The sequence below is a fragment of the Streptomyces bikiniensis genome, from assembly GCF_000716625.1.
In the GTDB taxonomy this organism is placed as follows: domain Bacteria; phylum Actinomycetota; class Actinomycetes; order Streptomycetales; family Streptomycetaceae; genus Streptomyces; species Streptomyces bikiniensis.
Genome location: NZ_JNXJ01000021.1, coordinates 1 through 55,619, shown reverse-complemented (window position 1 = coordinate 55,619; position 55,619 = coordinate 1). Strand labels below are relative to the sequence as shown.

The following is a 55,619-nucleotide window of genomic DNA, read 5'->3' as shown; positions in this document are numbered from 1 at the left end:
GCCGAGGACGAGGGCACCGACGGCGAAGGCGGTCAGCAGGGAACGCATGGAAGACCTCTCGGTAGGACGAAGGAACGCACCGCGCGGGCGCGGGCACTCCGCACGCTAGGTCCGTCGCCCTCCGCCACCGGGGCGCCGGGCCGGTGGGGACGGCGGGGCTCAGCCGATCGGCGGCAGGAATACCTCCGCGGGGAACGGAGTTGGCGCCGAAGCCCCCACGACACGGAGCAGGAGACATGACGCCGGACCTTCCCGCCCTCCCCGACTTCTCGAACCGCTCGTTCCTCTTCGTCCTGGGCAGCTCCCGCCCGGACGGCAACTCGGAGATCCTGGCCCGGGAGGCGGCGGCGCACCTGCCGGCGGACGTCCCGCAGCGCTGGGTGGACCTGAACGAGCTGTCGCTGCCGGACTTCCGGGACGGGCGGCACGAGGAGACGGGCCCGCCGACGCACGGAACGGAGAAGCTGCTCCTGGAGGCGACGGTCGGGGCCACGGACGTGGTGATCGTCTCGCCCCTGTACTGGTACAGCCTCTCCGCCCAGGCCAAGCGCTACCTGGACCACTGGTCGGGGTGGCTGAACGTCCCCGGCTCGGACTTCAAGGAGCGCATGGCGGGCGGCACGCTGTGGGGCGTGACGGCCCTGGCCCACGACGAGCACGTCGTCGCCGAGGGCCTGGTCACCTCCCTGCACCACTCGGCCGCCTACCTCCGCATGCGCTTCGGCGGCGTCCTGACGGGCACGGGCTCCCGCCCGGGCCGCGTCCGCGCCGACGAGGCGGCCCTGCTCCGCGCGAGGACCTTCTTCCGCACCGAGCCGCCGCTCGCGCTGTTCCCGTACGAGGAGGGGGTCGGGGCGGGGGTGTGACCGGAGCCCCGGGCCGGGGGCGGACCGCCACGGGACCGGCCGGCGGTCAGAAGCCGTCGAAGCCGAGCGCGTGGGCCGCCCCGAACACCGCGAGCAGGAGGCTGATGACGACGAAGGCCACCCGGTTCCACCGGCGCACGAACGTTCCGCCGGTGGAACCGAAGACCTCCTTGGAACCGGCCGCGCCCGCCCGGGCGAACCGGGGGGACAGGACCGCGAAGGTCAGCCCGAACACGACGAGGAAGAGTCCCACGAGGACACGCACGGCGTTCTCCCTACCTGCGCCCGTTGCGGATGCGGATGAGGATGACGATGCCCAGGACGACGACCAGGCCCACGAAGGCGTAGGGGAACCAGGACGGCCCGTCGGGCCGGTAGTTGGCGAGGTGGTCCTGTGCGACGCGGTCCTGCGCGAGGAGGTGGAGCGGGTTCATCGGTCTGTTCCTTCCGTCCCGTGGCCCGGGCCGCGGTCCGCGTCGTGACGCGTCCCGCGGCCCGGGCGGCGAGTGATCAGAATGTGTACTTCGCGGTGGCGGAGCACTTGCCGCTGCTGCCGCCGGTGGCGACGCCCGCCGAGCCGTCCGTGGAGGCCGAGACCTGAGCCGGCCCCACTCCGCAGCCGACCTCGCCGGTCAGTCCCTGCTCGGCGCTGCCGGAGGACAGCCCCGCGTCCACGCTGCCGCCGGGGGTCCCGGTGCCCGCGGAGACGTACGGGTGCGTGCTGCCGTCCTCGTTGATGGAGACTCCGCCCCCGATGCAGACCCCGGCGCAGAACTCGCCGCCGATCTCGAAGGAGAGGGTGCCCTGCGGATCGATCCGGTTGACCGGGTCGCCCTCGGCGTACAGGTACGGGTTCTTCTCCTGGCCGCTGGGGTCGGGCGAGGTGAACCGGATCATGTTCGGGTCGTAGTAGCGCGCCCCGAGGTGGTACAGGCCGGTCGGGTCCTGGTAGCCGCCGGCGAACCGGTACGGCTGGGAGACCTTCTCCGAGGTCGCCGCGCGCTGCACGCCGCGCGGGCTGTAGCTGTAGGTGTTGACCTTGGTGCCGGCGCCGTCGGCGAGGGCGACCACCGAACCGAGGGCGTCCGTCAGGTAGTAGTACGAAGCACCCCCCGTGGTCATGGAGTTCAGGGTACCCCCGGGCTCCCTGTTGAACCCCGTGTCCACCCCGGCCGTGGTCTTGGCCGACAGGCCCAGCGGGCCGTTGTGGAAGAAGGTGTCGCCGAGCTTGATCCGCTCGCTCTGGTCGGTCGAGCCGTACTGGCCGTCGTAGGTCTTGCCGCCCACCGTGAGCGAGGTGAGCTGCGAGTAGTCCGACCACTTCCCGGCGGTGCGGGTGCCCTCCGGCGTCGAGGCGCCGGCCGTCTCGTTCCCGATCCTGTCGTAGGACCAGTTGGCCGACGAGCCGTTCTTGGCGGTGATCTGCTGCGCGTCGTTGACCGTGAAGGTCGTGCCGCGCGGGCAGCCGGGGTCCGTGCCCTGCGAGGTCAGGTTGCCCGCCAGGTCGTAGCAGTACTGCCAGGACGAGGTGACCGTGCCGCCCTTCTCCTCCTTCGCGTAGGAGAAGCGGCCCGCGCCGTCGTAGGTGTACGTCGTCCTCGTGCCGGCGACCGCGTCGGTGCCGGTGCGGATCTTCCCGCCGTCCTTCGTGCCGTTGAGGTACGAGTAGGACAGGTCGACCAGGGTCCCCTTGGGGGAGGTGGCCCTGATCCTCGAAGGCCGGCCGGACTTGTCCGGGGTGACCTCCTGCACGGTCCCGCCCGGGTACAGCGTCTTCTTGCGGAAGTCGTTCTCGTCGTACTCGTACGTCGTGACCTTGCCGGTCGGGTCCTTGAGCTGCTTGAGCCTGTTGACCTCGTTCCAGGTGTAGTCCGTGACTCCGGCCGGGTCCTGGTAGTAGTCGACGTTGCCGGCCGGGGTGTAGGCCAGCTTGGTCTGCGAACCGTCCTGGAGGGTGCGCACGGTCTCGCGCGAGAGCGGGTCGAAGTCGTACTTCGTCACGCCCGTGCCGTCCGAGCGCTGCTTGAGGTTGCCGTCGCCGTCGTACTCGTAGGTGACCGTCGCGTAGTTCGAGGTGTCGACCTTGGTGATGCGGTCGCGGTTGTCGTACGTGTAGAGGGTCGTGACCCCGCGCCCGTCCGTCACGGTGGTGGTCCGGCCGAGGGCGTCGTGCTTGTAGGTGGTGGCGGTGAGCGGGGCGGGCGGGACGACCTTGCTCAGGTTGCCCTTGGCGTCGTACGAGAACGACGTGGACACCGACTTGGTGTCGCTCATCTTCACCGTCGCCTTGCAGCGCTGGCCCTCGAAGCCGCCGCAGGTCGGGGTGGCGGGGTTGTAGGTGAAGGTCTGGTTGCCGCCGCCGGTGCCGGTGACCGCGACCGACGTGGTGTTGCCTGCCGCGTCGTACGTGTAGTCGGTCTTGTTGTCGTCGGCGGTGGTCAGCGTGCCGGGCAGGTCCGCGCCCGAGATCGTGCGGTAGCCGGTGGCCGTCGCGGTCGCGCCGGTCGGCAGTTTGGCGGAGGTGGCGTTGTTGCGGGCGTCCCAGCCGTACTGGGTGACGTTGGCGCCGGTGCCGCCCGTGCCCATGGCGTCGGACGCGGTGGCCACGTTGTGGTTGGCGTCGAAGGTCCTGGAGCGGGAGTGGTTCAGCGCGTCGGTGACCTTGGTGACCCGGCCCTCGCCGTCGTGCTCGTGCTTCGTCGCGTGCTGCTCGGGGTCGGTGACCGTCGTGGTGCCGGCGTCCCAGGAGTTCGGGGAGGAGTAGGCGTACGTGTACGTCGGGCCGGTGTGGCCGCTGCCGTCGAAGGCGGTGGCCCGCAGCATCGAGGTGACGCGGTTCCGGTCGTCGTAGGTGAAGACCGTCACCCGCCCCTCCGGGGTGGTGATCTTCGTGACGCGGCCGGAGGCGTCGTGGCCGAAGGTCGTGGTCTTGCCCTCGGTGTCCGTCGTGCGGGAGAGGTTCCCCTCCGGGTCGAGGTCGAAGACGGCGGTGCGGCCGGTGTGGTCCTTGGCCTGCCACTGCGAGGGGTAGGTCTTGACCAGGTCCACCCAGCGCCCGGAGCGGGTCTCGGTGAGCTTGAAGCCCTTGTGCTCGGACCCCTCGTCGTGCTGGGTGACGGTGATCGTGCCGTTGTTGCGGTCCTTGACCTCGGTCAGCGTGCCGTTGGCGTCGTAGGTGTCCTTCAGGCCCGACTTGCGGTCGGAGAGCGTGTACGTGCCGTCCGCGTTCCTCTTCAGGTCCTTCGAGTACCCCTTGGGGGTGGCGAAGGTGCCGTCCGCGTTCTTGTCGAACCAGACCGAGTCGCCGGTCTTGTCGTAGACGACGACCGTGTTGGTGAAGACGTGCAGGTAGCGCTCGTACTCCTGCCACCAGCGCTGGGAGACCTTGCCCCAGGGCGCGTCGAACGAGTTGTACGTGCGGGCGAGGCGCAGCGTCCGGCCGACGCCCGCCACCTGGAAGTCCGTGGCCGCCAGCATCAGGTTGCCGTTGGACAGGTTGATCCGGGCCACGAGGGAGTCGGTGATCCGGAAGTCCGAGATCTGGTGCCAGGGGACGGCCCCCTGGCCGGTCGGCACGTAGGTCAGGACCGACGCCGTGGAGTCCTCGGACGCCGGGGACCGCCCGGGCTCGGCGGAACGGTTCTGCGGAGCGGGGGCCGGCGGCTCCCCCGTCCGCGCCCGCTTCTTCTGCGCCGCGCGCCAGGCGGCCTCCTCGGGCGAGGGCGCCTTCTCGGCGCGGTTGGGCACGGGCTTGTTCGTGCCGACGAGCACCGGCGGCACGGTGAGCGGCGCGTCCGGCCTGCCCCACGCGGACCCCGGGCCGGGGCCGCCGGGTTCGGCGAGCGCCGAGGTGCCGGAGAGGGTGACCGTCAGGGCGGTCATGACGGCCAGGACGGCCGTTCTGGAGGTGGTGCGGGCACGCCGAAGCGACGTGCCGGGAGCACGCGAGTGCATGGACTTCCCCCCACAGGAAGATGAGACCCGGCCGCCCCAACGGCCACCGGGGTCCCACACGTTGACACAGGCCCGGGAGCGCCGACGGGCCCTGCCCGGAAAACTCGAACACATGCGCGGGGGAATCGGCCTTTCCGTTTCCCGGGAACGAATCACCGCACGTCGGACGGACGGACGGGCCGTTTCCCGTCACCCCAAGCCCGTTCGACCTGCGCCGGAGCAAACCCGAGAGCCCGGATCTGGCCGGAAATCTCCCCCACCGGACAAACGCCCGGATCTCCTCGGACGCCCCGGCCGGACCGCCTCCCTCAGCCCGGGGGCTCCTGATGGCAAGGGCATCCGCACACCAGGTACCGGACCCCGAGCACGCCGCTCTCGCGCGGGGCGTGGTCCCGGCAGTGGGCGTGGCGGCCGACGACGCAGCGCGGCGAGCGGTACTCCGGTTCCGGGTCGGACCCGGGCGCGAGGGCGCGGACCACCAGGGACACGCTCACCGCGTCCGCGATCTCGGGCGTCACCCACCAGCCGTCGCCCGCGCGGTCGCGGTGCGGGCCGTCGTGCCCCGGGCCGAGGACGCAGACCGAGCCGCCCCACACCGGCCGCACCGCCTCCGCGACGGCGTGCACGGAGCGCCGTGCCCCGCAGCGGCTCACCGGGAACATCCCGCGTGGATGTTCCGCTGGTCGACGTCCACCCCGACCGTCGCCAGCCACAACGCCCGCCGACGCCTGCGTTGCGCCGCGCGCGACGCGGCCGCCGCCAGGTAGGGGCGGGTGAGGGGCGAGCGGGCGCCGTCCAGGGGCATCGCCTGTTCCCGGGCGTACGGGGAGCGCGGGGCGGGGGCCCGGTGGCGGGGCCGCGGGGCCGGGCGGCGGTGGGTCGTCCGGACCGGGCGGTGCCTGCCGGTGGCCGGCAGCGTCAGCATCAGCAGCCAGAGGAGGACCGGGATCCAGACCCGGCCCAGTACGCGCGCGATAGGGTTCCGCACGTCATCAACTCCTTGAGCAGTTGGTGGCCATGCCCCGGGGCCGGTTGCAGCGGTCGCCGGGGTCTTGCGTGGAAAACCGTAGACCGTGATGCACCGTGATGCATCACGATGTAGCTAGAGCCACCCCAACGTGTATTTGTATGACTATCTACTGTTGACCTATGAGCCTTGATCCGAAGTCGGCCCGCCCGCTGTACATGCAGCTCGCCGACGTGGTCGCAGCCAAGATCTCGTCCGGGGAGTTCGCCCCCGACCGGATGATCCCCACGCCGGGCCGCCTCTCCGAGGAGTACGGCATCGCCGTGCTGACGGCCCGCCGGGCCATGCGCGAACTCCGCGAACGCGGAACTGATCGTGACCGTGCCCGGCAAGGGTTCCTATGTCCTGCCGAGCGGCCCTCCGCCCGAGGCGTGATCACCCCGCCCCGTCGGGAAGGCTTCCCCCGTGAACCCCATGGACAAGGACCAGGCCCGCTCATGGCTCGCCACCGCCCTCGAAGAGGCCCGCGCCGGCCTTCGCGAGGGCGGGATCCCGATCGGGGCCGCCCTCTACGGGGCCGACGGCACCCTCCTCGGGCGCGGGCACAACCGGCGCGTGCAGGACGGGGACCCCTCCGCGCACGCGGAGACCGCCGCGTTCCGGGACGCCGGGCGGCAGCGCTCGTACCGGGGGACGACCATGGTCACCACCCTCTCGCCCTGCTGGTACTGCTCCGGCCTCGTCCGGCAGTTCGGGATCTCACGGGTCGTCGTCGGCGAGGCCGAGACCTTCCACGGCGGCCACGACTGGCTCACCGGGCACGGCGTCGAGGTCCTCGTGCTCGACGACCCCGAATGCGCCGCGCTCATGCGGGAGTTCGTCGCCGCGTGCCCCGGGCTGTGGAACGAGGACATCGGGGAGGAGTGAGGCCCGCGCCCGTGAACCCCGCTTCCGCCACGGACCCGCAACGCCCCCACAACAGACTCGAAAAGCCGGCCCCTTTTCCAACACGCCGTCGATATCCTTGAGTTGACTGTTACGGGGGTGGCGGGGCTTGGACAGAGAGCTGTACGGCCGCGAGGCGGTCCTGGACGACGGCGGGCTGGTCGCGCGGCTCTGCGGGCTCACCCGGCACGGGGTCGCGCGGGTGGCGTACGAGCACGGGGACGATCCGCCGGTCACCGTGTTCACCGGGGGGCGCGGGACCGGGAAGACCGCGCTGCTCAAGGAAGTGCGGAACCGGTACCGGGGGTACACCCCGCTCGCGCTGCTCGACTGCGCCCACGTCGAGCCGCCCGCCGACCACGGCCCCGGCTGGACCCCGCTCACCGGCGCGCTCGCCGAGCTGGCCGTGCAGTTCTCGCCCAAGGTGCTCGGGGCCCGGCCCGTGCGGTTCCCCCGGCTCTCGCTCGGGCTCGTGGCCGTCGCCGCGATCGGCTGGTCCCGGGAGGACGACGAGCGGGCCCGGCGCGACCTCCAGCGGCTCGGGCCGCTCCTCGCGACCGTCGACCCGACCCGGGGCGCCGCCGCCCACTGGGTCGGCAAGGTCCTCGCCAAGCTCGCCGCCACCTTCGCGGAGACCGCCGCCCCGCTCGCCGGAGTGCTCGCCGAGGCGACCGTGGAGACCGTCCTGGAAGAGGTGTTCGGGCGGATGCAGCGGTCCGCCGAGGGGTGGTACGGCGGATACCGGAACGCCGGGGGGCGGGGGAAGGCCGGGCTCCAGCAGCTCGCCAACGACTTCGAGCAGGGGGGCCGGAGGCGCCAGGAGGCCGAGGCCTTCCTCGTCGGGGCGCTCACCGAGGACCTGCACCACGCCTACACCGGGCTCCGGCGCGGCACCCGCATCGGCCGGCCCCTGCTCCTCCTCGACAACGCCCACGAACCGCTCGGCCGGCAGCTGGTCGAACCGATTCTGCGCGCCCGCGCCGCCGAGGGGCGCCGGGACCGGCTCGTCGTCCTCGCCGCCTCCCGGGTCCGCGACCACGAGGCGCTGCGCCAGGCCACCCGGCTCCGGCTCCCCGAGACCGCGCACCGGGCGCCCTGCCCGCGCGGGGAGAGCGTCGGCTCCGGCATCCTCGCCGTCGAGCTGACCCCGCTCTCCCCCGCCCAGACCCGCGGCGCCTTCGACCGGTACGACCCGGCCGGCCGCACCCCCGCCGAACTCCCCCGCGCCGTCCACCGGCTGACCGGCGGCCGCCCCCTGGGCGTGGCGCTCCTCGGCCGGGCCGCCGGGGAGGCCCCCGCGCGCCTGAAGCCGGAACTCACCCCGGGCCGGCTGCTCGACCTGACCGTGGAGCTGCGCGAGGACGCCCCGCCGGTGCCCGTCGCCCCCGCCCTGCTCGCCGAGCTGTTGCCGGTGCCCCGGCCCGGCCCGTACGCCGTGCTCGCCGCCGCCCACGACGAGGAGTCCGCCCGGGTCCTCGCCCACGCCCGGCTCCCCTCCGAGTCCCGCGACGGGGACGTGGCGCTGCGCGTCCGCGACCGGCTGCGCGCCGAGGACTGGGCCGCGGGCGCGCCCGGCTCCCGGCACTTCGTCGCCGACCCGCTGCTGCGCGCCCTGCTCCTGCACCGGCTGCGCTTCGAGGACGGCGACCACCCGCGGTACGCCGCCTGGCACGCCGTCCACGAGACCCTGCGGCGGCACTACGGGCCCGAGCCCGGCCCGTACCGGCTCCACCACGACCTCGCGCTCGGGCGCACCGAGGACGCCGTCACCCACCTGCGGACCACGTTCCCCGAGCCGGACGTCCTCGGCTGGCTCGGGCGGCTGCGGTTCGTCGCCTCCGCCCCGTACCCGCGCGAGCGCGACGCGACCGGGCCCGACCCGCGCCGGGCCGTCGCCCTCGGCCGGGTCCCGGCGGGAGGGCCCGAGCCGCCCGCCGGGCTCGACGCCGACGGCACCGAACTGCACCTCGCCCTGCGGCGCCTGCTGCACGCCGTATGGCTGCTCACCGATCCGCTCGCACTGCCCGACGAGGAGGTGGCCGACCGGCTCGCGCACGAGCTGCGCCTGCTCTCCGGCCGCCACCTGTCGGGCAGCGGTTCGCTCTGGGACGCCGCCACCCACTGGCCGCGCGACATCCGCGCCTGGCGGGAGCCCTCGCTGCCGCCGGGCCGCGAGGACGGAGTCTGACGCCATGCCCGACCGCGTGACCGACCCCTCGGCCGCCCGCCCGCTCGACCGGCTCCGCCGCCGCGTCCGCACCCCCCGCCAGAAGCTCGTCGCCTCGCTCGTCACGGCCGCCGTCGTCCTCGGCCTCGGCGGCTACGGCGTCGTCCGCCTCACCACCCCGGAGGACCGTTCCTGCGCGGCGGGCGTCGAGCGTCCCGCCGGCAGTACGGAGTGCGTCGGCGTCAACGGCGACGGCCACGACTTCGGGATCGGCGAACTGGGCCCGATCGCCCGCGCCATCGGCGCCGAGAACGCCTCGCTCAAGCCCGACGACCATGTCACCGTCGCCCTCCTGCTGCCGCTGACCTCCACCGACGGCGGCATGCGGATCAAGATGCTGAACGAGCTGCGGGGCGCCCACGCCTACCAGTACCGGGCCAACCACCGGTCCAACGAGGAACTGCCCAAGATCCGGCTCGTCCTCGCCAACACCGGCAAGGGCAACGCCCACTGGCGCGCCACCGTCGACCGGCTGATCGCCATGAAGGACTCCGCCGACCGGCTCCGGGCCGTCTCCGGCGTCGCCACCTCCTCCACCGAGGTGCGGGAGGCGGTGACCGCGCTGACCGGGGCCGGGATCGCCGTCGTCGGCACCACCATCACCGCCGACGACATCGCCAACTCCCCCGGGAACGACCGCTACCCCGGCCTCGCCCGCGTCTCGCCCACCAACGGCGACGAGGCGAAGGCGCTGGCCCACTTCGGGAAGGTGGACGCCTCCAAGGCGCTCCTCGTCCAGGACACCCGCAGCGGCGACCACTACACGGACACCCTGAAGGCCGCCTTCGCCGCCGCCCTCAAGGGCGCCCCGCACGACCCCGAGCTGTTCACCTCGCCCCCCGACCCCAACGAGGAGGGCACCACCGCCAACACCTTCCGCCAGATCACCCATCTGATCTGCGACACCCGCGCCGACACCGTCTTCTTCGCGGGCCGCCACACCCAGCTGCGCCAGTTCATCAACGCGCTCGGGGCGCGCGGCTGCGCCCACCGGTCCTTCACCGTCCTCACCGGGGACGAGGGCTCCTACCTGGGCGCGGACGCGAAGCTCGACCGGAAGGCCCTGCGGTCGAAGCTGACCGTCCGCTACGCGGCGCTCGCCCACCCGGACGCCTGGGTGCCGGCGGAGGGGCGGAAGGTCCCGGCCACGGGCGGCTCCACCACGGCGTACGAGACCTTCCTGAAGGACATCACGCGGGACGCGAAGGAGCCGCCGGCGCTCACGGACGGGCAGGCGATCGTCGCGTACGACGCGATGGCGACGGCCGTCCACGCGATCCGCCAGGCCACCCCGCAGGGCGCCCGGTACCCGGCGGCGGCGGACGTGGCCACCCAGTGGCCGCAGGTCAAGGGCTCGCTGCGGGTGGAGGGGGCGAGCGGCTGGATCTGCCTGGACAACTACGGCAACCCGTACAACAAGGCGGTCCCGATCGTGGAGCTGGCCCCGAACGGCTCGCAGCGCTTCGTCCAGATCGCCTGGCCGGAGGGACGCCCGCCGGCGTCCCCCTGCCTGCCGCCGAAGCGGGGGTGAGACGCGGGACTACGGCTCCCACTTCGGCCAGGGCGCCTCGTCCCGCTCGTACAGTTCCCGCAGGTGCAGCCAGCGCTCGGACGTGCGCTCCCGCCAGTCGGCGGGGTGTCCGTCCAGGGCGCGGGCCAGCCACTCGAAGTGGTCGTGCCAGGCGGCGAGCCGGTCGAGGCGGTGCTCCGGCGGGCCCCGCAGCTCGTTGGTGAAGCGCAGCACGGTCGACCCGTCGCCGCCGGTTCCCGGGCCCGGCTCCAGGTGGAACCGGATCCGGCCGTGCGTCGGATCGACCGTGTACTCGGCCACGCTCCCGGGGTCCCAGGCGGTCACCCGCCCCGGGTCCTCGGTGTCGCCGCTGGTCAGCCGGTGGAGGACGACCCGGCCGCCGAGCCGGGGCTCCAGCGGGTCCGCCGCGCACAGCCAGCGCGCCAGGCCCTCGGGGGTGGTGACCGCCGTCCAGACCTCGGACGGCGGGTGCGGCAGCTCGACGGTGAACCGCAGCACGTGCGCGTCGCCGTCACGGGTCTCGCTCCTGCCCCGGGGTATCTCGCTCATGGTTCCAGCGTCACCCGGGGGCGGGAGGGGTGCCAGTGCGGAGGCCGGGCCTCAGACTCCGGCGTAGGAGTGCTTGCTGCTCACGAAGATGTTCACGCCGTAGTAGTTGAAGAGGAAACAGGCGAAGGCGATGAGCGCGATGTACGCCGCCTTCCGGCCCTTCCAGCCGGCCGTCGCGCGCGCGTGCAGGTACGCGGCGTACCCGACCCACGTGATGAAGGACCAGACCTCCTTGGCGTCCCAGCCCCAGTAGCGGCCCCACGCGTCGCCGGCCCAGATCGCGCCCGCGATGATCGTGAACGTCCACAGCGGGAAGATCGCCGCGTTGACCCGGTAGGAGAACTTGTCGAGCGAGGCCGCGGCGGGCAGCCGCTCCAGGACCGAGCGGGCGAAGGCGCCGGGGTTCCCGCCGGTCGCGAGCTTGTTCTCGTACGAGTCGCGGAAGAGGTACAGCAGGGTGGCGACCGCGCCGAGGTAGAAGACCGCGCCGCAGAAGATCGCGGTGGAGACGTGGATCCACAGCCAGTACGAGTCGAGCGCGGGCACCAGCTGGTCGCTGGGGGTCTTCAGCCAGGTGGTGGCCAGGCCCAGGTCGAGCAGGACGGTGGTGACCAGTGGCAGGCCGAGCCAGCGCACGTTCTTCTTGGCGAGGAGGAAGCCCAGGTACGAGCCGACCGCCACCGTGGAGAAGGTGGTGGAGAACTCGTACATGTTGCCCCAGGGGGCCCGCTGCACGGAGAGCGCCCGGGTGACCACGCCCGACGCCTCGACCAGGAAGGCGAGGACGGTGAGCGAGACGGCGATCCGGCCGTACAGGTCGCCCTTGACCGTGCCGCCGGCCGCGCCGGGGCCGTCCGGCACGTCGCGGGCGCCGGCCGCGGTCCGGGTGACGACCTTCGGCTTGTCGAGCACGGCGGTGGAGCCGCCCTGCTCGACCCGCACGGTCACGGCGGCGGCCGGGGCGGCGGCCCGCGGGGTGAGGGCGGCGGCGGTGCGGCCGACCTTGCTGCGGCTGCCGAGGACCCACTCGGCGATGTGGGCGAAGAAGGCCAGGGTGTAGACGGCCATCGAGGAGTAGATGAGCAGGTCGCTCATCCGCGCCAGGCTCTCGTCGGTCGTGGCGGCGAGGATCACTTGTCAGCCTCTCCAGAAGGGGCGGGGTCTTCCGCGGGTGCGTCCGCCGGGTGCGTGGTGTCCGGTGCGGGGGTGTCCGGTACGGCCTCCGGACCGGCGGTGTCCGGTACGGCCTCCGGATCGGCCCGCGGGGGCTCCGCGGTGGGCGGGGCCTGGGCCGTGAGCGCGGCCGCCAGGTCGGCCAGCTCCTCGGGGAGCCGCGCGGACTCGCTGCGGCCGAGGCCGGCCATCTCGACGACCGTGGTGCCGTCCTCGCCCCGCACGGCCCGGACCCAGACCCGGCGCCGCTGGATGAAGAGCGAGCCGGACAGGCCCGCGATGGCGGCGATCGCGCCCGTGAGGGCGAGGCCGTTCCCCGACTGCTGGGAGATCTGGAAGCTCGCCCACTCCTTGATCTCCTTCTCGAAGGTGATCGAGCCGGCGCCGTCCGGGAGGGTCATCGTCTCGCCGGGCCGCATCCGCTGGGCGACGCCCGTACCCGTGTCGATCTTGAACTGGGTCATCTTGGACGTGTCGAGCTGGTACACGTTCTGCGGCAGGCCGGAGTTCACGCGCAGGTCGCCGTGGTAGCCGGTGAGGGCGAGGACGGGGAAGTCGAGCGCGGGGAACTGCGAGAACATCGTGCCCTGGCCGGCGCCCGCGAAGGTCGGCACGAAGAGGGCGCTGAAGCCCAGCTGCTCCTTCTTGCCGTTCTTGTCGCGGTAGCCGTCCATGACCTTGATCGCGCCGGTCGACGTGATGTTGTTGTCGATCGGGAGCAGCGGCACGGCGCCGTGGAAGACGGTCTTGCCGCGTCCGTCCCTGACGGTGACGACGGGCGCGTAGCCGTGGGCGATCAGGTAGACCTTGGAGTCGCCCACCTTCAGCGGCTCGTTGACCCGGACGACCGTCTTCGTGTCCTCGCCGCCGCGCGAGTAGGTGACGGCGGCCTCGAAGGTGCGGGGGGTGCCGCGCTGCGGGCCGCTCTTCTCGTACGTGCCGGTGAAGGAGTCCAGCGTGAAGCTGAACGGCTCCAGGTCGTCGGTGCCGAACCAGGAGCCGGACTTGAAGTCGTCGTACTGGGTGAGCGTGTTGGAGAAGCCGTCGCCCTCGACGACCAGCTTGCCGCCCTCGGACTTGAAGAGGACGCCCCAGGCGAAGGCGACGAGCATCACGATCAGGGCGATGTGGAAGGACAGGTTCCCGACCTCGCGCAGGTAGCCCTTCTCGGCGGCGACCGCGTCGCCGGCCCGGTGGGCGCGGAAGCGGCGCTTCCTGAGGAGGGCGAGCGCGGCCTCGCGGGCCTCCTCGGGCCCGGCCGAGGTGCGCCAGGTGGCGTACGCGGGGAGCCGGTCGAGGTGGCGGGGGGCGCCCGGCGGGCGGCCCCGGAGCTGGCCGACGAACTGCCAGGTGCGCGGGACGATGCAGCCGATGAGGGAGACGAACAGCAGGAGGTAGATCGCGGAGAACCACACCGAGCCGTAGACGTCGAAGAACTGGAGCTTCTCGTAGATCGGCGTGAGGGTGGGGTGCGCAGCCTTGAAGTCCTGCACCTTCATCTCGTCGGCGCTGGTCTGCGGGACGAGGGAGCCGGGGACGGCGCCGAGGGAGAGCAGCAGCAGGAGCAGCAGCGCGATCCGCATGGAGGTCAGCTGCCGCCAGAACCAGCGGAGCCAGCCGGTGAACCCGAGGGAGGGGCCGCCGACGGCGGTGTCCTCGCGGTCCTCCCTGGGGGCGGTCGACAGCTCCGCCCCGGCCGCTCCGGTCGTCTCGTCCGGGGCCGGGGTGCTCTGCGTCGTGTCGGTCTTGCTCATGGAACTCAGATCCCCACCGTGAAACCGTCGGACCAGCCCTGCATCGTGGAGACCATGCTGTCCCACGCCCCCGTGAGGAGCAGGACGCCGGTGACGATCATCATGCCGCCACCGATCCGCATGACCCAGACGTAGTGCCTCTTGACCCAGTCGAACGCGCCGAGCGCCTTGCGGAAGGCGACGGCGGCGAGTACGAACGGTACGCCGAGGCCGAGGCAGTACGCGAAGGCGAGTACCGCGCCGCGTCCGGCGCTGGCCTGCTCCAGGGCGAGCGCGTTGACGGAGGCGAGGGTCGGGCCGATGCACGGGGTCCAGCCGATGCCGAAGAGGGCGCCGAGCAGCGGGGCGCCGATCAGTCCGGCGGCGGGCTTCCTGTGGAAGCGGAACTCGCGCTGGGTGAGCCAGGGCATCAGGCCGAGGAAGAAGGCGCCCATGAGGACCATGAGCACGCCGAGGACCGTGGTGAGCGTGGAGCGGTACTCCTGGAGGGTGGCTCCGAAGTAGCCGAAGAGGGCGCCGCCGGAGACGAACACGGCGGTGAAGCCGAGGACGAAGAGGACGGCGCCGGCGGTCATCCGGCCGCGGCGGCGCTCGGCGAGGTCGGTGCCGGTGACGCCGGTCACGTAGCTGAGGTAGCCGGGGACGAGCGGCAGGACGCACGGCGAGAAGAAGGAGACCAGGCCGCCGAGGACCGCGAGGGGCAGGGCGAGCAGCAGGGCTCCGCTGGTGACCGTCTCGTTCACCGGCTCACTTCTCCTTGAGGAGCGGGTCGATCATCGAGCGGAGCTTCTCCTCGTCGAGGGCCAGGAGGGCGCGGGCCGCGATCTTGCCCTCCTTGTCGAGGACGACGGTGGAGGGGATGCCCTGGAGGCTGAGGGTGCCCTTGGGGAAGCCGAAGAGGATCAGCTTGCCGGCGGGGTCGTAGAGGCTCGGGTAGGGGACCTCGTAGTCCTCTTCGAAGGTGAGCGCCTGCTGCTTGTTGGCGTCGCGGGTGTTGAGGCCGACGAACTCGACGCCCTTGCCCTTGAGGTCGTTGGCGACCTTCGCGAAGTGGGGGGCCTCGGCGCGGCAGGGGCCGCACCAGGAGCCCCAGGCGTTGAGGACGACGACCTTGCCCTTGAGGTCGGCGACGTCGAGCCGTTCGCCTTCGAGGGTCTCGCCGGCGAGCTCGTTCGGGGTCGCGCGCTGGCCCTTGGGGGCGGTGGAGATGCCGCCCTTGTTGGTGACGAAGTTGGTGCCGCCGCCGCCGGACGTGCCGCCGTCGCCGTCGCTGCAGGCCGAGAGCGCGAGGGCGGCGGTCAGCACTCCGACGGCGAACAGGGTGCGTCGAGGGGCGCGGCTGAGGCTCATGTGAAAAGTTTCGCATGGGCGTTTGGGGGATCTTGGGCACCCCCCTACGTGCCCGTAAAGCACCTTGTCAAGGCCGCCTAAGCGAGCGGGGGCCCACGGGAACGGTCGAACGGCCCGGAGACTCGGAAATGATCAAGCGGCCTTGAGGAAGGCGTTCCAGCCGCCGGCAGGCTTCTGCCCCACGCCCAGGCCGCGCAGCTTCGTGAGGACCTTCGGGTCCTGGACGTCGAGCCAGTCCACGAACTGCCGGAAGGAGACGAGCCGGACGTCCTTCTTTCCGGCCATTCCCTTGAGCGCCTCTTCGACGGCGTCCATGTAGATGCCGCCGTTCCACTCCTCGAAGTGGTTGCCGACGAAGAAGGGCGCGCGATTCGTCTCGTACGCGCGCGTGAAGCCGGCGAGGTACGCCTCGGTCGCCTGCCTGCGCCAGCCCGGGTAGCGCGAGGGCATGCCCTTCGTGGAGTTCTTCGACTGGTTGGCCAGCATGTTGTAGTCCATGGAGAGGACTTCGAAGGAGTGCCCGGGGAAGGGCACGCCCTGGAGCGGGAGGTCCCAGATCCCCCGGCGCTTGTCGGGCCAGGTCTGGCGGCCGCCGGGCGAGCTGGCGTCGTAGCGCCAGCCGAGCCGCGCGGCGGTGGGCAGCAGGTTGTCCTGGCCGAGGAGGCAGGGGGTGCGGCCGCCGACGAGCTCCTTGGAGTAGTCGAAGGGCAGCGGGTCGAGCTCGGTCCAGCCGCTGTTGGTCTTCCACTCGGTGACGAACTTCACGGCCTGGTCGATCTCGCTCTGCCACTGGGCCGGGGTCCAGTTGCCGACGGAGCCGGAGCCGCCGCAGAAGTGCCCGTTGAAGTGGGTGCCGATCTCGTGCCCGTCGAGCCAGGCCTGCCGGACGTACTTCAGGGTGTCCTTGATGTGGTCGTCGCTGAGGTAGCCGATGTCGGAGGCGCCGACGCGGTTGTTCGGCGGGCGGTAGAGGTTCTTCTTCGCCTCGGGGAGGAGGTAGATCCCGGAGAGGAAGAAGGTCATCGCCGCGTCGTGGTTCCTGGCCAGTTCGAGGAAGCGGGGGAAGAGCCCATTGCCGACCTCGCCGGCGCCGTCCCAGGAGAAGACCACGAACTGGGGCGGGGTCTGGCCGGGTTCGAGGGGGACGGGGGCGTCGGGCTGGCGGGGCTGCTTGCCGGTGTCGGCGGTGGAGCCGTCGCCGATGAGCCGTACGGGCTCCCCGGTCGGGGTGGCGGTGCCCGGACCGCCCGTGGCGTCACCGCCCTTGCCGGGCTTCTCGGGTCCGGGACGACCCGTTTTGTCCTGGTTCGAGGTGCCGCACGCGGCGAGGCCCATCGCCGCCGCCGCCCCGACGCCCGCCCCGAGGAGCCCCCTTCGAGTGATCCCGCTGATCTCGCGCATGCCGTCCCCATTCGCGCTGACGTATGAACTGAATGTCATCCAAACCGACAAACAGTGAGATGCGGGGAGGAACACGGGGGTTCCCGTTAAATAGAACAAAAATTTAAGGGCGTTCGGATGACATGAACATCATCCGAACGCCCTGGAGCGCGATCCGTCAAGGCGGGGGCCGCGAGGGAGACCGCGCGGGAGGCCCGCGAGGGGGACCGGGCGGGAGGCCCGCGAGGGAGACCGGGCGGGAGGCCCGCGAAAGGGCCTACGCCCCGAAGGCCTTGGACTTCCCCTTGGCCGGCTTCGCACCCGCGAGCAGGTGCGCCGGGACCAGGTCCCGGGCCGGCTCGCTGTACCCCACCGAGACGATCTTGTCGCCCCGGTACGTGAACGAGGTCAGCGACGCCAGCGTGCACTGCCGCCGCCGCGGGTCGTGCCACAGCCGCCGCTTCTCCACGAAGCTGCGGACGATCCAGATCGGCAGCTGGTGGCTGACGCAGACCGCCTCGTGTCCCCGGGCCGCCTCCTTCGCCGCGTCGAGCGCGCCCATCATCCGCACGACCTGCTCGACGTACGGCTCGCCCCAGGACGGCTGGAACGGGTTGGTCAGGTGCTTCCAGTTCGCCGGCTTGCGCAGCGCCCCGTCGCCGACGCCGAAGGTCTTGCCCTCGAAGACGTTCGCCGCCTCGATGAGACGCGGGTCACTCGCCAGGTCCAGGCCGTGCGACTTGGCGATCGGCTCCGCCGTCTCCTGCGCCCGCTCCAGCGGGGAGGCGACGACGTACGTGACGTCCCGGTCGGCCAGGTGCTCCGCGACCCGGTCCGCCATCCGCCGGCCGAGGTCGGAGAGGTGGTAGCCGGCGCGGCGCCCGTAGAGGACGCCGTCCGGGTTGTGCACCTCGCCGTGGCGCATCAGGTGGACGACGGTGATGTCGTCGTCGCCCACGGGCTTCTCGGCGTTCACGGCGGCGTTCACGTCCTCCACGGCGTCCGCGTCGCCCGCGGCGTCCACGCTGTTCACGGCGTCCACGCTGTTCACGTCGCTCATGCCGTCGCCTCCGCGGCGGCGCGGGCGGCGGCCGGCAGGGCGGCGGCGATCCGCTCGACCGCCCGCCCGTCGTGCGCGGTCGACACGAACCAGGACTCGAACGCGGACGGCGGCAGGTACACCCCGTCGGCCAGCATCGAGTGGAAGAAGGCGTTGAAGCGGAAGGCCTCCTGCTTCTTCGCGTCGTCGTAGTTCCGCACCTCGTCGGCGGTGAAGAACACCGAGAACATGTTGGAGGCGGTCTGCAGCCGGTGCGCCACGCCCTCCTTGGCCAGGGCGTCCGTGACCAGGCCCCGGATCTCCGCCGAGACCGCGTCCACCTTCGCGTACGCCGCGTCGTCGAGCAGCCGCAGCTGCGCGAGCCCGGCGGCGGTCGCGACCGGGTTCCCGGAGAGCGTGCCCGCCTGGTAGACCGGGCCCGCCGGGGCCAGGTGCCCCATCACGTCGGCGCGACCGCCGAACGCGGCGGCCGGGAAGCCGCCGCCCATGACCTTGCCGAAGGTCAGCAGGTCGGGCTTCACGCCGTCGACGCCGTACCAGCCGGCCTTCGAGGTGCGGAAACCGGTCATCACCTCGTCCGAGACGTACAGCGCGCCGTTCTCCCGGCACAGGTCCGCCAGGCCCTGGTTGAAGCCCTCGGCCGGCGGGACGACGCCCATGTTGCCCGGCGAGGCCTCGGTGATCACGCAGGCGATCTCGCCCGGGTGCGCGGCGAACGCGGACCGCACCGCCTCCAGGTCGTTGTACGGCAGCACGATCGTGTCACCGGCCTGCGCGCCGGTCACGCCGGGCGTGTCCGGCAGCGCGAAGGTGGCGAGACCGGACCCGGCCGAGGCGAGCAGCGCGTCCACGTGGCCGTGGTAGCAGCCGGCGAACTTGACGACCTTCGCGCGTCCGGTGAACCCGCGGGCGAGCCGGATCGCGGACATCGTCGCCTCGGTGCCCGAGGAGACCAGGCGCACCTGCTCGACCGGCTCCACGCGCGCGACGATCTCCTCCGCGAGCGCCACCTCGCCCTCGCCCGGGGTGCCGAACGAGGTGCCGCGCGCCACCGCGGCCTGCACGGCGGCGGTGACCTCCGGGTGCGCGTGGCCGAGGATCATCGGTCCCCACGAGCAGACCAGGTCGACGTACTCGCGTCCGTCCGCGTCGGTGAGGTACGGACCGGAACCGGACACCATGAACCGGGGCGTTCCGCCCACGGCCCGGAAGGCACGCACCGGTGAATTCACGCCGCCGGGCGTCACGAGGGAAGCGCGGTCGAAAAGCGTCTGTGAGACTGGGGCTTCGTATGAATACGGCACTGTGATCCTGACCTGCGAGAACGACGTGGGTGACGACATCGGGGACGGAGGGACGGCGTGGGCCTCCTGTGCGTTACGCCGGGGCGTAGACCCTCCGCGTCTGCGAAACTGGGGCGTCATAGGGATGGCTCACGGAATCCATGGTGTCAGAGGCCACGGCGTTCTCGCGGACGGGTGTTTCACCGTACGGGCGCGGGGGAGGTCACTGTCACGATGATCGGGTTGCGCGGCGGGGTCGTGTTGCCGAGAAAAAGCAGTCGGGTGGAGATATGCATCGCGGTGGCGGACCGGGCGAGGGGACGGACGACCTGGGTCCGGAGTCTGCCCGGCGGGGAAGGCACCGGCGCCGGCGGACCGAAGACCCGATCCCGGACGCTCCGGGAAAGCACGGGGCCCCGAGGAAGCAGGAGGCCCCGGGCGCTCGGGACGAGCGGGACGCCGTGGGCGGGAGGGGCCGGTTGGGGGTGACGTACAAGTACTTCGGCGCGCCCGACGGCGCCACGGCGGCCCGCGTGCCGATCTCGATGCGTCCCGAGGAGCTCGGCGGCGACGAGCTCGGCATGGGCGGCATGTTCACCAAGATCAAGCCGGAGACCATAGCGGCCATGGTCCTCACCGGCATCCAGGGCATGCCCCTGCACAAGGTGCCCCCGCTGGAACTGGTGGTCCTGCACCCCGACTACGCGGTGGTGAAACTGCCGATGACCGTCGTCGACCCGCTGCGCGGGATCGGCGAGGAGTCGGTCGGCGCCGCCGCCTTCATCTGGTCCACGGTCCCGGACCGCGGCGGCCCGCGCGACGCCTTCGACGTCTACCAGCTGCTCCACGAGTGGCAGGACTTCTCGGTCCGCCTGCACGAGGCGGGGCACCAGCCGTACTGCCTGGTGTGGCCGTAGGGGAACCCCGACAGGGCGGTCCGCGGGGCGCGGGGCGCCCCGGTGGGGCGTGCCCGCTTCCGGCGTACGGCCTACGAGCAGGCGTTTCACCGCACTTCCAGACCTCATAAGTGCTGAAATTAGGACGAATGGTATGGAATGCGCGGACGTCGCGCTCCGGAGGAGTGCCGTGCGCCCTGCCGAAGCCGTACGCCCCCGGGAAGCCCCGTACGAGGAAGGACGACGCGTGAGCGGAGTACGAGCGGCCGGTCGGCCCATGCAGATCGGCGAGGTCGCCGCACGGACCGAACTGCCCCTGCGCACCATCCGGCAGTACGAGGACAGCGGCCTGGTCGTCCCGTCGGCCGCCTCCCCCGGCGGTTTCCCGCTCTACACCGACGAGGACGTGTCCCGGCTCATGGTGGTCCGCCGGATGAAGCCGCTCGGCTTCACCCTGGACGAGACCCGCGAACTCCTCACGGCCGTGGACCGGCTGGCCGACGACCGCCCGGGCACGGACACGGAGCTCGACCCGGGCGAGCGGGCCGCGCTCGTGTCCCGCGTCCGCCGCTACGAGCAGGCCGCCGCCGAGCGCGTCGCCGAACTGCGGGCGCAGCTCACCCGCGCGGAGGAGTTCGCCGCCTCCCTCCGCGCCCGCCTCACGGCGACCCCGGCCTGAGCCCGGCCCTCCCCGTCAGGGCGCCAGCGCCTCCGCGAGATCGCGGAAGAAGCGGGCGTACGCGGCGGGGCTGGGCGGGGTCTCCGGGCTCCAGGGGGCGAGCCGGACCCCGCCCGGGAGGGCGTACGGGGGCGTGGCGTGCTCCCGGTTGTCGAAGAGGACCAGGTCGGGGCGGAGCGCCGCGGCCCGGACCCAGTCGGCGGTGAGCCAATTGGCGCCCGGCCCGGGGCCCGGGTCGAGCAGCCGGACGCCGAGCCCGGCGAGCCACGCCAGCTCGGGCCAGGCGTGCGGGCGGGCCAGGTGCACCTGCTCGGGCCCGGCCCCGGAGAGCGCGAGGACCCCGAGCCCGCTCCGGGCCGCCGCCTCCCGCAGCGCGGCCTCGGCGGCCTCGAACTCCGCGAGGGCGGCGCCCTGACCGGGCCCGGTCCCCGGACTCACGGTCACGGGGGTCACGATCTCGGGCCCGACGGCGTCCGAACCGACGACCACGGGGACGGGAACGGGGGCCGCCGGGTCCGCCACCCCCGGGTCCGTGGCCTCCGGACCGACACCCTCCCGGCCGTCGATCCTCAGGCCGGCCGCCAGCGCCGCGAACCGGTCGAGGATGGCCGGAAGGTCGAGCTCGTTGCCGACCGAGAGGGCCACGAGCGGCACCCCGAGCCGCTCGACCAGCGCCGCGTCCAGCGCGTACGGAGTCTTCCCGTCGTACGTCACGTCCACCACGACGTCCGGCCGCAGCTCCCGCAGCACCGCCTCGTCCAGGGCCCGCCCCGGCCCGAGGTACGGCACCCCGACCGCCTCCAGGACCCCCGCCTTCGCCGGGTCGTACGCGTCGCCGTCGTGCCCGGAGCCGTACACCGCGACCGGTATCACCCCCAGGTCGTACAGGGCGGCCCCGGCCCGTACGTACGCGACCACCCGCCTCGGCACCCGGGCCGCACCCAGCTGCGCGCCCCTGTCGTCCGTGAATCCCCATGCCTGTGCTCCGGACATGCGGCTGCTCCCTCCCCGGCCGGAATCTCCCTGTTCCGCCACCTTGGAACGGTCGTCCGGTCCGCACAAGAGGGCGTGCGCCCCCGCGCCCGCCCTCCCGGCCGGGCGCCCCGCCCCGGCTCCCCCTGCCGAAAGGCCCTCGGAAGGTGTTGACTGAAAGCGTCGGGAGGAACCAGAAGAACGAGAGCAACCAGAGGAATCCGCAGGAACCGCCCCGCCGTCGTACGGGCGTGCCACCGCCCGCGGGAGCCGCACGCGTACGGACGGCCCTCACGCCTTGGAGTGCGCCATGCCCCTGCCCGGCCGGTTCTCCGACCCCCGTGCGCTCACGCTCGCCGGCCTGCTCGCCGTCTCGACGGCGACGTGCCTCGCCCTGGGCCTGCGGGCCCGCGCCCGCCGCGACCGGGAGGGCGTCCCGCTGGAGCGCGTCTGGCACCCGCAGGAGTCGGTCCCGCTGACCCCCGCCGAGGAGCACGCCTTCGGCCAGGTCGCCTCCCGCCTCTCCCCCGGCCCGGTGCACCGCCCGCGCTGATCCGCCGGACGCGGCCCACCGGGCGCGCGGCCTACCGGGCGCGCGGGTCGCGCCCCGTCACGGCGAGCAGCCGCTCGAAGGCGGTGGCGTCCCCGGGCACCTCGACGGCGTCCCCGAAGACGCCCATCCGCCGGGCCGTCGGAGCCATCCGCTCCACCTCCCCGGCGAGGCCCGCGACCACGGCCGGGTCCGGTTCGAAGGCCCGCCCGGTGGCACGGGCCAGGTCCCAGGCGTGCACGGTCAGGTCGAGCAGCACCATGGAGCCGACCGTCCGCGCGGGCAGGTCCATCGCCCCCGTCGTGCCCTCCTCGGCACCGGGCGCCGACCACGCCTCGACCAGCTTCCCGGCCTCCGCCGCGAACGACTCGCGCCAGCCGTCCTCGGCGACCCGGTCCGGGGTCTCGGAGAAGTCGGGCGTCCCCTTGGCGGCCAGGACCTGGAAGTTCACGACGACGGAGAAGAGATGGTCGATCAGCGCGCGCACGTCGTACTCGGCACAGGGCGTGGGCGCGCCGAGCGACGCGTCGGCGATGCCGCCGACCACGGGAACGGCGTCGTCGGCGGCGGTACGGAGCAGGTCACCGATGCGGAGCTGGGCCTCGTTCGTCATGCTCCCGACGCTACGGAGACCCACCCGGCCCCGTCTTGAAGAAACACGACAGCCGCAGAAGGAAGAAGGCGCCCAGGGCCTGCCCGGCGGATCGGGGCCGGACAGGCCCTAGCATGCGGGACATGCCCGACTCCGCTCCCCGCCGGGACACCCGGGGCATCGTCGACCCCGCGGGACTGCTCTCCCGCGTCCGCTTCCGCCGCCACCTCCCGGCCCCGGCGCTGCGCCCCTACCTGGAGCACTACTGGCTGATCGACTGGGAGCTCCCGGAGCCGTACGCGAGCCACGTCGTCCCGCACCCCTCGGTGAACGTCGTCTTCCAGCGGTACGGCCCCCCGGTCACGGGAGACGCGTCGGCCGAGGTCGCCGGGATCGGGCTCGGCCTGTTCACCCACGAGCTGACCGGGACGGGCCGGGTCTGCGGGATCCAGTTCCGCCCCGGCGGCTTCCGGCCCTTCGCGCCCGCGTGGCCGGTGTCGGCGTGGACGGGCCGCCGCGTCCCCCTGACCGACGTCTTCCCCGACGCCACGGGCTCCCCCGCCGCCGTCCTCACCCCCGACGAGGACCACGCGCGCGTGGCGGCGCTCGACGCCTTCCTCCTCGCCCGCGGCCCCGCCCCCGACCCGGCCGCCGACCACGCCATGGAGCTGGTGGAACTGGCCCGTTCGGACCGCACGATCCGCAGGGCCGCCCAACTCGCCGCCGCCTCCGGCCTGTCGGCCCGCTCCCTCCAGCGCCTCTTCGCCGACCGCGTCGGAGTCGGCCCGAAGTGGGTGATCCTGCGCTACCGGATCCACGAGGCCCTGGAACGCGCCGGGGCCGCCGACACGACCGGCACCCCGGACTGGGCCGCCCTCGCCGCCGAACTCGGCTACAGCGACCAGGCCCACCTCGTACGGGACTTCACGACGACGATCGGGGTGCCGCCGACGGCGTACGCCCGGGGCCCGTCAGCGCCGTGACCTACGGTACGCGGATGGACAACACCACCCCGCCCGTACGCCTGGAACCCTGGTCCGAGGAGGACGCCGGACTGCTGCGCGCCCTGAACGCCCCGGAACTCACCGCACACCTCGGCGGCCCGGAGACCGAGGAACAGCTCGTACGGCGCCACCGGCGGTACGTGGACATGAGCGCCGCCGACCCCGGCGCCGGCAGGATGTACCGGATCGTCCTGCTCCCCGAGGAGACCCCGGTGGGCAGCATCGGCTTCTGGGCGCAGACCTGGGACGGCGAGCCGGTGTACGAGACCGGCTGGGCCGTCCTGCCGGGCTTCCAGGGCCGGGGCGTGGCGACGGCCGCCACGCGCGCGGTGATCGCGGAGGCCCGGGCGGCGGGCCGCCGCCGCCATCTGCACGCGTTCCCGTCCTCGGACAACACCGCCTCGAACGCGGTGTGCCGCAAGGCGGGCTTCGAGCCGCGCGGCGAACGGGACTTCGAGTACCCGCCGGGCCGCCCGATGCGCTGCAACGACTGGCGGCTCGACCTGGGCCCGTCGGCTCAGGAGGCCTGATCCGGCCCGGCGGCTCAGGAGGCCCGATCCGGCCCGGCGAGCGGCCGGACGAAGTGGAACGCCACGATGTCGAAGCCCTCCCGCAGGTAGAAGCGGTGGGCCCCGGTGCGCTGGGTGCCGGAGTCCAGGTCCAGCTCGTGGCAGCCCGCCGCGCGGGCGTGCCCCTCCAGGTGGGCGATCAGCGCGTGCCCGACACCGGCCGAACGGTCCGCCGCCGCCGTCACCAGATCGTCCACGTACAGCTTGCGCAGGGAGACGGTGTCGACGACGATCCGCCAGCCGGCCGCGCCGACGCAGCGCCCGCCGGCCGCGTAGGCGGCGCTGAACCGCAGCCCCTGGCCGTATCCGCCCTCGTACACCTCGCGGAACAGCTCCGGGGTGAGGTGGGTGCGGAGCTCGGAGAGGACCGGCAGGAGGTCGGCCTCCAGGCGGGGGTCGCCCGGTTCGAGATCGATGATCTTCACGCGGGGACGGTACCGCAGCCCCTCCGGGGCGAACCGGCCCCGCCCCCCCCGCTCTCCCCGGACGCCCCCGCCCCCACCGAAACGCCTGGCGACCCGCCCGCCCCCGATGCGATCCTGACCCCGTGAACGGACCGGAGATCCAGATCAGTTTCGCCCCCGGCCTGCGGCTCTTCGTCTCGGCGGAGCGGCGCGGCGGCCCCACCCCCGTGACCACCGACGGCGCGTCCTCGCTCGGCCACGTCGTGGAATCGCTGGGCGTGCCCCTTACCGAGGCCGGACGGCTCCTGGTCGACGGACGGCCCGTCGAAGCCTCGTACGTCCCGAGCGCGGGCGAGACGGTCGAGGTCGAGGACGTCACCCGCCCCCAGCGGGTCCCCGGCGCGCCCCTCCGCTTCCTCCTCGACGTGCACCTCGGCACCCTCGCCCGCCGCCTGCGCCTGCTCGGCGTGGACGCCGCCTACGAGAGCGAGGACATCGGCGACCCCGCCCTGGCCGCGCTCTCCGCGCGGGAGCGGCGCGTCATGCTCTCCCGCGACCGCGGCCTGCTGCGCCGCCGCGAACTGTGGGCGGGCGCCTACGTCTACAGCGACCGCCCGGACGAGCAGCTCCGCGACGTCCTCGAACGGTTCGCGCCGCCGCTCGCCCCCTGGACCCGCTGCACGGCCTGCAACGGCGAACTGAGCGGCGCCGACAAGGACGCGGTGCGCGAACGGCTGGAGCAGGGCACGGAGAAGACGTACGACGTGTTCGCCCAGTGCGTCGCGTGCGAACGCGTCTACTGGCGCGGCGCCCACCACGCGCGCCTGGAGGCGATCGTCACGGACGCGGTGAGGGAGTTCGGCGGAGCGACGACCCGCTAGGGACCGGACCGGAAGACGGACGGGTCACCGGCGGCGGTCGTTCACCGGCCCCGGACCGACCGCCCCGCCCCCGCGCCGGCCGCCCCGCCTATCCTGACCGGGCGATCACCACCGTCGATCACCTGCGCGAGGAGCACGCCATGACCGCCCCCGGTACCCCCATCGCCGTCGTCACCGGCGCGAGCAGCGGAATCGGCGCCGCCACGGCCCGGCAGCTGGCCGCCGCCGGTTACCGCGTGGTCCTCACCGCCCGCCGCAAGGACCGCATCGAGGCCCTCGCCGCCGAGATCAACGACGCCGGCCACCAGGCCACCGCCTACGCCCTCGACGTCACCGACCGCGCCGCCGTCGACGAGTTCGCCACCGCCTTCCGGACCCTCGCCGTCCTCGTCAACAACGCGGGCGGCGCCCTCGGCGCCGACCCCGTCGCCACCGGCAACCCCGACGACTGGCGCCGCATGTACGAGGTCAACGTCCTCGGCACCCTCCACATGACCCAGGCACTGCTCCCCGCCCTCACCGCGAGCGGCGACGGCACGGTCGTCGTCCTCTCCTCCACCGCCGGCCACGGCACGTACGAGGGCGGCGCCGGCTACGTCGCCGCCAAGAACGGCGCCCGCGTCCTCGCCGAAACCCTCCGCCTGGAGATCGTCGGCACCCCCGTCCGCGTCATCGAGATCGCCCCGGGCATGGTCAAGACCGACGAGTTCGCCACGACCCGCTTCCGCGGCGACACCGACAAGGCCGCCAAGGTCTACGCCGGCGTGCCCGACCCCCTCACCGCCGACGACGTCGCCGAGACCATCACCTGGGCCTGCACCCGCCCCCCGCACGTCAACATCGACCTCCTCGTCGTCCGCCCCCGCGCCCAGGCCTCCAACACCAAGGTCCACCGGGAGCTGTAGAACCGCGGAAGGGGCCGGTGCGCACGCACCGGCCCCTCTCCCGCCCCGTCGGAGCCGCAAGGCCCCGGAGGAACGAGTCAGCCCTTCACGCAGATGACCTGCTTCAGCTTCGCGACGACCTCCACCAGGTCCCGCTGCTGGTCGATCACCTGCTCGATCGGCTTGTACGCGCCCGGGATCTCGTCCACGACGCCGGAGTCCTTGCGGCACTCCACGCCCTGCGTCTGCTCCTCCAGGTCCCGGGTCGTGAAGCGCCGCTTCGCCGCGCTCCGGCTCATCTTCCGGCCCGCGCCGTGCGAGGCCGAATTGAAGGACGCCACGTTCCCGAGGCCCTTCACGATGTACGAGCCCGTGCCCATCGAGCCCGGGATGATCCCGAACTCCCCGGAGCCGGCCCGGATCGCGCCCTTCCGCGTGACCAGCAGGTCCATGCCCTCGTACTGCTCCTCCGCCACGTAGTTGTGGTGGCAGGAGATCACCGGGTCGAAGGTCACCCGGGCCTTGCGGAACTCGCGGCGGACGACCTCCTGGAAGAGCGCCATCATGATCGCGCGGTTGTACTTGGCGTACTCCTGCGCCCAGAAGAGGTCGTGCCGGTAGGCCGCCATCTGCGGGGTGTCCGCGACGAACACCGCCAGGTCGCGGTCGACCAGCCCCTGGTTGTGCGGCAGCTTCTGCGCCTCGCCGATGTGGTACTCGGCCAGCTCCTTGCCGATGTTCCGGGACCCGGAGTGCAGCATGAGCCACACCGAATCGGACATATCGACGCAAAGCTCCACAAACTGGTTGCCTTGGCCAAGGGTTCCCATCTGCTGCCCCGCCCGCTCCCGCCGGAACTTCACCGCGTCCGCGACCCCGTCGAACCGCGACCAGAAGTCGTCCCACCCCGCCGTCGGGAACTGGTACAGCCGCTTCGGGTCCACCGCCTCGCGGTGGAGGCCGCGGCCGACCGGGATGGCCTGTTCGATCCTGGAGCGGAGGCGGGAGAGGTCGCCCGGCAGGTCGCCGGCCGTCAGGGAGGTCTTGACCGCCGACATGCCGCAGCCGATGTCCACGCCGACCGCCGCCGGACACACCGCGCCCCGCATCGCGATCACCGAGCCGACCGTCGCGCCCTTGCCGTAGTGCACGTCCGGCATCACGGCCAAGCCCTCGATCCAGGGCAGCGTCGCCACGTTCCGCAGCTGCTGCATGGCGCCGTCCTCGACCGTGGAGGGGTCGGTCCACATCCGGATCGGTACGTTCGCCCCCGGTACCTCTACGTACGACATACTTCCTCGATTCCCCCGAAACGTCCGATAACGCAAAAACCGGAGCCAAAGCCCGTACAGGTGACAGGGGACCGGCATCAACGGCAGCGTGTGCGATAGACATTGTGTCCATCGGCCGGGTTCGCGCGGCAAACAGTTTTCGGGAAAGTCTTCGGGAGAAGGGAGCCTGGGACCGTGCAGCGAAAGAGGTACGCCCCCGGTCGCACCGGGGCCACGGCCCGTACCGGGGCCACGGCCCGCACCGGGTCCACGGCTCGTACCGCCCTCGGTCTCGCGCTCGGCCTCGGCCTCGGCGCCGGACTCGTCGGCTGCTCGTCCGGCACCCCCTCCGAGGACGTCACCGTCGACGCCAAGGCCGGCCTCGCCTCCCCCGTGGCGCCCCCCGGCCGCTACCGCACCCTCTTCGAGCCCTGCGGCGCCGTCCCGCAGGCCGTCCTCAAGGAGATGCTCCCGGGCGCCGCCGCCCTGCCCGACCCCGAGCGCGACCGGGCGTACCGGGGCACCGCCGCCGTCACGTACGACACCGACCGGCGCGTCGGCTGCTCGTGGCGGGCCGACACCCCGGAGGCCTCGCGCCGGCTCTCGCTCGACATCGAGCGGGTGGTCTCGTACGACACCGCCGTCAGCGACGACGCCCGGGCGCAGGAGGTGTACGTCCGCAAGCAGCTCGCGGCGGGCGTCCCGCTGCCGCCCACCGCGCCGCCCGGGACGACCGGCACGCCCACCGCCGGCCCCTCGCAGCCGGGGACCCCGGCGGCGCCCGGCGGCGCGGCCGCCGTGGACGCGCCCGCCGCCACCGCGCCCGCCACCACGGCCCCGGCCGCGCCCCCGCCCACCGGGCCCGCTTCCGGCGGGCCGACGACGTCCGGCGCTCCGTCCTCCACCGGGCTGGAGCCCCGCGTCCTGGAGGGGCTCGGCGACGTGGCGTACCTCGACGACGTCCTCGGCGGTTCCGGGGCGAGCAGTCGCAGGCGGTCCGTCAGCGTGGTGTTCCGCACATCCAACGTGATCGTGACCGTGTCCTACCGGGAGGAGGCCACGGGCCTCGCCGGGGCCCCGGACAGCCGGGAACTGCAGGAAGGGGCCCGGAAGGTGGCCCGGTTGCTCGCCGACCGGCTGGAGGAGTAGCCGTCCGGTGCCGCTCCGTGAGCGGGCGGCGACCACGTAACGTGTCGCCGTAGCCCGTGGCCGTACCGGTGGTCGCGGTCGCCGGACCGGGGTCAGGACCGGGCCCGGGTCCGGACCGTGCGACGACCGGACCGTACGACAAGCGACTGAAGGAACCATGCAGCGATCAGCTCCGCGACTCACCCGCATACTCGCCTGCGCAGCCGTCCCGGTGATGCTCGTCGTCGCCGGCTGCTCCTCCGACTCCGGTGACTCCGGGAAGTCGAAGGCGCAGGAGAAGGCGAGCGCGTCGGCGTCCGCGACCCCCTCGCCCGCACAGACGACGAAGACGGTCGAGGCGGCGAAGTTCGCGAAGCTGCCCCAGGTGTGCCGGTCGATCTCGGCGAAGACGACCGAGGCCCTGGTGCCGAAGGCGAAGACCAAGAACGGGACGCCGGGCGTCTCCAGCGATCTGGGCAGCCGTGGCGGCTGCTCGTGGAACGGTCTGGACGACAAGGGCGTGAAGGGTTCGCAGTACCGCTGGCTGGACGTGTCGTTCTACCGGTACGAGTCGGACGTCACGCTCGGCAGCGGTCAGGACCGGGCGCGGGAGAACCTCGCGAAGGAGGTCGCCAAGGTCGAGGGGACGGCCGGGGCGAAGAACCTCCGGACAACGGCGGCCACGGGCATCGGCGACGAGGCGAAGACCGTGACGTACCAGGAGAGCAAGACGGGCGTGAACTTCGTGTACACGTCGATCGTGGCGCGTACGGGCAATGTGCTGGTCCTGTTGTCGTACAACGGCGCGGGTTACTCGGGTGCGCCGACGCCGACGGAGAAGACGATCACGGACGGCGCGGTCGCGGCGGCCAAGGAGGCCGTGGCGTCGGTCGCGGCGGCCAACAAGTAGGCGCAAAACGGTCCATTCGTACGGAGCCCGCCCCTCCCCCGGGGCGGGCTTCGTTCACATGTGCCACTCTGTGCGCGCGAGATGTCGAACGACGGGAGGGGTCGCGGGTGGCCGCGATGCAGCTGACACGCACACACCGGGTACTCATCGGCCTCGTCATCGCCGGTGCGCTGATCATCGCGGGGATCGGTTTCGCGGGTTCGTACGCCGCCGTGCGCGAGCTCGCCGTGCACAAGGGTTTCGGCACCTTCTCGTACTTCTTCCCGATCGGCATCGACGCGGGCATCTGTGTGCTGCTCGCGCTCGACCTGCTGCTGACGTGGCTGCGGATCCCGTTCCCGCTGCTGCGGCAGACGGCGTGGGTGCTCACGGCGGCGACGATCGCGTTCAACGGCGCGGCGGCCTGGCCGGACCCGCTGGGCGTGGGCATGCACGCGGTGATCCCGGTGCTGTTCGTGGTCGCGGTGGAGGCCGCGCGGCACGCCGTGGGCCGGATCGCGGACATCACGGCCGACAAGCACATGGAGGGCGTGCGGCTGACCCGGTGGCTGCTGTCGCCGATACCGACGTTCCGGCTGTGGCGGCGGATGAAGCTGTGGGAGCTGCGTTCGTACGAGCAGGTCATCAAGCTGGAGCAGGAGCGGATGATCTACCAGGCCCGGCTGCAGGCGCGGTTCGGGCGGAACTGGCGGCGGAAGGCGCCGGTGGAAGCGCTGATGCCGCTGCGTCTGGCGCGGTACGGGGTGCCGCTGGCGGAGACGGCGGCGGCGGGTCTGGCGGCGGCGGGGATCGAGCCGGCGGTGCTGCCTCCGCAGCAGGGCCAGGTGCAGGGCCAGGGCCAGGGCCAGGCGCAGGTTCAGGGACCGGGGCAGGCGTACGGGCAGCTCCCGGCGGCTCCGGCAGTGCCGGCGGATCCGGCAGTACCGGCGGATCCGGCGTCCCCCGAGGCCCCGGCGCCCCAGCAGTCCGAGCTGCCGCAGCAGTTCCAGCATCCGCAGCGGCTTCCGCAGCAGGCCGGGCTTCCGCGGCCGGACGTTCCGGTCGTGCTGCCGGTGAACCACGAGAGCCCGTGGTTCGACACGCCGGAGGTCTCTCCGAAGGCGTACACGGGTACGTACAACCTCCAGGGCGTCGAAGGGCCGGAGCCGGTGTTCGGTCCGGTTCCGCAGGGGGCCGAGGGGTCCGCCGAGCACCCGGAGGGCGTCGGGGAGGGCGTCGAGGAGTACGCCGCCGACGGCTACGCCGGTGAGTTCGCCGGTGAGTTCGCCGGTGAGTTCGCCGGTGAGCAGGACCCGCGGGGCGGCCGGCTCCACAAGGTCGTCCACGACCTGATGTGGGAGTACGCCCACGAGCACGACGCCGTCATGGACGCGGCGGAGGCCGCGCACCGGGTGGCCGAGGAGCACGGCGGTCAGGAGTACTACGACCCCGAGCACGCCCAGCAGTTGATCTTCGAGGTGCGGGCGGGCGTCCAGGAGGCGTTCGCCGCGCGCCACACCACCTGATCCGTACGGCGCAGGACGTACGGCGGTACGGGAAGGGGGCCGCCGCCCGGAGGTTTCCGGGCGGCGGCCCCCTTCGCGTGTGGTTTCCCGTGCGCGTCAGGCGCCGAGGAGCTTCCTCACCCGCTCCGCGCCGACGGCGAGGAGGAGGGTGGGGAGGCGCGGGCCGGTCTCGCGGCTCACGAGGAGCTTGTAGAGCAGGGCGAAGAAGGCGCGCTGGGCGAGCTTGAGTTCGGGGGTCGGCTTGGCCTCGGGGTCGAGTCCGGCCATGACCTTCGGGACGCCGTAGACGAGGGTGGTGAGCCCGTCGAGCGACCAGTGGGTGTCGAGGCCGTCCAGGAGGAGGCGCAGGGACTCGCGGCCCTCGTCGTCCAGGGAGCCGAGGAGTTCGGTGTCGGGCTCGTCGCGGACGATGGTGCGCTGGTCGGCCGGGACCTGGTTGGTGATCCAGTTCTCGGCGCGGTCGAGGCGCGGCCGGACCTCGTCGAGGGAGGTGACGGGGTTGTCGGGGTCGAGTTCGGTCAGGATCCGCAGGGTCTGCTCGTCGTGGCCGGCGGTGATGTCCATGACCGAGGCCAGGGTCCGGTACGGGAGCGGGCGCGGGGTGCGGGGGAGTTCGCCGGCGGCGGTGCGGGCGGCGCGGGAGTGGGCGGCGGCGTCGGCGGGCAGGACGGTGCCGTCGGCGACCTTGGCCTCCAGCTTGTCCCACTCGTCGTAGAGGCGCTGGATCTCCTGGTCGAAGGCGATCTTGAAGGACTGGTTGGGCTTGCGGCGGGCGTAGAGCCAGCGCAGCAGGGGCGCTTCCATGATCTTCAGGGCGTCGGCGGGGGTGGGGACGCCGCCTCGGGAGGAGGACATCTTGGCCATGCCGCTGATGCCGACGAAGGCGTACATGGGGCCGATGGGCTGGACGCCGTCGAAGACCTCGCGGACGATCTGGCCGCCGACGACGAAGGAGGAGCCGGGCGAGGAGTGGTCGACGCCGGAGGGCTCGAAGACGACGCCCTCGTAGGCCCAGCGCATGGGCCAGTCGACCTTCCAGACGAGCTTGCCGCGGTTGAACTCGCTGAGCTTCACGGTCTCGGCGAAGCCGCAGGCGGTGCAGGTGTAGGCGAGTTCGGTGGTGTCGTCGTCGTAGGAGGTGACGGTGGTGAGGTCCTTCTCGCACCGCCCGCAGTAGGGCTTGTACGGGAAGTAGCCGGCGCCGCCGCCGGAGCCGTCGTCCTCGGCGGCCGCGCCGGAGCCCTCCTCGGCCTCCAGCTCGGCCGCGTCGACGGGCTTCTGGGACTGCTTCTTCGGCGCCTTCTTCGTCCGGTACTGGTCGAGGATGGCGTCGATGTCGGCGCGGTGGCGCATGGCGTGCAGGATCTGCTCGCGGTAGGCGCCGGCGGTGTACTGCTCGGTCTGGCTGATCGGGTCGTACTCGACGCCGAGCTCGGCCAGGGACTCGACCATGGCGGCCTTGAAGTGCTCGGCCCAGTTGGGGTGGGGCGAGCCGGCGGGGGCCGGGACGGAGGTCAGCGGCTTGCCGATGTGCTCGGCCCAGGTCTCGTCGACGCCCTCGACGCCGCCCGGAACCTTCCGGTAGCGGTCGTAGTCGTCCCAGGAGATGAGGTGCCGGACGGTGTGGCCGCGGCGGCGGATCTCGTCGGCGACCAGGTGCGGGGTCATGACCTCGCGGAGGTTGCCGAGGTGGATCGGGCCGGAGGGGGAGAGTCCGGAGGCGACGACGACCGGTTTGCCAGGCGCACGTCGCTCCGACTCGGCGATGACCTCGTCCGCGAAACGGGAGACCCAGTCGGTCTCGGTGCTGCTCTGAGCCACGGTCGGTACGTCCTTCTTTCCGTAAATCCCTCGGTGCCCTGCGTCGGGCCTCACGCCTGTCATTGTCCCAGACGGAACGACGGACCCGGAGGTTGTCCACAGGCCGGGGTCGTCCACAGGCCGGGGTCGTCCGGGGGTCCGGTCGTGTCCCGGTCGTCCACAGGCAGGGAAAACACGTTGCTCTCCCATGGGACACTTGACAAGCGAAATAGACCACCGGACACCTCTCGACGGAAACGGAAGCTCATGGCCTCGGTCCCTTCCCTCGCTTCGACCGTGCAGCAGCGCCTCGCGGACGGACTCTCGGCTGCCCTGCCGGAGGCCGCGTCCGCCGACCCGCTGCTGCGACGTAGCGACCGGGCCGACTTCCAGGCGAACGGCATCCTGGCGCTCGCCAAGCGGCTGAAGGCCAATCCGCGCGAGCTGGCGACGAAGGTCGTCGAGGCGATTCCGGCGAACGACGTCCTGGCGGAGGTCGAGGTCTCGGGTCCCGGCTTCCTGAACGTCACGGTCACCGACCGGGCGATCGTGGAGACCTTGGTGGCCCGTGCCGCCGACGCGCGGCTCGGCGTGCCGTTCAGCGAGTCGGCGGGCACGACGGTGATCGACTACGCGCAGCCGAACGTGGCGAAGGAGATGCACGTCGGCCACCTGCGGTCCGCGGTGATCGGCGCGGCGATGGTCGAGATCCTGGAGTTCACCGGCGAGACGGTGGTCCGGCGGCACCACATCGGCGACTGGGGCACCCAGTTCGGCATGCTCATCCAGTACCTGATCGAGCACCCGCACGAGCTGGACCACTCCTCGGAGTCCGAGGTGTCCGGCGAAGAGGCCATGTCGAACCTGAACAGGCTCTACAAGGCGTCGCGCACCCTGTTCGACTCGGACGAGGGGTTCAAGACGCGGGCCCGCGCGCGGGTGGTGGACCTCCAGGCCGGTGACGAGGAGACCCTGGCGTTCTGGCAGCGGTTCGTGGACGAGTCGAAGATCTACTTCTACTCGGTCTTCGACAAGCTGGACATGGACATCCGGGACACCGACGTGGTTGGCGAGTCGGGTTACAACGACATGCTGGCGGAGACCTGCCGGATCCTGGAGGAGAAGGGCGTCGCGGTCCGCTCCGAGGGCGCGCTGTGCGTCTTCTTCGACGACGTGAAGGGCCCGGACGGCAATCCGGTGCCGCTGATCGTGCAGAAGTCGGACGGCGGTTTCGGGTACGCGGCGACGGACCTGTCGGCGATCCGGGACCGGGTGGGGAACCTGCGGGCGACGTCCCTGCTGTACGTGGTGGACGCGCGGCAGTCGCTGCACTTCAAGATGGTGTTCGAGACGGCCCGCCGGGCGGGCTGGCTGAACGACGAGGTGAAGGCGCACCAGCTGGCGTTCGGCACGGTCCTGGGCAAGGACGGCAAGCCGTTCAAGACCCGTGAGGGCGAGACGGTCCGGCTGGTGGACCTGCTGGACGAGGCCGTGGACCGGGCGACGGAGGTCGTCCGCGAGAAGGAGGACGCCTACCGGGAGAGGACCGGGCAGTCCCTCCTGACCGAGGCGGAGATCGTCGAGAACGGGCAGTACGTGGGCATCGGCGCGGTGAAGTACGCCGACCTGTCGACGTCGGCCGCGCGGGACTACAAGTTCGACCTGGACCAGATGGTGTCGCTGAACGGCGACACGTCGGTGTACATCCAGTACGCGTACGCGCGGGTCAGGTCGATCTTCGGCAAGGCGGGCGACCGCACCCCGGTCGCCCACCCGGAGCTGGAGCTGGCCCCGGCGGAGCGCGCGCTCGGCCTGCACCTGGACGGGTTCGGGGAGACGGTGGCGGAGGCGGCCGCGGAGTACGCGCCGCACAAGCTGACCGCGTACCTGTACCAGCTCGCCTCGCTGTACACGACGTTCTACGACCAGTGCCCGGTGCTCAAGCCGGAGCCGGCGCGGGAGGTCGCGGAGAACCGGCTGTTCCTCTGCGACCTGACGGCCCGCACGCTCCACCGGGGCATGGCGCTCCTGGGCATCCGGACGCCCGAGCGGCTCTGATCCCCGGGGGCTTCCGGGCCCTCCCGCGCACCGACGGGCACCTCTCGCACAGGCGGGGGGTGCCCGTTCCGCGTCCGGTCCCGGTTCAGTCCCACTCGTTCGGGCGCCATTCGCCCGGGTCGACCCACCAGATGTACGAGGGGCGCCCGGCGGTCGCGCTGGTGCGGAAGGGACGGCCCCCGTCGTCGACCCGGATCGTGCCCTTGCGGTCGCCGCTGCTCCATTCGACCTCCAGGTACCAGCTGACGTCGTGGGCCTTCGTGGTCACGTCGAAGCGGAGCACCTGGGGGTCGTCGGAGGCGACCTTGTAGGGGAAGTCCTCGGCGGGGACGACGATGTCGCCGTTCTGCCCGGCGACCGGGCGGACGCCGGGCTGGGGCCGGTCGAGGTCCACGGCGAACGTCTGCGGGGTGACGCCGCTGCCGCAGCCCTCGCCCATCGAGAAAGCCGACCAGGGCAGGGCGGCGGAGCGGCCCACCACCCGGACGTTGACCCTGTTGATCACCACGGAGTCGGCCGTGCGGCCCGTGGCGGTGAGTTCGAGGCGCATCCCGCCGCCGTCCACCGCGCCGAACGACCGCGCCCAGCTCCGGTGGTCCTGGGGAGGGGGCGGCGGGGGCACGGTGCCGGGGTCGCGGTCGAGCAGGTAGTACTGGCCGCAGGGGTGGTCCCAGTTGTACGAGCTGATGCCGACGCGCAGGGGGACGCCACCGGGCGCGGGCGCACCGGGCCGCTGGGCGGTCGGCGACGGGCCGCGCGAAGGGGTCGGGGAGGACGGGGAGCCCTTGCCGTCCTGCGGCCGGGACGGGGAACCGGTCGGGGTGCCGGACGGGGTGCCGGACGGGGTCGGAGCCGTGGCCGAGGGCGAGCCGGGGCCGGGGCCGGGGCGTACGGGGAGGGTGCCGCCGGTCGCCGGACCGGACGGGGCGGGCACCGGCGCCGCCCGCTCCGGTCGGCCCCCGCCGTCGCCGCCGACCGCGAACACGGTGACCGGTACGGCCACCGCGACGACCGCGGCGGCGGCGAGCCCGACGAGCACCCGCCGCCGGCGCGCACCGCCCTTCCGGAACCCGCCACCGGCCCCGCCGGGCTCGTCCGGAGGGGCTTCCGTCGCAGACACCGGCTCGGGTTCGGGCTCGGGCCCGATCACCGGCACCGGCTCGGGCTCGGGCTCGGGCTCGGCCACCGGTTTCGTGTCCGCCTCCGCCCCGACCGGCTTCGTCACCGACCGGCTCCGGGTCCGGGCGTCGTCCGCGACGATCCAGCGCCGGTGCAGCTCGATCAGCTCCTCGCGCTCGGCCCCGCAGAGCCGTGCGAACCGCTCGACCGCCGCGAACTCGGCCGGTACGGCGTCCCCGTTGCAGTAGCGGTGCAGCGTCGACGTGCTGACGTGCAGGCGCCCGGCGAGCACCCCGTAACTGCGCCCCGAACGTTCCTTCAGCCGCCGCAGCAGCGCGCCCAACTCCTGGGCCTCCGGTGTGGTCGCCACCGTGCCCCTCCCCGTGTCCGGTGTCCTCGCGTCCCGGGACGGCGTTCCAGGCAGGGGCCGTTCCCGCTGGTCACCGTACCCGTGAGCGTTCCGGTGTCCCCCATGGCCCGTTCGGCGTTGCGGCCGGAATCCGCCGCCCCGCAACCTGGGGCCACGCCGCACGGCACCGGACGACGGACGGCGCGGCAGCAGGAGACAGACCGAAAAGCAACGTCACCCACGGGGGTTCCACACCATGCGTACGCACCGCATCCGCATCGCCGCCGCGGCGGCCGCCACCGCCGCCGTCCTCTCCCTCACCGCCTGCCAGGGCTCGGGAGACGGGACGCGGGACGAGGGCCGGGCCTCGTCCCCGACCACCACCGCGCCGACGCCCGTCCAGGCCCCGACGCCGACCGCCGCGCCGAAGGCGTCCACGCCGGCGGCAACGGACGGATCCGGCGACAAGAGCACCTCCCCGCAGGGCTCCGCCGAAGCCACCGCCACCGCCCCCGCCCCCGCCCCCGGCAAGAACGACGGCAAAAACAAGGGCAAGGGCAACAGCAACAGCGGCAACGGCAACGGCGAGAACACCGCCGACCGCCCCTGCGACGCGTCGGCCGTGCGGGTCGTCTACAGCCCGCTCAGCCGCCCGCTGAACCACGCGATGCTCACCGTCACCAACACCGGCCGCACCGCGTGCAGCGCCTACTACGCCCCGGTGCTGCGCCTCGACGACGGGCAGGCGGCGGTCGCGGTGGACCAGGGCAGCAAGCCGCAGGCGGTCGTCACCCTGTTCCCGGGCGAGAGCGCGTACGCGGCCATGATCCTGTCGGCGGCCGACGGCAGCGGGAGCCACGGCCGGACGTCGAAGAAGCTGACCGTGTGGTTCGCCCCGCGCGACGGCTCGGGTTCGGCCGGGGGCCCGGCGGTCCTGAAGCTGCCGGCCGGCACGTACACGGACAGCACCACCCGGGTCACGTACTGGCAGAGCTCGATGGAGAACGCCCTGGGCTTCTGATTCCGCCGGGCTCCTGGTTCCGCGGGCCGTCCCCGGCGCGCCGCGTTCCGTTCCCCGGGCCGCGGCGCGCCGCCGTCGTCGTCACCGTGTCACCGGATGGCGTGCGAGGTGCGTCCGGAGACCTCGTCGATCTCCGTGTGGGCCTTCTGGAGGAGCTGCGAGGCGAGGTCCATCAGGGCGCGCGCTCCGGCGATCTCCTCGCCGACCCGCAGCTGCTCCGGGTCGGAGGGGTGCCGGTTCGCGGTGCCGTGGGCCCGGAACTCGGTGCCGTCGCCGAGCCGGACCATGGCCGCGGCCCGCGTCCGGTCGCCCTCCTCCTGGAACTCCATCTCCACGTGCCATCCGACCAGCGTGTGCATCATGAGGACCGCCTCCGGCGAGGTAGGGGGGACCTGTCGGCCCCCCTCCAGGGTGCGCCGGTCGGCGGTCCTCCACCAGCCAGGGCCGGGCGGCGGGCCGGTCAGACGCCGCGGGCGAGCTTCTGCGCGACCTCGGTGGCCCAGTAGGTGAGGATCATCTGCGCGCCGGCCCGCCGGATGCCGGTGAGGGATTCCAGGATCGCCTTGTCGCGGTCGATCCAGCCCTTCTCGGCGGCCTCGACCATCGCGTACTCGCCGCTGATCTGGTAGGCGGCGACCGGCACGTCCACGGTGGCGGCGACCTTGGCGAGGACGTCGAGGTACGGCCCGGCGGGCTTGACCATGACCATGTCCGCGCCCTCCTCCAGGTCGAGCGCGAGCTCGCGCATCGACTCGCGGAGGTTGGCCGGGTCCTGCTGGTAGGTCTTGCGGTCGCCCTCCAGGGAGGAGCCGACGGCCTCGCGGAAGGGGCCGTAGAAGGCGGAGGAGTACTTCGCGGTGTACGCGAGGATCGCGACGTCCTCCTTGCCGATGGTGTCGAGGGCGTCGCGGACGACGCCGACCTGGCCGTCCATCATCCCGGAGGGGCCGACGACGTGGACGCCGGCGTCGGCCTGGACCTGGGCCATCTCGGCGTACCGTTCCAGCGTGGCGTCGTTGTCGACGCGTCCTTCGGCGTCGAGGACGCCGCAGTGCCCGTGGTCGGTGAACTCGTCCAGGCACAGGTCGGACATGATCACGAGGTCGTCGCCGACCTCGGCGCGCACGTCCCGGATCGCGACCTGGAGGATGCCGTCGGGGTCGGTGCCGGCGGTGCCCGCGGCGTCCTTCCTGGCGTCCTCGGGCACGCCGAAGAGCATGATCCCGGAGACGCCGGCCTCCAGCGCCTCCACGGCGGCCTTCCGCAGGGTGTCGCGGGTGTGCTGCACGACGCCGGGCATGGCCCCGATCGGCACGGGTTCGGTGATCCCCTCGCGCACGAACGCGGGCAGGATCAGGTCGGCGGGATGCAGCCGCGTCTCGGCCACCATCCGCCGCATGGCGGGCGTCGTCCGCAGCCGCCGCGGCCGCGCCCCGGGAAAGGATCCGTACGAGTTCATACGGTCGAGGCTACGCCCGCGCGGACGGTGCACTTGCCGACAGGATGTTGCCGCGGAAAGCCCCCCGGGCAGCGCGAAGGGTGCGGGCCCGTGCAGGACCCGCACCCCGGAGAACGCCTAGGTGGTGCGCCGTCTCCTCGCCCCCGGCCGGCGCTCGCTCGGCCGCGTCACCGGGTCACCCGCCTCCAGGGCGGACTCGCGGCGGCGCGTGCCGAAGTCCGCGAGGGCCTCCGCCAGCTTGTGGACGGACGGCTCGGGCGACAGGACGTCGACCCGCAGGCCGTGTTCCTCCGCCGTCTTGGCGGTGGCGGGGCCGATGCAGGCGATGACGGTGACGTTGTGCGGCTTGCCGGCGATGCCGACCAGGTTCCGCACGGTCGAGGACGAGGTGAAGAGGACCGCGTCGAAGCCGCCGCCCTTGATCGCCTCGCGGGTGTCGGCCGGCGGCGGCGAGGCCCGTACGGTCCGGTAGGCGGTGACGTCGTCCACCTCCCACCCGAGCTCGATGAGACCGGCGACCAGGGTCTCGGTCGCGATGTCGGCGCGCGGCAGGAAGACGCGGTCGATCGGGTCGAAGACCGGGTCGTACGGCGGCCAGTCCTCCAGGAGTCCGGCGGCGGACTGCTCGCCGCTGGGCACCAGGTCGGGCTTGACGCCGAAGTCCACGAGGGCGGCGGCGGTCTGCTCGCCCACCGCGGCGACCTTGATCCCGGCGAAGGCGCGGGCGTCGAGCCCGTACTCCTCGAACTTCTCGCGGACGGCCTTCACGGCGTTGACGGAGGTGAAGGCGATCCATTCGTAGCGGCCGGTGACCAGGCCCTTGACCGCGCGCTCCATCTGCTGGGGGGTGCGCGGCGGCTCGACGGCGATGGTCGGGACCTCGTGCGGCACGGCGCCGTACGAGCGCAGCTGGTCGGAGAGCGAGGCGGCCTGCTCCTTGGTGCGCGGCACGAGGACCCGCCAGCCGAAGAGCGGCTTGGACTCGAACCACGACAGCTGGTCCCGCTGCGCCGGGGCGCTGCGCTCGCCGACCACGGCTATGACCGGCCGGTGGCCCTCGGGCGAGGGGAGGACCTTGCCCTGCTTGAAGACCTGGGCGATGGTGCCGAGGGTGGCGTTCCAGGTCCGCTGGCGGGTGGTGGTGCCGGCGACGGTGACGGTGAGCGGGGTGTCCGGCTTGCGGCCGGCCGCGACCAGTTCGCCGGCGGCGGCGGCCACCGCGTCGAGGGTGGTGGAGACGACGACGGTGCCGTCGGAGGCGCCGACCTCGCTCCAGCACCGCTCGTCGGCGGTGCGGGCGTCGACGAAGCGCACGTCGGTGCCCTGGGCGTCGCGCAGCGGCACGCCGGCGTACGCGGGGACGCCGACGGCGGTGGCGACGCCGGGGACGACCTCGAAGGGGATGCCCTCGGCGGCGCAGGCGAGCATCTCGGCGCCGGCGTTGCCGTCGAGGCCGGGGTCGCCGGTCACCGCACGGACGACCCGCCTGCCGCCCCTCGCGGCCTCCATGACAAGATTGGCGGCATCCCTCAACACGGGGACACCGGCGGCTGTTGACGCCTCGTCGACGACCGCCAGCTCCGGCGTGCTCACCCCCGCGCGCGCGTGGCCGCGGACGACGTCGAGGACCTCGGGCTCGGCGATCAGGACGTCCGCTCCCGCGAGGGCCTCGACGGCCCGGAGGGTCAGGAGTCCGGGGTCGCCCGGTCCCGCGCCGAGGAACGTGACGTGCCCGTGGCCCGCGAAGGCCGGGGACAGGGGGCTGGTGGTCGGGCTGGTGGGGTTCAAAGTGCTCGCTCCCCCATAAGACCGGCCGCACCCTTGGCGAGCATCTCGTCCGCGAGTACGCGTCCGAGCGCCATGGCCTCGTCGTGCGAGGTGGGTACGGGTCCGGTGGTGGACAGCTGCACCAGCGTCGAGCCGTCGGTGGTGCCGACGACGCCGCGCAGGCGCATTTCGGTGACAGCCTGCCCGTGACCGGGGTCGTCGGCCAGCAGGTCGGCGAGCGCACCCACGGGTGCGGAACAGCCGGCCTCCAGGGCGGCGAGCAGGGAGCGCTCGGCGGTCACGGCGACCCGCGTGTGCGGGTCGTCGAGAGCGGAGAGCGCGGCGACGAGTCCGGCGTCGGACGCCGGACACTCGACGGCGAGGGCCCCCTGGCCGGGGGCGGGCAGCACGGAGTCGACCGGGAGGTGGTCGAGGGTGAGGGAGCCGATGAGCTCCTCGGTGCCGCCGATGCGGTTGAGTCCGGCCGCGGCGAGGACCACGGCGTCCAGCTCGCCCTTGCGGACGTAGCCGACGCGGGTGTCGACGTTGCCCCGGATCGGGACGCAGGTGAGGTCCAGGCCGTGGCTGCGCGCGTAGGCGTGCAGCTGGGCCGTGCGGCGCGGCGAGCCGGTGCCGACCCGGGCGCCCGCGGGCAGCCGGTCGAGCGTGGTGCCGGCGGGTGCGATCAGTACGTCGCGGGGGTCCTCGCGGCGGGGGATCGCGGCCACGACCAGGTCGGGGTGCGGGGTGGTCGGCAGGTCCTTCAGCGAGTGGACGGCGAAGTCCACCTCGCCGGCGAGCAGCGCGTCGCGCAGGGCGGCGACGAAGACGCCGGTGCCGCCGATCTGCGCGAGGTGTTCGCGGGAGGTGTCCCCGTACGTCGTGATCTCCACGAGCTCGACGGGCCGGCCGGTCAGCTGCCGTACGGCGTCGGCCACGTGCCCGGACTGGGCCATGGCGAGCTTGCTGCGCCTGGTCCCGAGCCTCAGTGCCCTCTCGGTCATACTCGCCCTCGGTTCTTGACGTCGGCGTCATTCAGGTCGGCCCGGCTGACGGCGGCGACCGTCTCCGGGTCGAGGTCGAAGAGTGTCCGCAGCGCGTCCGCGTACCCGGCGCCGCCGGGTTCGCTGGCGAGCTGCTTGACCCGCACGGTCGGCGCGTGCAGGAGCTTGTCGACCACGCGGCGCACGGTCTGGGTGATCTCGGCGCGCTGCTTCTCGTCGAGGCCGGGGAGGCGGCCTTCGAGGCGCGCGACCTCGCCGGCGACCACGTCGGCGGCCATGGCGCGCAGGGCGACGACGGTGGGGGTGATGTGGGCGGCGCGCTGGGCGGCGCCGAAGGCGGCGACCTCGTCGGAGACGATGGCCCGGACCCGGTCGACGTCGGCGGCCATGGGGGCGTCCGCGGAGGCCTCGGCGAGCGATTCGATGTCGACGAGCCGGACGCCGGGGACGCGGTGGGCGGCGGCGTCGACGTCGCGGGGCATGGCGAGGTCGAGGAGGGCGAGGGGGGTCCGGCGGTCCCGTACGGCGGCGGCGACGTCGTCGCCGGTGAGGACGAGTCCGGTGGCGCCGGTGCAGGAGACGACGATGTCGGCGCGGTCGAGTTCGTCGCCGACGGCAACCATCTCGGCCGCGCGTGCGGCGACTCCCGTTCCGCCGGGCTCGGTGAGGATCCGGGCGAGCCGTTCGGCGCGGGCGAGGGTGCGGTTGGCGACGACGATCTCGGCGACGCCGGAGCGGGCGAGGGTGGCGGCGGCCAGGGAGGACATGGAGCCGGCGCCGATGACGAGGGCCTTCTTGCCCTTGGCCCAGGTGTCGACGTCCTCACCGTCGGCGAGCTGCTGGAGTCCGAAGGTGACGAGGGACTGCCCGGCGCGGTCGATGCCGGTCTCGCTGTGGGCGCGCTTGCCGACCCGCAGGGCCTGCTGGAAGAGGTCGTTGAGGAGGCGTCCGGCGGTGTGGAGTTCCTGGCCGAGGGCGAGGGCGTCCTTGATCTGGCCGAGGATCTGGCCCTCGCCGACGACCATGGAGTCCAGGCCGCAGGCCACCGAGAAGAGGTGGTGGACGGCCCGGTCCTCGTAGTGCACGTAGAGGTAGGGGGTGAGCTCGTCCAGGCCGACGCCGCTGTGCTGGGCGAGGAGGGTGGACAGCTCGGCGACGCCGGCGTGGAACTTGTCGACGTCGGCGTAGAGCTCGATGCGGTTGCAGGTGGCCAGGACGGTGGCCTCGGTGGCCGGTTCGGCGGCGAGGGTGTCCTGGAGGAGCTTGGTGCGGGTGTCGGCCGGCAGGGAGGCCCGCTCCAGGATGGAGACGGGGGCGCTGCGGTGGCTGAGTCCGACGACGAGGAGGCTCATGCCGGCATCACGGCGGGGACGTCCCCGTCGGGTCCCTTGCGGCCGCCGGTGCCCGCGGCGCCGCGGGGGGCGGGCGGTACGACGGCGGGGGTGTGCTCCGCGTCGCCGTCGGCCCCGGTGTCCTCGCCGGCCTTGCGCTGCTCGTGGAAGGCGAGGATCTGGAGCTCGATGGAGAGGTCGACCTTGCGCACGTCGACGCCGTCGGGCACGGAGAGCACGGTCGGGGCGAAGTTCAGGATGGAGGTGACGCCGGCGGCCACGAGGCGGTCGCAGACCTGCTGGGCGACGCCGGCGGGGGTGGCGATGACGCCGATGGAGACGCCGTCCTGCTCGATGATCCGTTCGAGGTCGTCGCTGTGCTGGACGGGGATGCCGGCGACGGGCCGGCCGGTCATGGCCGGGTCGGCGTCGATGAGCGCGGCGACGCGGAAGCCGCGGGAGGCGAAGCCGCCGTAGCCGGCGAGCGCGGCGCCGAGGTTTCCGATGCCGACGATGACGACGGGCCAGTCCTGGGTGAGGCCCAGCTCGCGGGAGATCTGGTAGACGAGGTACTCGACGTCGTAGCCGACCCCGCGGGTGCCGTAGGAGCCGAGGTAGCTGAAGTCCTTGCGCAGCTTGGCGGAGTTGACCCCCGCCGCGGCCGCGAGCTCCTCGGAGGAGACCGTGGGTACGGAACGCTCCGAGAGCGCGGTCAGCGCGCGCAGATACAGCGGAAGCCGGGCGACGGTGGCCTCGGGAATTCCTCGGCTACGGGTCGCCGGTCGGTGAGTTCGGCCAGTTGCCACGGTGCTCCTGCGGGATGAGCGGGGCTGCAGGCGGCCACATGTCCCAAGACCGCCCCGTCGAATGCAGGCTATGTCTTTGTGAACGCGTGCACAAAGATGGTGTCCGTTTTGTCCGGCCAAAGTGACCGGGGTCACGCGGCCGGTTCTCGTCGCCGTGGAACCGCGGAGAAGATCAGCGCGTTGAGAACCCGAAGGGGGCAAAACCGCACACTCTCCTCACGATGCCGCCCCCGGAACCCAACAAAACGTCCATGATGGTAACCGGGTTCCGGTCACGCACCCAGTTCGCGCCGGAGCCGGTCGGCGTCCACGCGCCAGAAGGTGTGCTGCTCCCCGTCGACCAGGACGACGGGGATCTGCTCCCAGTACGCCCGGTAAAGCTCCTCGTCGCGGGTGATGTCCTTCTCCTCCCAGGACGCCCCGGTCTCCGCGCACACGACCTCGACCACCGCCCGCGCGTCGTCGCAGAGATGACATCCCGGCCTGCCGATGAGGGTCACGGTCCGCGCCCCGGCGTCCGCCTTCTTCTTCCGTCCGAACATGGCGCCCATTCTGTCCCGCCGCCACACCCCGACCGGCCCGCCGGAGCGGATTCCGGACGCGCTCCGGACGTGACCCGGTTAACAGGGGGGTACTCCACTGTTCACGCCGCGGCATCGTCACAAGTCGGGAAGTACCGAACAGACTGGCTATGCTCACGGCATGGCCGCTCTGGGATGGCTCACCCCTCGTAGGCGCTCCGCCACCGCGCGCAGCGTCCTCGCAGGCGAGGCCGCTGCCGAGGCAGCGCGCAAGACCTCTCTCCAGCTGGAACGGGAGCGGGAGGAGGCCTCCGCCGAACCCCCCGCCGAGCCCGAGTTCCCGGTCGTCGGCGACGTGCGGGCGGCGGCCTTCTTCGACCTCGACAACACCGTGATGCAGGGCGCCGCGATCTTCCACTTCGGCCGCGGCCTGTACAAGCGGAAGTTCTTCCAGCGCCGCGAACTCGCCCGCTTCGCCTGGCAGCAGGCCTGGTTCCGCCTCGCCGGCGTCGAGGACCCCGAGCACATGCAGGACGCCCGCGAGAGCGCCCTGTCCATCGTCAAGGGCCACCGCGTCTCCGAGCTGATGAGCATCGGCGAGGAGATCTACGACGAGTACATGGCCGACCGCATCTGGCCCGGGACCCGGGGCCTGGCCCAGGCGCACCTGGACGCGGGCCAGAAGGTGTGGCTCGTCACGGCCGCCCCGGTCGAGACGGCCACGATCATCGCCCGTCGGCTCGGCCTGACCGGCGCGCTCGGCACGGTCGCCGAGTCCGTCGACGGCGTCTACACCGGCCGGCTGGTCGGCGAGCCCCTGCACGGACCGGCCAAGGCCGAGGCGGTACGGGCGCTCGCCGCCGCCGAGGGCCTGGACCTGGGCCGCTGCGCCGCGTACAGCGACTCGCACAACGACATCCCGATGCTCTCGCTCGTCGGGCACCCGTACGCGATCAACCCGGACACCAAGCTCCGGAAGCACGCGAAGGAACGGGAGTGGCGGCTGCGCGACTACCGGACCGGACGCAAGGCCGCCAAGGTCGGCATCCCCGCCGCCGCGGGCCTGGGCGCGCTGGCCGGCGGCACGGCCGCCGCGGTCGCCCTGCACCGCCGCCGGCACTGACGCCCGGGCCCCGCCCGGCCCGCCTGTCCGCCGATACGTTTCGGCTGCGATCATCTGCGACAACCCCGGACCGGGCGCCCTCACCCGTCCGTGGTCGAACAGCACCGCACAGGTCGACTCCCGGGCATTCCCGGGCCCTTACCCCGCAGCGGCCCCGATCACGCGCGCAGCTCTCACTTGAGCACAACACAACGTGCACGCGATCACATTCGAAAGCAGACCGATCAACAACCAGTCATCAACTGGACCTTGATCCGACTGCAAGCAGTAACAGATACGACGGAACCGGCGATTTCTGCAACTGGGTGTAGCGCTGCCTGTACGAAGCGTTATTCTCCTCAGACGCACAAAGGACCCCTCACGTCGCCACGACGGGTGAACGGTCCCGCACTGCACGTGATGGAAGCTCTGCCTCTGGGAGTCCCGTGTACCCACACGTCGGGGTTGACGCCTCGGGCCTGGCTACGCTGCGCGCAACGGTCCTGGACCACTTGCGCGGCTTCGTCCCCACCGCGTACGCCGGCCCTGTCCCCGCCTTCGCCTTCGCCGCACCGGCACCCGTCGGACCTTGCTACGCCCTGGCCGACGGCGGCGCCGCCGTGGGCAGACGCGGCACTCGGTCCGGCACCTCGACCACCTCCCGCCGGCCCGCCGCGGACAGCGACAGCGCCCGCATGATGGACCTCGTCGAGCGCGCCCAGGCGGGCGAGGCCGAGGCCTTCGGCCGCCTGTACGACCAGTACAGCGACACCGTCTACCGCTACATCTACTACCGCGTCGGCGGGAAGGCGACCGCGGAGGACCTCACCAGTGAGACGTTCCTGCGCGCCCTGCGCCGGATCTCCACCTTCACCTGGCAGGGCCGCGACTTCGGCGCCTGGCTCGTCACCATCGCCCGGAACCTGGTCGCCGACCACTTCAAGTCCAGCCGCTTCCGCCTGGAGGTCACCACCGGCGAGATGCTGGACGCCAACGAGGTGGAGCGCAGTCCCGAGGACTCCGTCCTGGAGTCCCTCTCCAACGCCGCCCTCCTCGACGCGGTCCGCCGCCTCAACCCCCAGCAGCAGGAGTGCGTGACCCTGCGCTTCCTCCAGGGCCTCTCGGTCGCCGAGACCGCCCGCGTCATGGGGAAGAACGAGGGCGCGATCAAGACCCTCCAGTACCGGGCGGTCCGCACCCTGGCCCGCCTCCTCCCCGACGACGCCCGCTGACCACGACGACGCCCGCTGATCCGACGACACCCGCAGACCGCCCGGCGTCCCCCACGCGCGCCCGTCCCGCCCCGGTCCGCGGCCCGTCCACCGCTCCTCCGCTCCTCCGCCCCACTCCCCCACACGTCCCCCGACCCCCGTCCAACTCACAGTCGGTGACGCCCCGATGACGCACTGGTCCGATCATCTCTCGCGCGTAACCCAAGTGCCGCGCCGCTCGTTGTGCGGGATGCAGGCTCCCTGTGGTCACGCCATGCCCGCAGCCACTCACTCTTTCGTGTGGATGCGCTCAAGGTGTGCAACCCTCCGGACACCCCGGGGAGTCGACCGTCATGACGAGAGGAGGTGCCGCCAGTGATCGCGAACGTATCGGCGCACCGGCGGGCGAACGCCTTCGCCCAGGCCCTGGAGGACCGGGCGTCCGAGGGCGCTGCGGCCGAGCAGCCCGAGACCCCGGCCGAACCGGCCGAACCTGCGGAGCAGGGACGGCTCCTGGCCTTGGCGAACGGACTCGGCGAGCTGCCCAAGCCGCAGCTGGACCCCGAGGTCAAAGTGGTGCAGCGGGCCCAGTTGGTCGCCGCCATGGAAGCGATGCTCATGGAGGGGAGCGCGTCCGCGGGCCCCACGGTCCCCGAGCAGCGGACGTCCACCGGCAAGGGAGCCCACCGGGCGTCCCCGCTCCGGAAGCTGCGCCCGCGTTCCCGCTGGTCCAAGGGGCTCGCCGCCGGCGGCCTCACGGTCGGTGTGGCCGCGGGAGCCTTCGGCGGCGTGGCCGCCGCCAGCTCCGACGCCCTCCCCGGTGACTCCCTCTACGGGCTGAAGCGCGGGATGGAGGACATCAAGCTGGGCATGGCGGACGACGACGCGGACCGCGGCGGCATCTACCTCGACCAGGCCTCCACCCGCCTCAGCGAGGCCCGCCGCCTCATGGAGCGCGGCCGCGCGGGCGACCTCGACCACGAGTCGCTGGCCGAGATCCGCCGCGTCCTGGGCGGGATGAAGCACGACGCCGCCGAGGGCCACCGGCTGCTCCGCCAGGCGTACGAGCGGGACGGCGCCCTCGCCCCGATGGCCCGGCTCAACTCCTTCGCCCAGGCCCACCGGGACACCTGGGACGGCCTCCGCGACCGCCTCCCCGTCCAGCTCGCGGACGTCGGCAGCGAGGTGACGCACGTCTTCGACGCCATAGACGAAGAGGTCGAGCCGCTCCAGTCGGTGCTCCCCCGCACCCCCGAGAAGGGCACGGTCGGCACTGAGGGCCCGCGCAACACGCCCAGCACGCCGCAGGGCTCCGGGGGGACGGACACCCAGCGCCCGCCGACCGGCCGGGAGACGCCCTCCTCGGGCGACCCGTCCACCGCGCCCCGCCCCTCGGGACCCGGCACGGGCCCCGGCCCGGGCGCGGACACCGGCACCACCACCCCGCCGAAGGACGACGGGCTCATCGGCGGCGGCACCGGCGGACTGCTCAAGCCCTCCCCGACCGGGACGCCGCCGACGTCCCCGCCGGCGGCGGACCAGCCGGTCCCGGACGTCCCCGACGTCACCATCCCGCCCATCCTGCCGGGCCTGCTTCCGGGCCTCGGCATCGACAGCGAGGACGCTCGCTGACAAAAGGAAAGGGGCGCCCCCACGGACGGGGGGCGCCCCTTCCTCATGCCCCGCGACCAGCCGACGGGACCTCAGAAGAACACCGACCTCCGCTGCACCAGCAATTTGTACAGCGTGTGCTGGATCTGCTCCCGCACCTGGTCCGTCAGGTTGAACATCAGCATCGGGTCCTCCGCCGCCTCCGGCGCGTAGGAGTCCGTCGGGATCGGCTCCCCGAACTGGATCGTCCACTTCGTCGGCAGCGGCAGCGCCCCGAGCGGCCCCAGCCACGGGAAGGTCGGCGTCAGCGGGAAGTACGGCAGGCCGAGGATCCGCGCCAGCGTCCTCGCGTTCCCGACCATCGGGTACATCTCCTCCGCGCCCACGATCGAGCAGGGCACGATCGGCACCCCGGCCCGCAGCGCCGTCGAGACGAACCCGCCCCGCCCGAACCGCTGGAGCTTGTACCGCTCCCCGAAGGGCTTCCCGAGCCCCTTGAAGCCCTCCGGCATCACCCCGACGACCTCACCGGCGCGCAGCAGCCGCTCCGCGTCCTCCGCACACGCCAGGGTGTGCCCCGCCTTGCGCGCCAGCTCGTTGACGACCGGCAGCACGAAGACCAGGTCCGCGGCGAGCAGCCGCAGGTGCCGCCCCGCCGGATGGTGGTCGTGGACGGCGACCTGCATCATCAGGCCGTCCAGCGGCAGCGTCCCCGAGTGATTGGCGACGATCAGCGCCCCGCCCTTGTCGGGGATGTTCTCGACCCCCTTCACCTCCACCCGGAAGTACTTCTCGTACAGCGGGCGCAGCAGCGACATCAGGACCTGGTCGGTCAGCTCCTCGTCGTAGCCGAACTCGTCGACCTCGTACTCGCCGGTGATCCGCCGCCGCAGGAACGCGAGCCCGCCCGCGAGCCGCCGCTCCCAGTCGCCCCGGGCGGCCGGCGGCCCGGGAGCGACGGGCGCGGCCGGCTCCTCCGCCCCCGGAAAGGCGGGGGGTTCCGGCTCCTGCGGCCCCGGCAGGGCCCGTACGGCCGCCGTCTCGCCGTCGGCCCGGGCGGGCCGGCGACGGGCCCGTGAACGGTCGTCGTCGAAGGGAATGACCTTGGCGTCCGCCATCGCAGTCGGGCCTCCTCAGGCGCCGTCGTGAACTGTGGAAGCTCCGGAAGGGGCCCCGGGGGCCACGCGGGCGGCCAGCCGGTCCACCGCCCCGGCCAGCGCCTCGGGCGGCAGCAGCCCCCGCCCCCGGCTGCGCGCGAAGTCCGCGAAGGCCTCCGCCGTCGTGTGCCGGGGCGAGAAGCCGAAGACCTCGCGCGTGTGGACCGTCGAGACGACCCGGCCGTGGGTGAGCAGCCGGATCTGCTCGGGCGCGAAGTCGGTGATCCCGACCGTCCGCAGCGCCGTCCCCACCCAGGTGACCGCGGGGAGGAGCACCGGCACCGTCGGCCGGCCGAGCCGCCGCGCGCACTGGGAGAGGAGCAGCACCCCGTCCCCGGCCACGTTGAAGGTGCCGCTGTTCTGGGTGGCCCGGCGCGGCTCGTGCGCCGCCAGGCGCAGCACGTCGATCACGTCGTCCTCGTGGACGAACTGCAGCCGCGGGTCGTAGCCGAGGACGGTCGGCAGGACCGGCAGCGCCAGGTACTCGGTCAGCGGGGAGTCGATCCGGGGCCCCAGGATGTTCGCGAACCGCAGCACGCACACGGCCACGTCCGGGCGGCGCCGGGCGAAGCCCCGCACGTACCCCTCGACCTCGACGGCGTCCTTCGCGAAGCCCCCGCTCGGCAGCGCCTTCGCGGGCGTCGTCTCGGTGAAGACGGCCGGGTCGCGCGGCGCGGAACCGTACACGCTCGTAGTGGACTTGACGACGAGCCGGGCGATCCGCGGCGACTTCTGGCAGGCGCCGAGCAGCTGCATGGTGCCGATGACGTTGGTCTCCTTGACCGACGTCCGGCCGCCCCCGCCGAGGGCCGTCCCGGTGACGTCCAGATGGACCACCGTGTCGACGTCGTGCTCGGCGAGGACCTTCGCGACCTCGGGGCGGCGGATGTCCACCCGTACGAAGTCGGCGGCGCCGAGGGGGTGCACCGGCTCGACCGCGTCCACCGCGATCACCCGGTCCACCTCGGGGTCCCGCTGGATCCGCCGCACGAAGCGGCCGCCGAGGTGCCGGGCGGCACCGGTGACGAGCACGACCTTGCCCAAGATCAGCGCCTTCCGTCCGTCGTCCGTCTTCCCTGGAACGCTTCCGCGGGTTCCGCCGGTTCCGGGGTTCCACCGGTTCCGCCGGTTCCGTAGGTCGCCACCGTAGCGCTTCCAGATTTCCGCGCAATAAAAGACGTGGCCCTCCACCGCGAACGGTGAAGGGCCACGCCCGACGCACTGAATGCTGCGGTGCAGCGGTCGCCTTACTTCTTGTTGCGACGCTGAACGCGCGTGCGCTTGAGCAGCTTGCGGTGCTTCTTCTTCGCCATCCGCTTGCGCCGCTTCTTGATAACAGAGCCCACGACTACCCTCGCTCACTTCTCGGAACATTCCCGCCTCGGCGGAAATCGGTGCGGGGCGTCTGGGCCCACACGACCTACGTCGGCCTAGCCTACCGTCCCGAGCACCCCGGTCGTAATCCGAGGGCGATGTCCGGCTCTCCCGGGAGCCGCCCGGGGTCCTCCCGGACTTCTCCCGGCACCGTGCCGCGCGCTCGCTACGCGGTCCCCACCCCCACGTAGGACTCCCGGAGGTACTCGTGCACCGCCTGCTCGGGCACCCGGAAGGACCTGCCCACCCGGATCGCCGGCAGATGACCGCTGTGCACCAAGCGGTACACGGTCATCTTCGAGACGCGCATCACCGAGGCGACTTCCGCCACGGTCAGAAACTTGACCTCGTTGAGAGGTCGATCGCCAGCAGCCATGACCCACCTGTACCTTCCGCCGCGACGCCCACCGGCTTCCCCTCCGGTGACTCTTCGTCGCCGAGCGCTCACGATCCAGAGTAGGGGCGGGTGGTACGAGTGGGGAAGAGGAGCCACCACCGGCCGTTTACCGTGACAGACACGCGCGATTGAGTACATAGCGCGTCAGCGGGAGGTACGAGGCGGAGCACACGCCGTCGTCAAGCGGAACCACCGCCGACACCTGCCCCTCCGCCTCCCCGACGAACAGCGCGGGATCGTCCGTATCGGCGAGCCCGATGGCCTCGATACCCAGCTGACCTGCCCCGCAGACCCATCCGTGGTCCCCGACCACCAGCTCCGGAAGCGGCCCGCCGGAGTCGGCCGCGCTCTCCAGGGCGGCCCTGACCGGTAGCGGCGAATGGGAGTGCGCCCCCGGTGCGCGCCCGCCCCCGGGCGGTCCGGGTTCCCGTACGAACGCCACCCCCCGCGCGTAGTCGAGGACGTACGTGCGTACGCCGAACCGGGTCGTTATGTCGACACATCTCCCCTGCGCGGGGGTGAGGACAAGACATCCCGCCGCCGACAACGCGTCTGCGAGAGCGGCGTAGAAACCGAGCAGCCGGTGCGGATGGCCCGTGCCCAGGAGCACCGGAACCCGCCGCGCCGCCGCCGCGCCGAGCCGCGCCGCGAAGGCGTCGAGCCCCCGCAGGGTGCGCTCCGGGTCGATGACGTCGGGCCCCGACCGGTGCCCCGGATCCCCCGAGACCCCGCACCGGTCGGCCATGAGCCGCAGCAGTCCGGCCTCGTCCCAGCCCCGCACGGGGTCGAGCCCGAGCAGCACCCGGGGATCGCGCGCGGCGAAGAGCCGGTAACTCCGCAGGTTCTCCTCCCGGGGGGTCGCGACCGTGCCCGCCAACCCCGCCGCCAACAGATGCGCCCGCAGCGCCCCGGTGCTCCACACCCTCCCGATGCTGCCGGAACACGCCCGCCGGGGGGCCCGAACCTCCCGGACGCCCCACCGTCGGCGTAACTTCCGGCAGGGCGTTCCCGGGCTGTCGGTGCTTCAGGCCAGCAGTCCCCGCAGCGGGAAGGCGGCCCTGCGGGTCGCGAGCACCGCCTGGTCGAGCCGGTCCGCCGGGTCGTACCCCCCGGCCCACTCCCGGAAGTCCACCGGCCACCGGCCGTCCGTCATCCGCCCGGGCCCCAACTGCCGCGTCCGCGCGTACACCTCGTCCCGCCAGGACGAGGGGATCACCGACTCGGGGTCCACGGGCGCGTGCGCCGCGATCCCCACCAGGTGCGTCCACGACCGGGGTACGACGTCGACCACCGCGTACCCGCCGCCGCCGAGCGCCAGCCACCGCCCGCCGGCGTGCTCGTGCGCCAGCTCGTGGCAGGCCTCCTGGACCGCCCGCTGGGCGTCGAGGGAGACCGCCAGGTGGGCGAGCGGGTCCTCGAAGTGCGTGTCCGCCCCGTGCTGCGTCACGAGGACCTGCGGCCGGAAGTCCGCGAGCAGCTCCGGTACGACCGCGTGGAAGGCCCGCAGCCATCCCGCGTCCCCGGTCCCGGCCGGAAGCGCCACGTTCACGGCCCCGCCCTCGCCCGCCCCCGGGGCGCCGGTCTCCTCCGGCCAGCCGGTCTGCGGGAACAGCGTCCTCGGATGCTCGTGCAGCGAGACCGTCAGGACCCGCGCGTCCTCCCAGAACGCCGCCTGCACCCCGTCCCCGTGGTGCACGTCCACGTCCACGTACGCCACCCGCTCCGCGCCCAGTTCGAGCAGCCGGGCGATGGCGAGCGAGGCGTCGTTGTAGATGCAGAAGCCGGCCGCCGCCCCGGGCATCGCGTGGTGCAGCCCGCCGGAGAAGTTGACCGCGTGCGCGGCCTCCCCGCGCCAGACCGCCTCCGCCGCCCCCACCGACTGCCCGGCGATCAGCGCCGACACCTCGTGCATCCCGGCGAACGCCGGATCGTCGACCGTGCCGAGCCCGTACGCCTGGTCCGCGTGGCGCGGATCGGCCGAGGCCGCCCGCACGGCCGCCACGTAGTCCTCGCGGTGCACCAGCCGCAGCGTCGAGTCCCCGGCCGGCTTCGCCGCGACCACGTCGACCGCCCGGTCGAGCCCGTAGGCCCGCACCAGCGACATCGTCAGCGCGAGCCGTACCGGGTCCATCGGATGCTCGGACCCGAAGTCGTACTGCGTGACAGCTTCATCCCACATCAACAGTGCGCGGCCGCTCATGCCCGCCACCGTATCGGGCCGCCCGCGAGCCGAACGACGTGGCGTACACCACCGTCACCAGGACGAGCGCCATCGGCACCAGCATCGCGCCCCGGTAGCTCCACGCGTCCCCGAGCGCCCCCACGAGCGGCGACCCGATGAGGAACCCGACGTAGTTGAAGACGTTGAGCCGGGCCACGGCCGCGTCGCTGTTCCCGGGGAAGAGCCGCCCGGCGGCGGCGAAGGTCTGCGGCACGAGCACGCTGAGCCCGAGCCCGAGGAGCGTGAACGCCGCGATCCCCGCCCACGCGCCCGGCGCCGCCGCGACGAGCCCGAACCCGAGCGCCGCGAGCACGGCCCCGCCGCGCACGACCGCCGCGGCCCCGAGCCGGCGCACCCCGAAGTCCCCGACGGCCCGCCCGAGGAGCGTCGTCACCATGTACGCGTTGTACGGCACGGTCGCCAGCTCCTCGGAGCTGTGCAGCACGTCCTGGAGGTACTTGGCGCTCCAGTTGGCGACCGTGGAGTCCCCGATGTACGCGAAGGTCATGACGAGACAGAGCGGAAGCAGCAGCGTGAACGCGACCCTGCCGCTCCCCTTCTCCGCGTCCTCCTCCTGCACGGGCCCGTCACCACCGGCCACGTACCACCGGCTGCCGACGAGCGCGAGGGGCAACAGGACCGCCACGACCGGCAGAAAGGACGCGAACAGCGACAGGTGCCAGTGCGCCCCGACCCAGGCGAGCGAGGCCCCGACGATCCCGCCGAGGCTGTACGAGGCGTGGAAACCGAGCATGATGCTCCGCCCGTACGCCCGCTGGAGGCTCACGCCCAGCATGTTCATGGAAGCGTCCAGGGCGCCCACGGCGAGCCCGAAGAGCCCGAGGGCGACGGCGGCCTGCCACAGCTCCGTACCGGCGCCGACGGCGAGCAGGGCGAGGAGCACGAAGGGCTGCGCCCACCGCAGGACGACGGCCGGCCCGATCCGGGCGACGACCTTCCCGGTCGTCACGCTCGCCACTCCGGCGAGGATCGGCACGGCGGCCAGGAAGGCGGGAAGCAGCGCGTCGGATATCCCGTACCGGTCCTGGATCGCCGGTATCCGGGTCACGAGCAGCGCGAAGGTGACTCCCTGCACGAAGAAACTGGCCGCCAGGGACCCCCGCCCACGCCGCAACCGCGCATCCGTCATGGCGGCACAGCGTACGACCGAAAACTACCCCTGGGTAGGCCTGGGCGGCGGGGAGATCACATCCCCAGAATCGCGGGCAGCTCGTCCATCCTCCGGAAGAACCCGGCGGCCCCGGCGAGCTTCTCCTCGGGGGTCATCGCGGTGAAGCCGTAGACGTCCATCCCGGCGGCCAGCGCGGCCTGCACGCCGAGCCGGCTGTCCTCCACGACCACGCACCGCTCCGGCTCGACGCCCATCCGCGCGGCGGCGTGCAGGAACAGGTCCGGCGCCGGCTTGCCCCGGCCGACGTCCTCGGAGCTGAAGACGTTCTCGTCCCGGAACCAGGCGTCGAGCCCGGTCTTACGGTGCCCGACCCTGATCCGCTCGTGGCTCCCCGAGGAGGCCACGCAGTACGGGACCCCGGCCGCGACGAGCCGCTTCAGCACGTCCTCGACCCCGGGCACGACCTCCAACTCGTCCTGGAACGCCGCGAAGACGCGCGCGTGGAAGACGTCGTCGAAGTCCACGGGCAGCCGCTGCCCGGTCCGCTCCTCGACCAGGTCGTGGACGCGGTGCATGGCGGACCCCATGTAGTCCCGCAACGAGTCCTCATACGAGGTGGGGTGCCCGAGCTCCGTCAGGTAGCCGGCCAACAGGGTGTTGGAGATCGGCTCGCTGTCCACCAGCACACCGTCGTTGTCGAAGATGACCAAGTCGTATCGCATGGCACCAGCGTAGAACTCGTCCGGAACGCAAAAATGCCTCAACCCCCGGACATGGTCCGGGGGTTGAGGCTAAAAATTGTTCGGCGGTGTCCTACTCTCCCACAGGGTCCCCCCTGCAGTACCATCGGCGCTGAAAGGCTTAGCTTCCGGGTTCGGAATGTAACCGGGCGTTT

At 72.7% G+C, this 55,619-nt stretch carries 54 protein-coding genes, 1 rRNA gene and 1 pseudogene (1 of these 56 running past the window's edge); 20 read left to right on the top strand and 36 right to left on the bottom strand.

Annotated elements, in window-relative coordinates; translation table 11 throughout:
• Nucleotides 1-48 carry the beginning of a hypothetical protein gene (locus OO47_RS18185; RefSeq protein WP_030219147.1) on the bottom strand. Its footprint begins 144 nt before the window's first position, so the window shows 48 of its 192 coding nt (coding positions 1-48); it begins with the start codon at nt 46-48; the stop codon falls past the left edge of the window.
• 188 nt (nt 49-236) lie between these two features.
• Between OO47_RS18185 and OO47_RS18180 the strand changes: the two genes are divergently transcribed.
• Nucleotides 237-866: a flavodoxin family protein gene (locus OO47_RS18180; RefSeq protein ID WP_030219149.1), complete on the top strand. Its 630-nt coding sequence runs from the start codon at nt 237-239 to the stop codon at nt 864-866.
• A 46-nt stretch (nt 867-912) separates the two neighbouring features.
• On the opposite strand, the gene OO47_RS18175 is transcribed toward OO47_RS18180, so the two are convergent.
• The 5 genes from OO47_RS18175 to OO47_RS18160 form a co-directional block, all read right to left on the bottom strand.
• Nucleotides 913-1,131, bottom strand: a complete 219-nt coding sequence (locus tag OO47_RS18175; protein ID WP_030219151.1) for a hypothetical protein — start codon at nt 1,129-1,131, stop codon at nt 913-915.
• Between the two features lie 10 nt (nt 1,132-1,141).
• Complete coding sequence (locus OO47_RS36895; RefSeq protein ID WP_158708673.1) at nt 1,142-1,300, bottom strand: hypothetical protein; 159 nt, start codon at nt 1,298-1,300, stop codon at nt 1,142-1,144.
• 76 nt (nt 1,301-1,376) lie between these two features.
• On the bottom strand, nt 1,377-4,748 hold the full coding sequence (locus OO47_RS18170) for an RHS repeat-associated core domain-containing protein (RefSeq protein WP_078489724.1): 3,372 nt from the start codon (nt 4,746-4,748) through the stop codon (nt 1,377-1,379).
• Between the two features lie 380 nt (nt 4,749-5,128).
• On the bottom strand, nt 5,129-5,482 hold the full coding sequence (locus OO47_RS18165; protein WP_234323222.1) for a hypothetical protein: 354 nt from the start codon (nt 5,480-5,482) through the stop codon (nt 5,129-5,131).
• The gene (locus OO47_RS18160; RefSeq protein WP_033209502.1) at nt 5,470-5,808 is read right to left on the bottom strand and encodes a hypothetical protein; all 339 of its coding nucleotides are present in this window, start codon (nt 5,806-5,808) and stop codon (nt 5,470-5,472) included. Before OO47_RS18160 ends, OO47_RS18165 begins: the two co-directional genes overlap by 13 nt.
• 161 nt (nt 5,809-5,969) lie before the next feature.
• Here OO47_RS18160 and OO47_RS38605 point away from each other — a divergent pair.
• The 4 genes and pseudogenes from OO47_RS38605 to OO47_RS18145 all read left to right on the top strand — a co-directional run.
• Nucleotides 5,970-6,098 (top strand): annotated as a pseudogene (locus OO47_RS38605) (GntR family transcriptional regulator); the annotation flags it as partial.
• Between the two features lie 163 nt (nt 6,099-6,261).
• The gene (locus tag OO47_RS18155) at nt 6,262-6,714 is read left to right on the top strand and encodes a nucleoside deaminase (RefSeq protein WP_030219165.1); all 453 of its coding nucleotides are present in this window, start codon (nt 6,262-6,264) and stop codon (nt 6,712-6,714) included.
• 127 nt (nt 6,715-6,841) lie between these two features.
• Entirely contained in the window at nt 6,842-8,920 is a 2,079-nt protein-coding gene (locus OO47_RS18150; RefSeq protein ID WP_030219168.1) for a hypothetical protein, read from the top strand.
• A gap of 4 nt (nt 8,921-8,924) precedes the next feature.
• A complete protein-coding gene (locus tag OO47_RS18145) occupies nt 8,925-10,490 on the top strand; it encodes a type 1 periplasmic-binding domain-containing protein (protein ID WP_030219170.1) in 1,566 nt (521 codons plus the stop codon).
• 9 nt (nt 10,491-10,499) lie between these two features.
• Here the strand turns inward: OO47_RS18145 and OO47_RS18140 are convergent, their stop codons facing one another.
• From OO47_RS18140 to hemL, 8 genes are all read right to left on the bottom strand, one after another.
• Entirely contained in the window at nt 10,500-11,039 is a 540-nt protein-coding gene (locus OO47_RS18140) for an SRPBCC domain-containing protein (RefSeq protein ID WP_030219172.1), read from the bottom strand.
• Between the two features lie 51 nt (nt 11,040-11,090).
• Entirely contained in the window at nt 11,091-12,173 is a 1,083-nt protein-coding gene (gene ccsB, locus OO47_RS18135) for a c-type cytochrome biogenesis protein CcsB (RefSeq protein ID WP_030219174.1), read from the bottom strand.
• A complete protein-coding gene (resB, locus tag OO47_RS18130) occupies nt 12,170-13,966 on the bottom strand; it encodes a cytochrome c biogenesis protein ResB (RefSeq protein ID WP_030219176.1) in 1,797 nt (598 codons plus the stop codon). The genes ccsB and resB overlap by 4 nt, the downstream gene beginning before the upstream one ends.
• Nucleotides 13,967-13,971: 5 nt before the next feature.
• Nucleotides 13,972-14,709 carry a cytochrome c biogenesis CcdA family protein gene (locus tag OO47_RS18125; RefSeq protein ID WP_030219177.1) on the bottom strand — a complete coding sequence of 246 codons (738 nt, stop codon included), beginning with the start codon at nt 14,707-14,709 and terminating at the stop codon, nt 13,972-13,974.
• 4 nt (nt 14,710-14,713) lie between these two features.
• Nucleotides 14,714-15,316: a TlpA family protein disulfide reductase gene (locus OO47_RS18120; protein WP_030219179.1), complete on the bottom strand. Its 603-nt coding sequence runs from the start codon at nt 15,314-15,316 to the stop codon at nt 14,714-14,716.
• 132 nt (nt 15,317-15,448) lie between these two features.
• Complete coding sequence (locus tag OO47_RS18115; RefSeq protein WP_030219182.1) at nt 15,449-16,717, bottom strand: polysaccharide deacetylase family protein; 1,269 nt, start codon at nt 16,715-16,717, stop codon at nt 15,449-15,451.
• Nucleotides 16,718-16,973: 256 nt separating this feature from the next.
• The gene (locus OO47_RS18110; RefSeq protein ID WP_051716241.1) at nt 16,974-17,621 is read right to left on the bottom strand and encodes a histidine phosphatase family protein; all 648 of its coding nucleotides are present in this window, start codon (nt 17,619-17,621) and stop codon (nt 16,974-16,976) included.
• Between the two features lie 131 nt (nt 17,622-17,752).
• Complete coding sequence (hemL, locus tag OO47_RS18105; protein WP_199812312.1) at nt 17,753-19,060, bottom strand: glutamate-1-semialdehyde 2,1-aminomutase; 1,308 nt, start codon at nt 19,058-19,060, stop codon at nt 17,753-17,755.
• A gap of 269 nt (nt 19,061-19,329) precedes the next feature.
• Here hemL and OO47_RS18100 point away from each other — a divergent pair, with 269 nt between their 5' ends.
• Together OO47_RS18100 and OO47_RS18095 are read left to right on the top strand one after the other, a co-directional pair.
• Nucleotides 19,330-19,956 (top strand): hypothetical protein, encoded by a 627-nt coding sequence (locus OO47_RS18100; protein WP_078489722.1) that lies wholly within the window; start codon nt 19,330-19,332, stop codon nt 19,954-19,956.
• A 256-nt stretch (nt 19,957-20,212) separates the two neighbouring features.
• Nucleotides 20,213-20,614 carry a MerR family transcriptional regulator gene (locus OO47_RS18095; protein ID WP_030219191.1) on the top strand — a complete coding sequence of 134 codons (402 nt, stop codon included), beginning with the start codon at nt 20,213-20,215 and terminating at the stop codon, nt 20,612-20,614.
• Between the two features lie 15 nt (nt 20,615-20,629).
• Here the strand turns inward: OO47_RS18095 and OO47_RS18090 are convergent, their stop codons facing one another.
• Nucleotides 20,630-21,607 carry a substrate-binding domain-containing protein gene (locus OO47_RS18090; RefSeq protein WP_030219194.1) on the bottom strand — a complete coding sequence of 326 codons (978 nt, stop codon included), beginning with the start codon at nt 21,605-21,607 and terminating at the stop codon, nt 20,630-20,632.
• Between the two features lie 289 nt (nt 21,608-21,896).
• Here OO47_RS18090 and OO47_RS18085 point away from each other — a divergent pair, with 289 nt between their 5' ends.
• Nucleotides 21,897-22,139, top strand: coding sequence for a hypothetical protein (locus OO47_RS18085; RefSeq protein ID WP_030219198.1), 243 nt, complete (start codon nt 21,897-21,899; stop codon nt 22,137-22,139).
• 31 nt (nt 22,140-22,170) lie between these two features.
• On the opposite strand, the gene OO47_RS18080 is transcribed toward OO47_RS18085, so the two are convergent.
• Nucleotides 22,171-22,749, bottom strand: a complete 579-nt coding sequence (locus OO47_RS18080) for a TIGR03086 family metal-binding protein (RefSeq protein WP_030219201.1) — start codon at nt 22,747-22,749, stop codon at nt 22,171-22,173.
• A gap of 122 nt (nt 22,750-22,871) precedes the next feature.
• Between OO47_RS18080 and OO47_RS18075 the strand changes: the two genes are divergently transcribed.
• Nucleotides 22,872-23,711, top strand: a complete 840-nt coding sequence (locus tag OO47_RS18075; RefSeq protein WP_030219203.1) for a helix-turn-helix domain-containing protein — start codon at nt 22,872-22,874, stop codon at nt 23,709-23,711.
• 14 nt (nt 23,712-23,725) lie between these two features.
• Nucleotides 23,726-24,262 (top strand): GNAT family N-acetyltransferase, encoded by a 537-nt coding sequence (locus OO47_RS18070; RefSeq protein ID WP_030219205.1) that lies wholly within the window; start codon nt 23,726-23,728, stop codon nt 24,260-24,262.
• A gap of 14 nt (nt 24,263-24,276) precedes the next feature.
• On the opposite strand, the gene OO47_RS18065 is transcribed toward OO47_RS18070, so the two are convergent.
• Nucleotides 24,277-24,726: a GNAT family N-acetyltransferase gene (locus OO47_RS18065; protein ID WP_030219208.1), complete on the bottom strand. Its 450-nt coding sequence runs from the start codon at nt 24,724-24,726 to the stop codon at nt 24,277-24,279.
• 122 nt (nt 24,727-24,848) lie between these two features.
• Here OO47_RS18065 and OO47_RS18060 point away from each other — a divergent pair, with 122 nt between their 5' ends.
• Nucleotides 24,849-25,586: a Mut7-C RNAse domain-containing protein gene (locus tag OO47_RS18060; protein WP_033209491.1), complete on the top strand. Its 738-nt coding sequence runs from the start codon at nt 24,849-24,851 to the stop codon at nt 25,584-25,586.
• 140 nt (nt 25,587-25,726) lie between these two features.
• Nucleotides 25,727-26,491, top strand: a complete 765-nt coding sequence (locus OO47_RS18055; RefSeq protein WP_030219212.1) for an SDR family NAD(P)-dependent oxidoreductase — start codon at nt 25,727-25,729, stop codon at nt 26,489-26,491.
• 77 nt (nt 26,492-26,568) lie between these two features.
• Here the strand turns inward: OO47_RS18055 and OO47_RS18050 are convergent, their stop codons facing one another.
• On the bottom strand, nt 26,569-27,762 hold the full coding sequence (locus OO47_RS18050) for an RtcB family protein (protein ID WP_030219214.1): 1,194 nt from the start codon (nt 27,760-27,762) through the stop codon (nt 26,569-26,571).
• 174 nt (nt 27,763-27,936) lie between these two features.
• On the opposite strand from OO47_RS18050, the gene OO47_RS18045 reads away from it, so the two are divergent.
• The 3 genes from OO47_RS18045 (at nt 27,937) to OO47_RS18035 (ending at nt 31,284) form a co-directional block, all read left to right on the top strand.
• Nucleotides 27,937-28,890 carry a hypothetical protein gene (locus OO47_RS18045; protein WP_030219217.1) on the top strand — a complete coding sequence of 318 codons (954 nt, stop codon included), beginning with the start codon at nt 27,937-27,939 and terminating at the stop codon, nt 28,888-28,890.
• 157 nt (nt 28,891-29,047) lie between these two features.
• Nucleotides 29,048-29,779 carry a hypothetical protein gene (locus OO47_RS18040; RefSeq protein WP_030219219.1) on the top strand — a complete coding sequence of 244 codons (732 nt, stop codon included), beginning with the start codon at nt 29,048-29,050 and terminating at the stop codon, nt 29,777-29,779.
• A 107-nt stretch (nt 29,780-29,886) separates the two neighbouring features.
• Nucleotides 29,887-31,284 (top strand): DUF2637 domain-containing protein, encoded by a 1,398-nt coding sequence (locus OO47_RS18035; protein WP_030219222.1) that lies wholly within the window; start codon nt 29,887-29,889, stop codon nt 31,282-31,284.
• Between the two features lie 96 nt (nt 31,285-31,380).
• Here the strand turns inward: OO47_RS18035 and lysS are convergent, their stop codons facing one another.
• Nucleotides 31,381-33,168 carry a lysine--tRNA ligase gene (lysS, locus tag OO47_RS18030; RefSeq protein ID WP_234323221.1) on the bottom strand — a complete coding sequence of 596 codons (1,788 nt, stop codon included), beginning with the start codon at nt 33,166-33,168 and terminating at the stop codon, nt 31,381-31,383.
• A 183-nt stretch (nt 33,169-33,351) separates the two neighbouring features.
• Here lysS and argS point away from each other — a divergent pair, with 183 nt between their 5' ends.
• Nucleotides 33,352-35,142: an arginine--tRNA ligase gene (gene argS, locus OO47_RS18025; protein WP_030219229.1), complete on the top strand. Its 1,791-nt coding sequence runs from the start codon at nt 33,352-33,354 to the stop codon at nt 35,140-35,142.
• Nucleotides 35,143-35,227: 85 nt separating this feature from the next.
• Here argS and OO47_RS18020 read toward each other — a convergent pair whose 3' ends face one another.
• A complete protein-coding gene (locus OO47_RS18020) occupies nt 35,228-36,631 on the bottom strand; it encodes a helix-turn-helix domain-containing protein (protein ID WP_030219232.1) in 1,404 nt (467 codons plus the stop codon).
• Nucleotides 36,632-36,866: 235 nt separating this feature from the next.
• On the opposite strand from OO47_RS18020, the gene OO47_RS36250 reads away from it, so the two are divergent.
• Nucleotides 36,867-37,631, top strand: coding sequence for a DUF4232 domain-containing protein (locus OO47_RS36250; RefSeq protein ID WP_030219235.1), 765 nt, complete (start codon nt 36,867-36,869; stop codon nt 37,629-37,631).
• An 89-nt stretch (nt 37,632-37,720) separates the two neighbouring features.
• Here the strand turns inward: OO47_RS36250 and OO47_RS18010 are convergent, their stop codons facing one another.
• The 7 genes from OO47_RS18010 to OO47_RS17980 form a co-directional block, all read right to left on the bottom strand.
• Nucleotides 37,721-37,990 carry a DUF1876 domain-containing protein gene (locus OO47_RS18010; protein WP_030219237.1) on the bottom strand — a complete coding sequence of 90 codons (270 nt, stop codon included), beginning with the start codon at nt 37,988-37,990 and terminating at the stop codon, nt 37,721-37,723.
• 101 nt (nt 37,991-38,091) lie between these two features.
• The gene (gene hemB / locus OO47_RS18005; protein WP_030219240.1) at nt 38,092-39,090 is read right to left on the bottom strand and encodes a porphobilinogen synthase; all 999 of its coding nucleotides are present in this window, start codon (nt 39,088-39,090) and stop codon (nt 38,092-38,094) included.
• 117 nt (nt 39,091-39,207) lie between these two features.
• Nucleotides 39,208-40,878 carry a bifunctional uroporphyrinogen-III C-methyltransferase/uroporphyrinogen-III synthase gene (locus tag OO47_RS18000; RefSeq protein WP_030219243.1) on the bottom strand — a complete coding sequence of 557 codons (1,671 nt, stop codon included), beginning with the start codon at nt 40,876-40,878 and terminating at the stop codon, nt 39,208-39,210.
• Nucleotides 40,875-41,861: a hydroxymethylbilane synthase gene (gene hemC, locus OO47_RS17995; protein ID WP_030219246.1), complete on the bottom strand. Its 987-nt coding sequence runs from the start codon at nt 41,859-41,861 to the stop codon at nt 40,875-40,877. Before hemC ends, OO47_RS18000 begins: the two co-directional genes overlap by 4 nt.
• Nucleotides 41,858-43,213 carry a glutamyl-tRNA reductase gene (locus OO47_RS17990; RefSeq protein WP_030219249.1) on the bottom strand — a complete coding sequence of 452 codons (1,356 nt, stop codon included), beginning with the start codon at nt 43,211-43,213 and terminating at the stop codon, nt 41,858-41,860. Before OO47_RS17990 ends, hemC begins: the two co-directional genes overlap by 4 nt.
• Nucleotides 43,210-43,998, bottom strand: coding sequence for a redox-sensing transcriptional repressor Rex (locus OO47_RS17985; RefSeq protein ID WP_030219252.1), 789 nt, complete (start codon nt 43,996-43,998; stop codon nt 43,210-43,212). The genes OO47_RS17990 and OO47_RS17985 overlap by 4 nt, the downstream gene beginning before the upstream one ends.
• Nucleotides 43,999-44,270: 272 nt before the next feature.
• Nucleotides 44,271-44,549, bottom strand: a complete 279-nt coding sequence (locus tag OO47_RS17980) for a glutaredoxin family protein (RefSeq protein WP_030219254.1) — start codon at nt 44,547-44,549, stop codon at nt 44,271-44,273.
• 151 nt (nt 44,550-44,700) lie between these two features.
• Here OO47_RS17980 and OO47_RS17975 point away from each other — a divergent pair, with 151 nt between their 5' ends.
• The 3 genes from OO47_RS17975 to OO47_RS17965 all read left to right on the top strand — a co-directional run bounded on the left by OO47_RS17975 (nt 44,701) and on the right by OO47_RS17965 (nt 48,464).
• On the top strand, nt 44,701-45,642 hold the full coding sequence (locus OO47_RS17975; RefSeq protein WP_030219257.1) for an HAD family hydrolase: 942 nt from the start codon (nt 44,701-44,703) through the stop codon (nt 45,640-45,642).
• 425 nt (nt 45,643-46,067) lie between these two features.
• Complete coding sequence (locus OO47_RS17970) at nt 46,068-46,853, top strand: ECF subfamily RNA polymerase sigma factor, BldN family (protein WP_030219259.1); 786 nt, start codon at nt 46,068-46,070, stop codon at nt 46,851-46,853.
• A gap of 354 nt (nt 46,854-47,207) precedes the next feature.
• A complete protein-coding gene (locus tag OO47_RS17965) occupies nt 47,208-48,464 on the top strand; it encodes a DUF5667 domain-containing protein (protein ID WP_030219262.1) in 1,257 nt (418 codons plus the stop codon).
• Between the two features lie 71 nt (nt 48,465-48,535).
• On the opposite strand, the gene OO47_RS17960 is transcribed toward OO47_RS17965, so the two are convergent.
• The 9 genes from OO47_RS17960 to rrf form a co-directional block, all read right to left on the bottom strand.
• Nucleotides 48,536-49,561, bottom strand: coding sequence for a lysophospholipid acyltransferase family protein (locus tag OO47_RS17960; protein WP_030219265.1), 1,026 nt, complete (start codon nt 49,559-49,561; stop codon nt 48,536-48,538).
• A gap of 15 nt (nt 49,562-49,576) precedes the next feature.
• On the bottom strand, nt 49,577-50,644 hold the full coding sequence (locus OO47_RS17955) for an NAD-dependent epimerase/dehydratase family protein (RefSeq protein ID WP_030219268.1): 1,068 nt from the start codon (nt 50,642-50,644) through the stop codon (nt 49,577-49,579).
• 203 nt (nt 50,645-50,847) lie between these two features.
• Entirely contained in the window at nt 50,848-50,946 is a 99-nt protein-coding gene (locus OO47_RS35150) for a 30S ribosomal protein bS22 (protein WP_003948845.1), read from the bottom strand.
• A gap of 194 nt (nt 50,947-51,140) precedes the next feature.
• The gene (locus OO47_RS17950) at nt 51,141-51,350 is read right to left on the bottom strand and encodes a helix-turn-helix domain-containing protein (RefSeq protein WP_030219271.1); all 210 of its coding nucleotides are present in this window, start codon (nt 51,348-51,350) and stop codon (nt 51,141-51,143) included.
• Between the two features lie 127 nt (nt 51,351-51,477).
• A complete protein-coding gene (locus tag OO47_RS17945) occupies nt 51,478-52,293 on the bottom strand; it encodes a phosphatase (RefSeq protein ID WP_030219277.1) in 816 nt (271 codons plus the stop codon).
• A gap of 102 nt (nt 52,294-52,395) precedes the next feature.
• Nucleotides 52,396-53,571: an acetoin utilization protein AcuC gene (locus OO47_RS17940; RefSeq protein ID WP_078489719.1), complete on the bottom strand. Its 1,176-nt coding sequence runs from the start codon at nt 53,569-53,571 to the stop codon at nt 52,396-52,398.
• On the bottom strand, nt 53,540-54,742 hold the full coding sequence (locus tag OO47_RS17935; protein ID WP_030219282.1) for an MFS transporter: 1,203 nt from the start codon (nt 54,740-54,742) through the stop codon (nt 53,540-53,542). The genes OO47_RS17940 and OO47_RS17935 overlap by 32 nt, the downstream gene beginning before the upstream one ends.
• 56 nt (nt 54,743-54,798) lie before the next feature.
• Entirely contained in the window at nt 54,799-55,446 is a 648-nt protein-coding gene (locus OO47_RS17930; protein ID WP_030219284.1) for an HAD family hydrolase, read from the bottom strand.
• A 78-nt stretch (nt 55,447-55,524) separates the two neighbouring features.
• Nucleotides 55,525-55,619, bottom strand: a 5S ribosomal RNA gene (gene rrf / locus OO47_RS34030); the annotation flags it as partial.

What these genes read in the sequence shown, in the direction of transcription:
- OO47_RS18180 (WP_030219149.1), top strand. Translation starts at nt 237, where the DNA reads ATGACGCCGGACCTTCCCGCCCTCCCCGACTTCTCGAACCGCTCGTTC.
- OO47_RS36895 (WP_158708673.1), bottom strand. Translation starts at nt 1,300, where the DNA reads ATGAACCCGCTCCACCTCCTCGCGCAGGACCGCGTCGCACAGGACCAC.
- OO47_RS18170 (WP_078489724.1), bottom strand. Translation starts at nt 4,748, where the DNA reads ATGACCGCCCTGACGGTCACCCTCTCCGGCACCTCGGCGCTCGCCGAA.
- OO47_RS18165 (WP_234323222.1), bottom strand. Translation starts at nt 5,482, where the DNA reads ATGTTCCCGGTGAGCCGCTGCGGGGCACGGCGCTCCGTGCACGCCGTC.
- OO47_RS18155 (WP_030219165.1), top strand. Translation starts at nt 6,262, where the DNA reads ATGGACAAGGACCAGGCCCGCTCATGGCTCGCCACCGCCCTCGAAGAG.
- OO47_RS18145 (WP_030219170.1), top strand. Translation starts at nt 8,925, where the DNA reads ATGCCCGACCGCGTGACCGACCCCTCGGCCGCCCGCCCGCTCGACCGG.
- OO47_RS18140 (WP_030219172.1), bottom strand. Translation starts at nt 11,039, where the DNA reads ATGAGCGAGATACCCCGGGGCAGGAGCGAGACCCGTGACGGCGACGCG.
- resB (WP_030219176.1), bottom strand. Translation starts at nt 13,966, where the DNA reads ATGAGCAAGACCGACACGACGCAGAGCACCCCGGCCCCGGACGAGACG.
- OO47_RS18120 (WP_030219179.1), bottom strand. Translation starts at nt 15,316, where the DNA reads ATGAGCCTCAGCCGCGCCCCTCGACGCACCCTGTTCGCCGTCGGAGTG.
- OO47_RS18115 (WP_030219182.1), bottom strand. Translation starts at nt 16,717, where the DNA reads ATGCGCGAGATCAGCGGGATCACTCGAAGGGGGCTCCTCGGGGCGGGC.
- OO47_RS18110 (WP_051716241.1), bottom strand. Translation starts at nt 17,621, where the DNA reads ATGCGCCACGGCGAGGTGCACAACCCGGACGGCGTCCTCTACGGGCGC.
- OO47_RS18100 (WP_078489722.1), top strand. Translation starts at nt 19,330, where the DNA reads ATGCATCGCGGTGGCGGACCGGGCGAGGGGACGGACGACCTGGGTCCG.
- OO47_RS18095 (WP_030219191.1), top strand. Translation starts at nt 20,213, where the DNA reads ATGCAGATCGGCGAGGTCGCCGCACGGACCGAACTGCCCCTGCGCACC.
- OO47_RS18090 (WP_030219194.1), bottom strand. Translation starts at nt 21,607, where the DNA reads ATGTCCGGAGCACAGGCATGGGGATTCACGGACGACAGGGGCGCGCAG.
- OO47_RS18085 (WP_030219198.1), top strand. Translation starts at nt 21,897, where the DNA reads ATGCCCCTGCCCGGCCGGTTCTCCGACCCCCGTGCGCTCACGCTCGCC.
- OO47_RS18080 (WP_030219201.1), bottom strand. Translation starts at nt 22,749, where the DNA reads ATGACGAACGAGGCCCAGCTCCGCATCGGTGACCTGCTCCGTACCGCC.
- OO47_RS18075 (WP_030219203.1), top strand. Translation starts at nt 22,872, where the DNA reads ATGCCCGACTCCGCTCCCCGCCGGGACACCCGGGGCATCGTCGACCCC.
- OO47_RS18070 (WP_030219205.1), top strand. Translation starts at nt 23,726, where the DNA reads ATGGACAACACCACCCCGCCCGTACGCCTGGAACCCTGGTCCGAGGAG.
- OO47_RS18055 (WP_030219212.1), top strand. Translation starts at nt 25,727, where the DNA reads ATGACCGCCCCCGGTACCCCCATCGCCGTCGTCACCGGCGCGAGCAGC.
- OO47_RS18050 (WP_030219214.1), bottom strand. Translation starts at nt 27,762, where the DNA reads ATGTCGTACGTAGAGGTACCGGGGGCGAACGTACCGATCCGGATGTGG.
- OO47_RS18040 (WP_030219219.1), top strand. Translation starts at nt 29,048, where the DNA reads ATGCAGCGATCAGCTCCGCGACTCACCCGCATACTCGCCTGCGCAGCC.
- lysS (WP_234323221.1), bottom strand. Translation starts at nt 33,168, where the DNA reads ATGACAGGCGTGAGGCCCGACGCAGGGCACCGAGGGATTTACGGAAAG.
- argS (WP_030219229.1), top strand. Translation starts at nt 33,352, where the DNA reads ATGGCCTCGGTCCCTTCCCTCGCTTCGACCGTGCAGCAGCGCCTCGCG.
- OO47_RS36250 (WP_030219235.1), top strand. Translation starts at nt 36,867, where the DNA reads ATGCGTACGCACCGCATCCGCATCGCCGCCGCGGCGGCCGCCACCGCC.
- OO47_RS18010 (WP_030219237.1), bottom strand. Translation starts at nt 37,990, where the DNA reads ATGCACACGCTGGTCGGATGGCACGTGGAGATGGAGTTCCAGGAGGAG.
- hemB (WP_030219240.1), bottom strand. Translation starts at nt 39,090, where the DNA reads ATGAACTCGTACGGATCCTTTCCCGGGGCGCGGCCGCGGCGGCTGCGG.
- hemC (WP_030219246.1), bottom strand. Translation starts at nt 41,861, where the DNA reads ATGACCGAGAGGGCACTGAGGCTCGGGACCAGGCGCAGCAAGCTCGCC.
- OO47_RS17990 (WP_030219249.1), bottom strand. Translation starts at nt 43,213, where the DNA reads ATGAGCCTCCTCGTCGTCGGACTCAGCCACCGCAGCGCCCCCGTCTCC.
- OO47_RS17980 (WP_030219254.1), bottom strand. Translation starts at nt 44,549, where the DNA reads ATGGGCGCCATGTTCGGACGGAAGAAGAAGGCGGACGCCGGGGCGCGG.
- OO47_RS17975 (WP_030219257.1), top strand. Translation starts at nt 44,701, where the DNA reads ATGGCCGCTCTGGGATGGCTCACCCCTCGTAGGCGCTCCGCCACCGCG.
- OO47_RS17960 (WP_030219265.1), bottom strand. Translation starts at nt 49,561, where the DNA reads ATGGCGGACGCCAAGGTCATTCCCTTCGACGACGACCGTTCACGGGCC.
- OO47_RS17950 (WP_030219271.1), bottom strand. Translation starts at nt 51,350, where the DNA reads ATGGCTGCTGGCGATCGACCTCTCAACGAGGTCAAGTTTCTGACCGTG.
- OO47_RS17940 (WP_078489719.1), bottom strand. Translation starts at nt 53,571, where the DNA reads ATGAGCGGCCGCGCACTGTTGATGTGGGATGAAGCTGTCACGCAGTAC.
- OO47_RS17935 (WP_030219282.1), bottom strand. Translation starts at nt 54,742, where the DNA reads ATGACGGATGCGCGGTTGCGGCGTGGGCGGGGGTCCCTGGCGGCCAGT.
- OO47_RS17930 (WP_030219284.1), bottom strand. Translation starts at nt 55,446, where the DNA reads ATGCGATACGACTTGGTCATCTTCGACAACGACGGTGTGCTGGTGGAC.